Source organism: Anaerobacterium chartisolvens, assembly GCF_003337415.1.
In the GTDB taxonomy this organism is placed as follows: domain Bacteria; phylum Bacillota; class Clostridia; order Acetivibrionales; family DSM-27016; genus Anaerobacterium; species Anaerobacterium chartisolvens.
In genome coordinates this window covers 1-57,671 of sequence record NZ_QPJT01000009.1, presented here as the reverse complement: position 1 = coordinate 57,671, position 57,671 = coordinate 1, and the positions used below count along the sequence as shown (strand labels likewise).

Annotated in this window: 59 protein-coding genes, 1 pseudogene and 1 other annotated feature (1 of these 61 running past the window's edge); of the genes and pseudogenes, 7 read left to right on the top strand and 53 right to left on the bottom strand. The window is 42.2% G+C overall.

The genetic code is table 11. The features are described from left to right. The 3 genes in view from DFR58_RS09295 to DFR58_RS09285 are tightly spaced (at most 52 nt apart) and all read right to left on the bottom strand, a layout consistent with a single transcriptional unit that may run on beyond the window. A protein-coding gene (locus DFR58_RS09295) for a response regulator (RefSeq protein ID WP_114297568.1) crosses the window boundary here: on the bottom strand, window positions 1-810 show its 5' portion. It extends 798 nt beyond the left edge of the window; the window shows 810 of its 1,608 coding nt (coding positions 1-810); its start codon is at window positions 808-810; its stop codon lies beyond the left edge, outside the window. Window positions 811-814: 4 nt separating this feature from the next. Next, window positions 815-2,302, bottom strand: coding sequence for a sensor histidine kinase (locus DFR58_RS09290; protein WP_170138098.1), 1,488 nt, complete (start codon window positions 2,300-2,302; stop codon window positions 815-817). 52 nt (window positions 2,303-2,354) lie between these two features. Next, on the bottom strand, window positions 2,355-3,353 hold the full coding sequence (locus tag DFR58_RS09285) for an ABC transporter substrate-binding protein (protein WP_114297566.1): 999 nt from the start codon (window positions 3,351-3,353) through the stop codon (window positions 2,355-2,357). 394 nt (window positions 3,354-3,747) lie between these two features. Between DFR58_RS09285 and DFR58_RS09280 the strand changes: the two genes are divergently transcribed. Together DFR58_RS09280 and DFR58_RS09275 are read left to right on the top strand one after the other, a co-directional pair. Beyond that, window positions 3,748-5,076, top strand: coding sequence for a putative DNA modification/repair radical SAM protein (locus tag DFR58_RS09280; protein WP_114297565.1), 1,329 nt, complete (start codon window positions 3,748-3,750; stop codon window positions 5,074-5,076). Window positions 5,077-5,095: 19 nt separating this feature from the next. Continuing rightward, window positions 5,096-5,839 carry a TIGR03915 family putative DNA repair protein gene (locus DFR58_RS09275; RefSeq protein WP_114297564.1) on the top strand — a complete coding sequence of 248 codons (744 nt, stop codon included), beginning with the start codon at window positions 5,096-5,098 and terminating at the stop codon, window positions 5,837-5,839. A 9-nt stretch (window positions 5,840-5,848) separates the two neighbouring features. Here DFR58_RS09275 and DFR58_RS09270 read toward each other — a convergent pair whose 3' ends face one another. The 3 genes from DFR58_RS09270 to DFR58_RS09260 form a co-directional block, all read right to left on the bottom strand. After that, complete coding sequence (locus DFR58_RS09270) at window positions 5,849-6,490, bottom strand: TraR/DksA C4-type zinc finger protein (protein WP_114297563.1); 642 nt, start codon at window positions 6,488-6,490, stop codon at window positions 5,849-5,851. Continuing rightward, complete coding sequence (locus DFR58_RS09265) at window positions 6,483-6,803, bottom strand: DUF5665 domain-containing protein (RefSeq protein ID WP_278278805.1); 321 nt, start codon at window positions 6,801-6,803, stop codon at window positions 6,483-6,485. Before DFR58_RS09265 ends, DFR58_RS09270 begins: the two co-directional genes overlap by 8 nt. Before the next feature lie 63 nt (window positions 6,804-6,866). Next, complete coding sequence (locus tag DFR58_RS09260) at window positions 6,867-7,082, bottom strand: hypothetical protein (RefSeq protein WP_114297561.1); 216 nt, start codon at window positions 7,080-7,082, stop codon at window positions 6,867-6,869. Between the two features lie 110 nt (window positions 7,083-7,192). Between DFR58_RS09260 and DFR58_RS09255 the strand changes: the two genes are divergently transcribed. Both DFR58_RS09255 and DFR58_RS09250 read left to right on the top strand, forming a co-directional pair. Next, window positions 7,193-7,978, top strand: a complete 786-nt coding sequence (locus DFR58_RS09255; protein WP_114297560.1) for an S-methyl-5'-thioadenosine phosphorylase — start codon at window positions 7,193-7,195, stop codon at window positions 7,976-7,978. A 15-nt stretch (window positions 7,979-7,993) separates the two neighbouring features. Further along, window positions 7,994-9,715, top strand: a complete 1,722-nt coding sequence (locus tag DFR58_RS09250; protein WP_114297559.1) for a DUF5050 domain-containing protein — start codon at window positions 7,994-7,996, stop codon at window positions 9,713-9,715. Between the two features lie 49 nt (window positions 9,716-9,764). Here the strand turns inward: DFR58_RS09250 and aroB are convergent, their stop codons facing one another. From aroB to DFR58_RS09205, 9 genes are all read right to left on the bottom strand, one after another. Continuing rightward, the gene (gene aroB / locus DFR58_RS09245; protein WP_114297558.1) at window positions 9,765-10,841 is read right to left on the bottom strand and encodes a 3-dehydroquinate synthase; all 1,077 of its coding nucleotides are present in this window, start codon (window positions 10,839-10,841) and stop codon (window positions 9,765-9,767) included. 39 nt (window positions 10,842-10,880) lie between these two features. Beyond that, window positions 10,881-14,012 carry an isoleucine--tRNA ligase gene (gene ileS / locus DFR58_RS09240; protein WP_114297557.1) on the bottom strand — a complete coding sequence of 1,044 codons (3,132 nt, stop codon included), beginning with the start codon at window positions 14,010-14,012 and terminating at the stop codon, window positions 10,881-10,883. A gap of 63 nt (window positions 14,013-14,075) precedes the next feature. Further along, window positions 14,076-14,348: a binding site (T-box leader), on the bottom strand. Between the two features lie 56 nt (window positions 14,349-14,404). Beyond that, window positions 14,405-14,860, bottom strand: coding sequence for a DivIVA domain-containing protein (locus tag DFR58_RS09235; protein ID WP_114297556.1), 456 nt, complete (start codon window positions 14,858-14,860; stop codon window positions 14,405-14,407). A 112-nt stretch (window positions 14,861-14,972) separates the two neighbouring features. Next, window positions 14,973-15,776, bottom strand: coding sequence for a YlmH family RNA-binding protein (locus DFR58_RS09230; protein WP_114297555.1), 804 nt, complete (start codon window positions 15,774-15,776; stop codon window positions 14,973-14,975). Window positions 15,777-15,791: 15 nt separating this feature from the next. After that, window positions 15,792-16,061: a YggT family protein gene (locus DFR58_RS09225; protein WP_114297554.1), complete on the bottom strand. Its 270-nt coding sequence runs from the start codon at window positions 16,059-16,061 to the stop codon at window positions 15,792-15,794. 12 nt (window positions 16,062-16,073) lie between these two features. Beyond that, a complete protein-coding gene (locus DFR58_RS09220; RefSeq protein WP_114297553.1) occupies window positions 16,074-16,529 on the bottom strand; it encodes a cell division protein SepF in 456 nt (151 codons plus the stop codon). Between the two features lie 85 nt (window positions 16,530-16,614). Continuing rightward, complete coding sequence (locus DFR58_RS09215) at window positions 16,615-17,316, bottom strand: YggS family pyridoxal phosphate-dependent enzyme (protein ID WP_207659198.1); 702 nt, start codon at window positions 17,314-17,316, stop codon at window positions 16,615-16,617. Next, a complete protein-coding gene (locus DFR58_RS09210) occupies window positions 17,313-18,587 on the bottom strand; it encodes a biotin/lipoyl attachment domain-containing protein (RefSeq protein WP_114297552.1) in 1,275 nt (424 codons plus the stop codon). Before DFR58_RS09210 ends, DFR58_RS09215 begins: the two co-directional genes overlap by 4 nt. A gap of 9 nt (window positions 18,588-18,596) precedes the next feature. Beyond that, the gene (locus DFR58_RS09205; protein ID WP_114297551.1) at window positions 18,597-19,889 is read right to left on the bottom strand and encodes a methionine gamma-lyase family protein; all 1,293 of its coding nucleotides are present in this window, start codon (window positions 19,887-19,889) and stop codon (window positions 18,597-18,599) included. 167 nt (window positions 19,890-20,056) lie between these two features. On the opposite strand from DFR58_RS09205, the gene DFR58_RS09200 reads away from it, so the two are divergent. The 3 genes from DFR58_RS09200 (at window position 20,057) to DFR58_RS09190 (ending at window position 22,057) form a co-directional block, all read left to right on the top strand. Continuing rightward, the gene (locus tag DFR58_RS09200) at window positions 20,057-20,977 is read left to right on the top strand and encodes an RluA family pseudouridine synthase (RefSeq protein WP_114297550.1); all 921 of its coding nucleotides are present in this window, start codon (window positions 20,057-20,059) and stop codon (window positions 20,975-20,977) included. Between the two features lie 119 nt (window positions 20,978-21,096). Then, window positions 21,097-21,654, top strand: coding sequence for a MerR family transcriptional regulator (locus tag DFR58_RS09195; protein WP_114297549.1), 558 nt, complete (start codon window positions 21,097-21,099; stop codon window positions 21,652-21,654). A 220-nt stretch (window positions 21,655-21,874) separates the two neighbouring features. Beyond that, complete coding sequence (locus DFR58_RS09190; RefSeq protein ID WP_114297548.1) at window positions 21,875-22,057, top strand: aspartyl-phosphate phosphatase Spo0E family protein; 183 nt, start codon at window positions 21,875-21,877, stop codon at window positions 22,055-22,057. 96 nt (window positions 22,058-22,153) lie between these two features. On the opposite strand, the gene spo0A is transcribed toward DFR58_RS09190, so the two are convergent. From spo0A to DFR58_RS09005, 38 genes and pseudogenes are all read right to left on the bottom strand, one after another. Next, complete coding sequence (gene spo0A / locus DFR58_RS09185; RefSeq protein WP_114297547.1) at window positions 22,154-22,957, bottom strand: sporulation transcription factor Spo0A; 804 nt, start codon at window positions 22,955-22,957, stop codon at window positions 22,154-22,156. Window positions 22,958-23,362: 405 nt separating this feature from the next. Beyond that, window positions 23,363-24,718, bottom strand: coding sequence for a SpoIVB peptidase (gene spoIVB, locus DFR58_RS09180; protein ID WP_114297546.1), 1,356 nt, complete (start codon window positions 24,716-24,718; stop codon window positions 23,363-23,365). 237 nt (window positions 24,719-24,955) lie between these two features. Next, complete coding sequence (gene recN / locus DFR58_RS09175; protein WP_114297545.1) at window positions 24,956-26,686, bottom strand: DNA repair protein RecN; 1,731 nt, start codon at window positions 26,684-26,686, stop codon at window positions 24,956-24,958. Between the two features lie 54 nt (window positions 26,687-26,740). Next, window positions 26,741-27,190, bottom strand: a complete 450-nt coding sequence (locus tag DFR58_RS09170) for an arginine repressor (RefSeq protein WP_114297544.1) — start codon at window positions 27,188-27,190, stop codon at window positions 26,741-26,743. Next, on the bottom strand, window positions 27,168-28,061 hold the full coding sequence (locus DFR58_RS09165) for an NAD(+)/NADH kinase (protein ID WP_114297543.1): 894 nt from the start codon (window positions 28,059-28,061) through the stop codon (window positions 27,168-27,170). Before DFR58_RS09165 ends, DFR58_RS09170 begins: the two co-directional genes overlap by 23 nt. Before the next feature lie 93 nt (window positions 28,062-28,154). After that, the gene (locus DFR58_RS09160; RefSeq protein ID WP_114297542.1) at window positions 28,155-28,964 is read right to left on the bottom strand and encodes a TlyA family RNA methyltransferase; all 810 of its coding nucleotides are present in this window, start codon (window positions 28,962-28,964) and stop codon (window positions 28,155-28,157) included. Window positions 28,965-29,065: 101 nt separating this feature from the next. Beyond that, complete coding sequence (gene dxs / locus DFR58_RS09155; RefSeq protein WP_114297665.1) at window positions 29,066-30,916, bottom strand: 1-deoxy-D-xylulose-5-phosphate synthase; 1,851 nt, start codon at window positions 30,914-30,916, stop codon at window positions 29,066-29,068. Window positions 30,917-31,040: 124 nt separating this feature from the next. Next, window positions 31,041-31,712 (bottom strand): Mg2+ and Co2+ transporter CorB, encoded by a 672-nt coding sequence (locus DFR58_RS09150; RefSeq protein ID WP_114297541.1) that lies wholly within the window; start codon window positions 31,710-31,712, stop codon window positions 31,041-31,043. 185 nt (window positions 31,713-31,897) lie between these two features. Continuing rightward, window positions 31,898-32,065: a hypothetical protein gene (locus DFR58_RS21825; RefSeq protein WP_170138097.1), complete on the bottom strand. Its 168-nt coding sequence runs from the start codon at window positions 32,063-32,065 to the stop codon at window positions 31,898-31,900. Window positions 32,066-32,628: 563 nt separating this feature from the next. Further along, the gene (locus DFR58_RS09145; RefSeq protein ID WP_114297540.1) at window positions 32,629-33,066 is read right to left on the bottom strand and encodes a divergent PAP2 family protein; all 438 of its coding nucleotides are present in this window, start codon (window positions 33,064-33,066) and stop codon (window positions 32,629-32,631) included. A 10-nt stretch (window positions 33,067-33,076) separates the two neighbouring features. After that, on the bottom strand, window positions 33,077-33,994 hold the full coding sequence (locus DFR58_RS09140) for a polyprenyl synthetase family protein (RefSeq protein WP_242987506.1): 918 nt from the start codon (window positions 33,992-33,994) through the stop codon (window positions 33,077-33,079). A 2-nt stretch (window positions 33,995-33,996) separates the two neighbouring features. Continuing rightward, entirely contained in the window at window positions 33,997-34,233 is a 237-nt protein-coding gene (gene xseB / locus DFR58_RS09135; protein WP_114297539.1) for an exodeoxyribonuclease VII small subunit, read from the bottom strand. Between the two features lie 31 nt (window positions 34,234-34,264). Further along, window positions 34,265-35,479, bottom strand: a complete 1,215-nt coding sequence (xseA, locus tag DFR58_RS09130; protein WP_114297538.1) for an exodeoxyribonuclease VII large subunit — start codon at window positions 35,477-35,479, stop codon at window positions 34,265-34,267. Window positions 35,480-35,653: 174 nt separating this feature from the next. Next, window positions 35,654-36,082: pseudogene (nusB, locus tag DFR58_RS09125) on the bottom strand (transcription antitermination factor NusB). A gap of 83 nt (window positions 36,083-36,165) precedes the next feature. Next, window positions 36,166-36,396, bottom strand: coding sequence for a DUF2273 domain-containing protein (locus tag DFR58_RS09120; RefSeq protein ID WP_114297537.1), 231 nt, complete (start codon window positions 36,394-36,396; stop codon window positions 36,166-36,168). Between the two features lie 19 nt (window positions 36,397-36,415). Next, a complete protein-coding gene (gene amaP / locus DFR58_RS09115) occupies window positions 36,416-36,964 on the bottom strand; it encodes an alkaline shock response membrane anchor protein AmaP (RefSeq protein WP_114297536.1) in 549 nt (182 codons plus the stop codon). Between the two features lie 181 nt (window positions 36,965-37,145). After that, window positions 37,146-37,550, bottom strand: a complete 405-nt coding sequence (locus DFR58_RS09110; protein WP_114297535.1) for an Asp23/Gls24 family envelope stress response protein — start codon at window positions 37,548-37,550, stop codon at window positions 37,146-37,148. Between the two features lie 173 nt (window positions 37,551-37,723). Beyond that, on the bottom strand, window positions 37,724-38,296 hold the full coding sequence (locus DFR58_RS09105; protein WP_114297534.1) for a SpoIIIAH-like family protein: 573 nt from the start codon (window positions 38,294-38,296) through the stop codon (window positions 37,724-37,726). 80 nt (window positions 38,297-38,376) lie between these two features. Then, window positions 38,377-39,012: a stage III sporulation protein AG gene (locus DFR58_RS09100; RefSeq protein WP_114297533.1), complete on the bottom strand. Its 636-nt coding sequence runs from the start codon at window positions 39,010-39,012 to the stop codon at window positions 38,377-38,379. Window position 39,013: 1 nt separating this feature from the next. Beyond that, a complete protein-coding gene (gene spoIIIAF, locus DFR58_RS09095) occupies window positions 39,014-39,640 on the bottom strand; it encodes a stage III sporulation protein AF (protein WP_114297532.1) in 627 nt (208 codons plus the stop codon). Between the two features lie 488 nt (window positions 39,641-40,128). After that, entirely contained in the window at window positions 40,129-41,349 is a 1,221-nt protein-coding gene (gene spoIIIAE / locus DFR58_RS09090) for a stage III sporulation protein AE (RefSeq protein ID WP_114297531.1), read from the bottom strand. Window positions 41,350-41,382: 33 nt separating this feature from the next. Continuing rightward, a complete protein-coding gene (gene spoIIIAD, locus DFR58_RS09085; RefSeq protein ID WP_114297530.1) occupies window positions 41,383-41,769 on the bottom strand; it encodes a stage III sporulation protein AD in 387 nt (128 codons plus the stop codon). Window positions 41,770-41,790: 21 nt separating this feature from the next. Next, window positions 41,791-41,985 (bottom strand): stage III sporulation protein AC, encoded by a 195-nt coding sequence (gene spoIIIAC / locus DFR58_RS09080; RefSeq protein ID WP_114297529.1) that lies wholly within the window; start codon window positions 41,983-41,985, stop codon window positions 41,791-41,793. Window positions 41,986-42,059: 74 nt separating this feature from the next. Continuing rightward, window positions 42,060-42,578: a stage III sporulation protein SpoIIIAB gene (spoIIIAB, locus tag DFR58_RS09075; RefSeq protein ID WP_114297528.1), complete on the bottom strand. Its 519-nt coding sequence runs from the start codon at window positions 42,576-42,578 to the stop codon at window positions 42,060-42,062. Continuing rightward, a complete protein-coding gene (spoIIIAA, locus tag DFR58_RS09070) occupies window positions 42,569-43,582 on the bottom strand; it encodes a stage III sporulation protein AA (RefSeq protein ID WP_479722735.1) in 1,014 nt (337 codons plus the stop codon). The genes spoIIIAB and spoIIIAA overlap by 10 nt, the downstream gene beginning before the upstream one ends. Before the next feature lie 144 nt (window positions 43,583-43,726). Further along, window positions 43,727-44,362, bottom strand: coding sequence for a thiamine diphosphokinase (locus DFR58_RS09065; protein WP_114297527.1), 636 nt, complete (start codon window positions 44,360-44,362; stop codon window positions 43,727-43,729). Window positions 44,363-44,395: 33 nt separating this feature from the next. Next, the gene (rpe, locus tag DFR58_RS09060; protein WP_114297526.1) at window positions 44,396-45,052 is read right to left on the bottom strand and encodes a ribulose-phosphate 3-epimerase; all 657 of its coding nucleotides are present in this window, start codon (window positions 45,050-45,052) and stop codon (window positions 44,396-44,398) included. Between the two features lie 23 nt (window positions 45,053-45,075). After that, complete coding sequence (gene rsgA / locus DFR58_RS09055) at window positions 45,076-45,966, bottom strand: ribosome small subunit-dependent GTPase A (protein WP_114297525.1); 891 nt, start codon at window positions 45,964-45,966, stop codon at window positions 45,076-45,078. Between the two features lie 24 nt (window positions 45,967-45,990). Then, a complete protein-coding gene (gene pknB, locus DFR58_RS09050; RefSeq protein WP_114297524.1) occupies window positions 45,991-47,925 on the bottom strand; it encodes a Stk1 family PASTA domain-containing Ser/Thr kinase in 1,935 nt (644 codons plus the stop codon). A 66-nt stretch (window positions 47,926-47,991) separates the two neighbouring features. Further along, the gene (locus tag DFR58_RS09045; RefSeq protein ID WP_242987505.1) at window positions 47,992-48,747 is read right to left on the bottom strand and encodes a Stp1/IreP family PP2C-type Ser/Thr phosphatase; all 756 of its coding nucleotides are present in this window, start codon (window positions 48,745-48,747) and stop codon (window positions 47,992-47,994) included. A 22-nt stretch (window positions 48,748-48,769) separates the two neighbouring features. Further along, a complete protein-coding gene (gene rlmN / locus DFR58_RS09040; RefSeq protein WP_114297522.1) occupies window positions 48,770-49,813 on the bottom strand; it encodes a dual-specificity RNA methyltransferase RlmN in 1,044 nt (347 codons plus the stop codon). 139 nt (window positions 49,814-49,952) lie between these two features. Next, window positions 49,953-51,308 (bottom strand): 16S rRNA (cytosine(967)-C(5))-methyltransferase RsmB, encoded by a 1,356-nt coding sequence (rsmB, locus tag DFR58_RS09035; RefSeq protein WP_114297521.1) that lies wholly within the window; start codon window positions 51,306-51,308, stop codon window positions 49,953-49,955. Window positions 51,309-51,329: 21 nt separating this feature from the next. Next, on the bottom strand, window positions 51,330-52,064 hold the full coding sequence (locus tag DFR58_RS09030; protein ID WP_207659196.1) for a DUF116 domain-containing protein: 735 nt from the start codon (window positions 52,062-52,064) through the stop codon (window positions 51,330-51,332). 4 nt (window positions 52,065-52,068) lie between these two features. Beyond that, complete coding sequence (fmt, locus tag DFR58_RS09025; RefSeq protein WP_242987503.1) at window positions 52,069-53,001, bottom strand: methionyl-tRNA formyltransferase; 933 nt, start codon at window positions 52,999-53,001, stop codon at window positions 52,069-52,071. A gap of 12 nt (window positions 53,002-53,013) precedes the next feature. After that, window positions 53,014-53,487 carry a peptide deformylase gene (def, locus tag DFR58_RS09020; protein WP_114297518.1) on the bottom strand — a complete coding sequence of 158 codons (474 nt, stop codon included), beginning with the start codon at window positions 53,485-53,487 and terminating at the stop codon, window positions 53,014-53,016. Between the two features lie 85 nt (window positions 53,488-53,572). Further along, on the bottom strand, window positions 53,573-56,032 hold the full coding sequence (gene priA / locus DFR58_RS09015; protein WP_114297516.1) for a primosomal protein N': 2,460 nt from the start codon (window positions 56,030-56,032) through the stop codon (window positions 53,573-53,575). 92 nt (window positions 56,033-56,124) lie between these two features. Then, a complete protein-coding gene (locus tag DFR58_RS09010; protein WP_114297515.1) occupies window positions 56,125-56,535 on the bottom strand; it encodes a hypothetical protein in 411 nt (136 codons plus the stop codon). 380 nt (window positions 56,536-56,915) lie between these two features. Then, the coding region (locus DFR58_RS09005) for a transposase (protein ID WP_114297513.1) at window positions 56,916-57,671 on the bottom strand (756 nt) is incomplete at its 5' end.

Here is a 57,671-nt window from a genome sequence, read left to right as displayed (position 1 = left end):
TCCTATACCTATCCCAAGTGTACAGGAGCTATCCCTTTCCACTGTATATTTTATAGACTGTGCCAGCTGGTACGCAGTCTCTTCCAGTGATTCTGCGTTGTTCCCCTTTATTATAAGAATTATTTCTCCTAAGTTCCTCCTGAATTTTATAACGTCATTATTCTCTGTCACAACCTTATCTATCAACGCTTCTGCTTTTAGAAACTCCGAGTAATCTCTTTCCATCGGATCCTTTTTGGTGATTTCAATTTCAATAATTTCCACAAGATAAAATTTGGATATTATATTGATGTGAAAATAAGCACAGTTATCAATGACATCAACAGGGCTTACCATGCCCAGTGTCAGTTCATTCAAAAACTTGTCCCGGAATAACGGTGCATTTAGCTCAAGCTGTTTTTTTATTTTTTCGGCGTCCTCCCTTTCTTTTTTTTCATTTTCGATTTGAATCATAACCTTGTTCAAGGATTCAAGGAGATCTGCCGAGCTTACAGGCTTCAGCAGGTATTCTGTCACTCCGATGCTCATAGCTTCTTTTGCAAAGCTGAACTCGTCATGTCCGCTAAGAATAATAATTTTTACCCAAGGCATATTTTTTCTAACAATACGGCTTAGCTGCAGGCCATCCATAAAAGGCATTTTAATATCCGTAATCAGTATATCCGGCTTTATTTCCTGAATCAACGGCAGTGCAAACTCTCCATCGGGTGCTTCACCAGAGAAGATAAAATCGGTGTCGTCCCACTTGACGCTGTCTCTAATGCCTTCACGAATTACGATTTCATCATCTATAAGAAACACTTTATACACACTCTCACCTCTCCATAGGAATAAGAACGGCTACTTGAGTTCCCTTCTTAAATTCGCTTTGAATTTTTAGTCCATATTGATTTCCGTAGTAAAGCTTAATTCTTTTATGTACATTGTTCAGGCCGAACCCGCTTTCTTTAATCATAAATCCAACTGTATTACTGTCAAGTGTTTTCTGTATCTCTGCCAGACGCTCCGGCGTCATTCCTGCTCCATTGTCGTTTATTTCAAAAATTACATTTCCTTTTTCCGCCACATAACCCTTTACTGTAATGACTCCTCCCTCCCTTTTATTTTTTATTCCGTGGTAAAGTGCATTCTCGACTAAAGGCTGCAATGTCAATTTTAATATATTGTATTCCAGAATGGACTCATCCACGTCTATTTGAAAGTCAAGAATATCTCTGTACCTGATTTTCTGAATAATCAGGTAGCTTCGGATATGCGCAACCTCATCGCTGATTGGAATCCAGTCCTTGCCCTTGCTTAAGGTGATTCTAAAAAAGCTTGACAGGGCTCTGACAATTTTAATAACCTCCTTGCTTTTATTGGCCTCCGCCATCCATACAATGTTGTCTAAGGTATTGTAAAGAAAATGAGGATTGATTTGTGCTTGTAAAACCTTCAGTTCGGACTTTTTTAAATTTTCCTGCTCCTTAATACTTCTTTCCAGCAATTCCTTTATCTTTTGAGTCATTATGTTGAAGCTCATTCCCAATGCGGCAATTTCATCCACATTTTTATTTTCAACCCTCACATTAAGATTACCGGCGGCAATGGACTTTGTCATATTGTGAATTTCACGAATGGGCTTGGATATGCTCTCCGAGATTACCCAGGCGGCGACAGAGGAAAATAGCAGCCCTATTCCAAAAACGGCGACATTCATTATCATCCAGCTATGATAACTCTTGCGTATTTCATTTCCTATTTTCTCCGTGCTCTGTATTTCGTATAGTATAAATTTCTGTATATTGTCTTCTACAAGGGAGGATACTCCTCTGATTTCATCCAAAACGGCCTCATTTTCCGATACGGGTCTTCTCTCCTCAATCTGCTGGCCTATCTGATCTATGTACCGTTTTAGAGTATCAATCGTTCGAAGAGTGACATCCAATCTTGTCCTGTTTTCATCTGTGCTTACATTCTCCACGATTCCCCTGATGTTTTGATTGATTTCATTAATAATAGAATACTGCTTTCCATCCTCAAATTTGATCTTGCCCGCAACAATGTCCCACATTTCGGAATCAATTCTGGTTTTAACTATTCCATTAATGCTGTTGGCGGTTGTAATATTTGAAACAATAACATTATACCTTTCGCTGTATTTTAATGAGTTGTATAGCATTACCACATTCATTATAACCATTAATAGAATGATCACAATAAATGCAATGATGATCTTGCTTCTTATAGATAAATTTGCTTCCATTACCAAATCTACAAGTTTCATCTTTTTTATGATATGCTTTGGTGAAAACGGTTTCACAAACAAGCCCCCTCCCTGAATGAAACCTGTATATAACGCCGAAACTATACTTTTAATAATTTCGATTGATGAAATCTGCTTCGGCTGTTTCTTCACGAAATATGCCTTCATTAATAACTATTCTTTTAGGCAACTGCTTTCCCGCCATGAGATCCTTTACCGCCTTCATTAATTCGGGACCCTGAAGAGGATTGCATTCCACCGTGCAATTAAGCTTGCCGGCCTTCATAGCATCAAAGGCCGCCTTAACCGCATCTATCGAAATTATTTTAATATCCTTTCCAGGTCTCAGCCCATACTCCTCTATAGCCTCGATGGCACCTAACGCCATATCGTCATTGTGCGCATATACTACGTCAATTTCAGAGCCTTTGTCATTTAAAAATTCCTCCATTACCTCCTTACCCTTTGAACGCATGAAATCACCAGCCTTAGAGTTAGTGACGAAGATATTGGGGTTCTGTTTGATGATCTCTATAAAGCCCTCTCTTCTTCCATTGGTGGGTGTTGAACCAAAGGTGCCTTGAATTTCTACCACATTTACTCTTTCGTTGCTATCCCCTACCTTTTCTAAAAGCCACCTCCCGGCCTTTCTTCCCTGCTCGGCAAAATCTGAGCCTATATGGGTAACATAGAGTGACTTGTCCTGCTCGTCAATACCTCTATCCATTATAATCACAGGTATTCCCGCCAACTTGGCCTCTTTGAGTACAGTCCCCCAGCCATATTCAACAATTGGGGAGAAGGCAATTACGTCGACCTGCTGGGCAATCAATGATCTGACATCCTTTATTTGATTTTCAGGCTTTTGCTGTGCGCTTAAAAATAAAAGCTCAATTCCCTCATCCCGTGCCGCGGTCTTAATGGATTCGGAATTTGCTGTCCTCCAATTGCTTTCTGCTCCAACCTGCGAAAAGCCCAAAACAATTTTTTTTTGAATTTTTTCGGTATCTTGAGCAGCATCCGGTTCTTTATCTCTCGAGCAAGCTACGGCAGAAAAAAGTAAAGATATTAAAATGGCTGCTAAAAATGACCTTGTAATTTTTCTCATCCAATATCACCCCCAGAATTGGCACATAAAAATTACGCTCTACATAGTTATATTATAAATTTGGCAAAATGTACAGACAATATAAAAAATAACTTAAAGCAGCAAAAAAGTTGGTTTTTGTATTAAAATTTACAATCAAGCTGTTATGTTTTACAAAAAATAATTATATAATATCGAAATATTAAAAGGCAGATTGGATTGCGATTTTCTTTACTCAACACCATTTTATCCCAATAACTTACACATGTCAATAAATGCATACTATTTCTATTAACATAAAATATTTTTAAATTTATCCAGAACATATGTTTGATATTTTTCTGTTGCTGTGGTATAATATAACCATGCTTTGAGAATATGATTTGATGGAATAAATTTTTTAGAGGTGAATTTTGTGAATTTGCAATCGAAGCTTGAAATACTGGCAGCCGCAGCAAAATACGATGTTTCCTGTTCCTCCTCGGGAAGTTCAAGAAAAAACAGCCCCGGAGGCATCGGGAATGCGGCACAATGCGGAATTTGCCATAGCTGGTCGCAGGACGGCAGGTGCATATCGCTTTTAAAAATTCTGCTCACAAATGACTGTATTTTTAACTGTACATATTGTGTAAACCGTTCCAGCAATGATGTGCCAAGGGCTTCATTTACTCCTGATGAGGTGGCCGATATTACTATAAACTTTTACAGGAGGAATTTTATAGAGGGGCTTTTTTTAAGCTCGGCAGTTATTAAAAGCCCCGACTATACGATGGAGCTCATGATTAAAACGGTGCACAAGCTTAGGAGCGAATACCGTTTTAACGGGTATATCCATATGAAGGCTATCCCGGGGGCTGACGCGGCGTTGATATCCAAAGCGGGAAGGCTTGCCGACCGTATGAGTGTAAATATCGAGCTGCCCTCCAGCGAGGGCCTTAAGCTTCTGGCGCCCCAAAAGAATAAGGAGTCGATAGTAAAGCCGATGAGCTTTATAAATTCCAGAATACTGGAAAGGCAAGAGGAGAGGCGGATTTATAAAAAAGCGCCCTCATTTGTTCCTGCCGGACAGAGCACGCAGCTTATCGTAGGTGCAACAAGGGACAGCGACTTGAAAATACTGAGATTGTCCGAAAACCTGTATAACAGGTTTAATTTAAAAAGGGTCTACTACTCGGCGTATGTGCCTGTATTGGAGCATCCAAGCCTTCCCGCCCTTAATGCAGGTCCTCCTTTGCTCAGAGAGCATAGGCTTTATCAGGCCGACTGGCTTTTGAGGTTTTACGGCTTTTCTGCAAATGAGCTTCTGAATGAAGGGCAGCCCGATTTTTCAATTGATCTCGACCCAAAATCGGACTGGGCGATAAGGAATCTTCATATGTTTCCTGTTGAAATCAATATTGCCGACATAAATACCCTTTTAAGGGTTCCCGGAATAGGTGTCAAATCGGCACGAAGAATAGCTGCGGCAAGGAGAATATGCAGCTTGGATTTTGACAGCTTAAAAAGGCTTGGGGTGGTACTCAAAAGGGCACGGTTTTTTATTACCTGCAAGGGTAAATACTATGGCGAAAAGAGAATTAATGAATTGGTAATTAAAAATGGGCTTCTGGCAGATAAGCCTCCAAGGCATCTTGTGAATGCGTCAAATTATGAGCAACTCTCAATATTTTCATATACGGAGGGCGAAAGGCCGCTGCTTCCCGACAGTTCAGACAGGCTGGCTGCAATAACAGGAGAGCTGTGATTTTTAAGGGGTGAAGGAAATGAATATATACACATACGACGGAAGCTTTGAGGGCCTGCTGACTGCCGTTTTTGAGGCCTACTACAGAAGGGATTTCCCCGATAGGATATTATCCCGGGTTAAGCTTCAGCAAAGCCTGCTGGATACATATACGTATATACCCGCCGATGCCGAAAAAGCCTATAGGGTATATACCTCAATAAGGGAAAAAATATCGTCAATGAGCCTTAAAAGGATATATTATGTGTTTTTATCAGAGGATGCCGATGCGGCAACGCTGATATACGAATACCTTGTTCTTGGCTTCAAAATGAAGAGCAGGCTGGATCTGCATCTTTCGGATCAGCGTGTCCTGAAGGTGCATAACTTAAGCCGCAAGGTAATGGGAGAAAGCCACAGGATGAACGGTCTGCTCAGATTTCAGGCGATATATGAGGATGTATACTATGCTCCCATGGAGCCGGATTATAATATTATAAGTGTTATAGCCCCGCACTTTAAGCAGCGTTTAGGGTGCCAGCACTGGATTATTCACGATATTAAAAGAGGTCTTGCCGCTATTTATGACAAAAACCTTCTTCGCTATGAAGAAACAAGCTTTAAGGGAAGCTTTCTTAAGGAATATGGAGAAACAGATTACCAGAGACTGTGGAAAGGATATTTCCGGGAGATCGCCATAAAGGACAGGATAAATTCAGGGCTTCAGAAGAAAAACATGCCTGCAAGGTATTGGAAATACCTTGCAGAGATGCAGCCGGATTAGAAGATCATATTAATCGGGAAGCTGTTTTTTATAGTATTCATTTGATATATTGTCCATTTTCTCTACAATTCCTTGGTGGTCTATTTTATTTGTATAATATTCTTCATAGTCATGGTAGCCTCCAAGATCCTGAGGACTGTCGGAGGAGCCGTACTTCATGAGGTCGCCTAGCTGATCCATTCCCTCATGCTCGTCATCCTCCCTTTTGTTTAAATATTTTCTTCCAAAGGGGGCGTCCCAAATCAGCTCCTCATTGGGCCTCTGCCTTGCCAGTATTTCAGGGTCCACCGCCGTGTCCTCCTGACAATCAATACACAGACGTGCATACGGCATAGCCTCAAGCCTTTCCATGCTTATGTCCCTGCCGCAAAATGCACATTTACCAAAGCTGCCCTTTTCAATGCGTGAGAGGGCATTGTTTATGTCTTTTAAAATGTTTTTCTCATGCAGCTTAAGAGCGGTGTTCATTTCAGTCATATACAATTCGCTTCCCAAATCGGCAGGGTGGTTATCATAGCTTGAAAGCTCGTTGCTTGAATAATTTTCCTGCTCCTCTGCTTCATTCTTTGTCATTTTCTGAACAGTTCCGCCTATATCTCTAAGCTTATTCTCCAGTAATTCCCTGAAGTGATTTAAAGAATTGTTATCCACCTATTCTGCCTCCAGTCTTATTCATACTATCCTGTACAATTTCTATAATTTCGCTTATAAATTCTCCTATTATGGGCAAATTCCATTTTACTATTATCTGAAGCAGGTATACTATCAACGCTCCAAGAAGCGTAAAGCCTATCGCAATTCCGAAGCCTCTTGCCAGCCCCCCTAAAAAATTAGGCCAAAACATTTTTCTCGGATGCTCAAGAAAGTGGACATAGTCTACCAGCTTAAATCTTTCCATATTAAGAGAAATTTTATCAAGCTTTTTATTTATTACTTTCAAAAGTGCTGTTTTCCCAAACATCATAAAACCTCCGGCAAATTTATGATATCCCGGTTCGTCTGTTTTTATGTCAATGGATATTTTCACTTATTCTTTAGTTATCAGGTAATTACAATTGAATATGTCCTTCTGAAGAGTTCCTTCAATGTCCCCAAGCCTCAGCCTGATTAAAGAAAGAAGCTCATGGATTTGGTCCCCTTCGTCTTCAGGGCTTTTTTCTTCAAGCATATTGAGAAGCTCTCGGGTGGCTTTATAAATATTTTGCAAATCGCTTTTTATCTCGGTGGTTAGTATTTCGCTCATAAAACCTCCTAATAAATACATAAATAGAAATCTTTTAATTGAAAGTTAGTGTTTTTATATTATAATATACTTATATTTAAATATATATTTATTAATACAGGAGGTTTTATATGGATTTTAAAGCAGATATAGGTGTTTTTGGCGGCTCGGGCTTTTATTCCTTTTTAGAAAACATAGAAGAGGTGGAAATTGACACCCCTTACGGAAAACCAAGCGACAAAATAGCTTTGGCTACATATGACGGCAAAAAAATAGCCTTCCTGCCGCGCCATGGAAAAAATCATCACCTTCCGCCTCATATGATACCGTATAGGGCAAACATAAGCGCAATGAAGCAATTGGGCGTAAAAAAGATAATTGCTCCAACCGCATCAGGGAGTCTGCAACCCGAAATAAAGCCCGGCGATTTTGTCGTAAGCAGCCAGTTTGTCGACAGGACGTGGGGACGTAAGGACACCTTCTTTGACGGGCCTGAAACCAGGCATATAAGTGCGGCCCATCCGTATTGCCCCAATTTAAGGCGCCTGGCAATAGAAGCCGGAAAATCCCTTGGAATCACTATTCATGAGGAGGGTACGGTTGTAGTAATTCAAGGGCCCAGATTTTCTACAGTTTCTGAAAGCAGGTGGTTTAGCAAAATGGGATGGGAGGTAATAAATATGACCCAATACCCCGAATGCTACCTGGCCCGTGAAATGGGCATCTGCTATGCCAATATATCGCTGATTACTGATTTTGACGCTGGCTTAGAGGGCAGAGACGATATCCCTCCCGTTACGGAAGGTGAGGTGCTTAAGGTTTTCAGTGAAAATAACGATAAAGTAAAGAAGATGATTTTTGAGATCATTAAGAAAATAGAGTTGTGTGAAAATGACTGCACATGCTGTGGTACATAAAGGAGAAAATTATTTATGAAGGGTTTTATAAAATTGTCCTGCCTGCTGTTTGTTTTTTCGCTTGCTGTGGCTTTCAACGTGTCCGCTGCTTATGCAGAGGATGCTCCTGCCGTCAAACAAAGCGCACTGGTTGAAAAGGAAGGCAAAAAAATACTGGAGTTTCCCGACAAAAATCTTGAGAAGGCTGTGAGGGAGGCTTTGGAAAAGCATGAGGGAGATATATCCTTAGAGCAAGCGGGAACGCTTGAGGCTCTGGATGCTTCAGGCAGAGGCATATCGGAGCTTGAAGGGATACAATACCTTACAGGACTGAAGGATCTTTATCTGTTTGAAAATAAAATAAAGGATATCACTGCCCTTTCCGCGCTCAAAGACCTTGAGACGGTATATTTGCAGGACAATATGATAGGTGATATCCGCCCATTGAATGGCCTTAAGAAAATTAAAACCATAGATCTGTGGGATGCCCAATCCCTCGACGAGCTTAAGCTCCTTGACAGGGCTGCAGAGGAAATAATAAGGAAGGTCATAAAGCCGGGAATGACGGAGCTTGAAAAGGAAATAGCCCTGCATGACTACATCGTCTGCAACACTGATTATGACAAGGAGAACTATTACAGCAGCACTATCCCCAAGGAATCACATGACCCCTACGGCATACTCATTAAAAAGGTTGGAGTATGCGATGGATACGCCGAGACAATGAACATACTTCTATCCAAATGCGGAATTGAAAGCATTGTGGTAATAGGAGAAGGAATAGGCGATTTAGGCTGGGAAGGCCATGCATGGAATATTGTAAAAATAGACGGAGTGTATTATCATCTTGACGTTACCTATAACGATCCCACCACGGAAGACGGCTCAAGCTATATGCAGCATAAATATTTTAATATTTCCGATACGCAGATGGGTGTAGACCACAATTGGGATCGCAAGAAATACCCTGCGTGCAAGGAGGATAACCCCATTTACTGGATTGAGCTGGATGAAAACAGAAATGCGGCAGTGGGAAGGGACGTATACGTAACAATTGAAAATGAAAGCCTTTACAGGAAAAATCTTAGCGACGGCTCCAATGCTGTCAAGCTTTGTGAGGACAAAGTGTCCGATGTCAGTCTTGACGGGATCTGGATATACTACAGGAACTTGAGCGACGGGAATAAGGTTTATAAAATAACCTTAGGCGGCACAATGAGAACAAGGCTTAATAATGAAAGCTCAAGCTTTGTCAAGGTGTATGACAATATGATTTTTTATCTCAATGACCAAAACAGGATATGCAGGATGGATACAAACGGAAATAGTAAAACCTTTATGAACAGTGATGCACTAACCGGCTACTTTACCATTAAGGATGGCTGGATTTACTACAGATGCTTTAACTGGGGCAGCGGAGCTGCACTCTACAGGGTAAAACCCGACGGCACTATCAGGCTTCCCGTAATAGCCGACTCTCTTGAGGGCTTTAAGATGACAGAGAATGGCTACAAGGTTTCGTATTTCTTGGGAAGGTTTGAATATATTATTGATGATTGGGTTTACTATGTAAACGAAAGCGACGGAGGCAAAATTTATAAAATAAAGGTTGCGGGAGACGGCAAAACAAAGCTCAATGACCACAGAAGCTCAAGGATTGAGCTTCAAAGCGGGTTTATCTACTATAAAAATGAATACGGAAAGTATTGCAGGATGAAAATGGATGGGAGTACGCCTCCCGAGGTTTTGGAGGACTAAAAAAAGCTGCCCTTTATAAAGTTAATTTATAAAGGGCAGCTTTTTTTGTCTAGCCCAAATCCGATATTGAGCTTTTGATCAGCGCTTCGTCGTCGACGGCGCACTGCACCACTTCCCCGATCCCCTTTGGAAGCACAAACTGCAGCCTGCCGTTTTTTATCTTTTTATCGTAAAACATCTGCTCAAATACACTCTGCACATCTATGCCCTCCAGCCTCACCGGAAGTCCTATCCTTACCAGAGCATCCTCTACACGCCTTACAACCTCTTCCCTGACCATTTCAAGCCTTGCGGCCATTTTAAAAGCCCCTACCATTCCCAGAGATACACATTCCCCGTGCAGATACTTAAAGTCATACACGCTTTCTATGGCATGGCCTATTGTATGCCCGAAATTAAGTATTGCCCTAAGACCGCTCTCCTTTTCGTCCTGCTCCACGACAGAGCCTTTTATGGAGCAGTTTGTCTTTGTTATATATTGCAGGACATCCTCATTGAAGCTGAATATCTTTTCGGTGTTATAATTAATATACTCAAAAAAATCTGCGTCTCTTATTATTCCATGCTTTATAATTTCGGCAAACCCTGAGATAAACTCTTTTTTAGGCTGCGTCCTTAAAGCGTTTACGTTTATATATACAAGCTTGGGCTGGTAAAAGGCTCCTACTATATTCTTGCTTCCCTCAAAGTCAACTCCCACCTTCCCTCCTACGCTGCTGTCGGCCTGTGCAAGCGATGAAGTGGGAACCTGCACAAAATTTATTCCCCTTAAAAAGGTGGCGGCCGCAAAGCCTGTAATATCCCCTACTACACCTCCGCCCAGAGCTATAACGGCAGAGCTTCTGTCAAGCTTCTGACCTATCATGAACTTATAAATATCGGTAACGGTATTTATGTTTTTACTCTTTTCTCCCGCCGGTATAACAAATTTTACAACCTCATACCCGGAGGATTCCAGAGCCGCTATGCACTCCGCCGCCTGATACTTCTCCACGTTGGTGTCGGTAACCAGCACCAGCCTTCCCCCCAGCCTCGCCCCTGCAATGCATTTGCCTATACCGGAGTAGTCGGAGGTAATATAAATGGGATAGCTGCGCTCCCCTAAATTAATGTTAAATTTGTTCATAAAGCCCCCCTTATATAATCAAAGAACACAAGACGAGAATCAGTCCTTTACAACTGTTATAAATACCTTCTCACCGTTAATATTCCATTCCTTTTCATAACCGTCGGTAGTACCGTTAGCACTTCCCACGGATATACCGGAAGCCAGTACCTCAGCGGCAATCTGCTGCCTGTTGCTCAAAATTATATTTGCTATTCGGGCATTATCCCTGTAAAACAGCTTTATGTTGTCCTGAACCTCAAAGCCTGCTTCCTTTCTCATTGTCTGAATCTTACTTATCAGCTCACGCACAAAGCCTTCCTCTATCAGCTCAGGGGTGAGGTTTGTGTCCAGAACTACAGTGATATCCCTGTCACTCTCTGCCATAAAGCCTTCCCTCTGTGCTGTTTCAACCAATACGTCCGACTTGGCAAGCTCTATTGTCCGGCTGTCAAGCTCAAAGCTTATTGTTTCATCCCTGTTAAAGCTGTCCATGACCTCATTTCCGTCAAGAGTATTAAGCGTTGCGGCAATCTGAGGAACCAGCTTTCCGTATTTAGGGCCCAAGGTCCTAAGCTGCGGCTTAAATTTATAGGTTGTAAAGTGTGAGGCATCATCCGTAAAAATTATTTGCTTTATATTAAGCTCGTCAAGCACAAGCTCCTTGAAAATTTCAGGAAGCTCAAAATCCGCCTTTACATACATTTTTCCTATGGGCTGCCTGTTTTTTATGTTTGCCGAGTTTCTGCAGGCCCTTCCTTGAACGACAACCCTTAATACAAGATCCATATTTTTTTCCAGTTCCTTATCGACCGCCTTTTCATCGACCTCTGGGAAGCTGCACAGATGCACACTCTCAGCGGCTCCTGCATTGATGCTTTTGACAATATTCCTGTATATCGACTCCGAGATAAAGGGAACAAACGGCGCGGCAAGCTTTGTTAGAGTGACAAGCACGGTGTTTAACGTCATATACGCATTTATTTTATCCTGCTCCATACCGGTATGCCAGAAGCGTTCTCTGCTGCGCCTTACATACCAGTTGCTCAACTCGTCTGTGAAATCCTGTATGGCCCTTGCTGATTCCGTTATTCTATAGCCCTCAAGGTTTTTGTCAACGGTATCTATAAGAGTATTCATTTTGGACAGAATCCATTTGTCAATTACAGGCAGCTTGTCATATTCAAGCTTATGGTCGCATGGATTAAATTTGTCTATGTTGGCGTAGAGAATATAGAAGGCATAGGTGTTCCACAGCGTTCCCATAAACTTTCTCTGGCCCTCACTGACAGCCTCCTCATAAAACCTGCTGGGAAGCCACGGAGCGCTGCCGGTGTAAAAATACCAGCGTACCGCATCTGCTCCCTGCTTATCTAAAACAGTCCACGGATCAACAACATTTCCCTTGTGCTTGCTCATTTTCTGCCCGTCCTTGTCCTGTACATGCCCCAGAACGACGACATTCTTATATGAAGGCTCGTCAAACAGCAGGGTGGAAATTGCCAAAAGCGTATAGAACCAGCCTCTGGTCTGATCTATGGCCTCACTGATAAAATCAGCCGGGAAATTGTCGTGGAATATGTCCTTGTTTTCAAAAGGGTAATGCCACTGGGCAAAGGGCATTGCTCCCGAGTCAAACCAGCAGTCTATTACCTCCGAAACCCTTTTCATTTTACCATCATCACACTTGGGGCATTTTAAAAGCACACCGTCTATATAGGGTTTGTGAAGCTCAATATCGTCAGGCACATTCTCCCCCATGGCTTTAAGCTCCTCGATGCTGCCTATCACATGCCTGTGCCCGCACTGGCATTCCCATATGGGAAGGGGAGTACCCCAATACCTCTCGCGGCTCAAGCCCCAATCAACCACATTTTCCAAAAAATTCCCGAAGCGCCCCTCCTTTATGTTGTCGGGCAGCCAGTTAATTTTGTTGTTGTTTTTTATAAGCTTATCTCTAACCTCGGTCATTCTTATAAACCATGTGTCGCGAGCATAGTAAAGCAGAGGAGTGTCGCATCTCCAGCAGAACGGATATGAATGCTCATAATCCATGGATTTATATAAAAGGTTTCTCTGGTCGAGGTTTTTGATTATCTCAGCGTCTGCATCCTTGGCAAATACACCCTTCCACGGCTCCACAGCGTCTACAAAATTACCCTGCTCGTTTACAAGCTGCACAAAGGGCAGATCGTACTTTCTTCCTATGCTTGCGTCATCCTCACCGAAGGCTGGAGCGGTATGGACAATGCCGGTACCGTCGGTAGTGGTTACAAAGTCGCCGCAAACAACATAGAAGGCTTTTTTATCCACCTTGGCAAAGTCAAATAAAGGCTCGTATTCAATGCCTGCCAGGTCTTTTCCAGAGATTTTCTCAAGGACAGTATATTCTTCCTTCAATACTGCCTCGGCAAGAGCTTCCGCCAGTATATATGTCTCGTCGGCACATTTTACCTTTATATATTGTATATTGGGGTTTACCGTAAGGGCAACGTTTGACGGCAACGTCCACGGAGTTGTCGTCCATGCCATGAGGTATTGCTGCTTTTCGCCCTTTATCGCAAATTTTACATATATTGAGGTTTCCTTTACATCCTTGTAGCCCTGCGCGACCTCATGGCTTGAAAGGGATGTCCCGCAGCGGGGGCAGTAGGGAACGATCTTGTGCCCCTTGTATATCAGGCCCTGATCCCATATTTGCTTTAAGGCCCACCAGACAGACTCTATATAGCTGTTGTGGTAAGTCACATACGGGTGATCCATGTCGGCCCAATAGCCCACCCTATCGCTCATTTTGCGCCACTCGTTTTCGTACTTCCATACGCTTTCCTTGCATTTCTTTATAAACGGCTCAACTCCATATTTTTCTATTTCAGGCTTTCCGTTTATGCCAAGCAGCTTTTCCACCTCAAGCTCCACAGGAAGCCCATGTGTGTCCCACCCGGCCTTTCTCAACACCTTATAGCCCTTCATTGTCTTATACCGAGGTATTATATCCTTAACAACCCTTGTTATAATATGGCCTATATGAGGCTTTCCGTTAGCGGTAGGAGGTCCGTCATAAAAAGTAAAGGTAGGCCCTCCGGCTCTTATTTCAATACTTCTTTTAAAAATATCGTTTTCCTTCCAGAACTTAGAAACTTCATGCTCCCTGTCAATAAAGTTCAGGTTTGTGGACACTTTTTCATACATTATCTATTACCTCCGAATCTATAGTTTAAAAAACAAATAAAAAAGCCTTCTCAAAAATCCCTGCAAAGGGACGAGAAGGCATAGCTCACGCGGTACCACCCAATTTTATTATGACTTGTTATAATCACTTCATTGTAATAACGGTTTTATCCGGCACAGCTTACTTAAAAGTCCCGCTGTTTAAAGCGGAATATTTCAGCCGGCAGCTCATGGATGATTTTCAAAGACCGACCCTACAGGACTCGCACCATGCGCACCATGCATAACAAGCACGTCCGCCCGCCTGCTCTCTTATAAGAAGCCCTATCCTCTACTCTTTCCAGTCATAGCTTTTATCTTCTATATTATTTTATAGAATTATACACCATAAAAAACTCACATGTCAAGAAAAGTTAGTTGTAGTCCGCAAACATCTGCTTCAATACCTCAAGCTGTGAAAGCAGTAAGGTCTCCGATTTGGATTTGAAGATATGAAGCTTCTTTCTCATTTCCTCATATTCAAACTTTATTTTTATAACCTCCTGATTGGCGTCACCTATTATTTTCTGAGCCTTTATTTCAGCCTCTTTAATTATATTTTCAGCCTTTTCATATGAGTTCTTTTTAATATCCTCGCTTGTCTGCTGGGCAACCAGCATTATGTTCTGAAGAGAGTCCTCCATATTTTTATAGTGCTGAATGCCTTCGTTCAGTACAGAAATTCTATCCTTTAAATCGACATTCTCACGCACATATGCTGCATAATCCTCAATTATTTTATCCAGCACCTCATTTACCTGATCCTCACTATAGCCCATAAAACCCTTTTTAAAGGTTAAATTCTGTAGATCATTGGGAGTATAATTCACAATCCCGCACCTCTCATTCTAAAAGCTTATTAAGGTATATTATAGCAATAAAAATTCCATATGGGAATATAAATTGTTACTAAAATTTTCTATAAGCCGTTAAATTCTAAAATTAAACAAACTTTTTAAGAAAAACCCTTATTCTGTCCTTTCTGGTATTTCCTCCGATGTCCTCAACGGCAACGCGCCCCTGCCCCCTAATTGATATTATATCTCCCTGCTTGACCTGCTTTGTCGGACTGCTGCTCATTTCCCAATTGAGATTTACCCTTTCTGCCCTTATATAATCGCAGATCTTGCTTCTTGATATACCAAAGCCCGCACTTGCGACGCAATCAAGCCTTAACGATGCTACCGTAGCGTTAATTTCCTTTACCCTCTTTTGAGCATCCTCCATATTAACAGTATCCTCAACGCTGACGCTAACCCTTGCCCTGCCTATTCTTGACAAATTATAGCATATGTAATCCGCAATATCACTCAGCACAATCACGCTGCATGAGTTCTCCCGCTCATCCTTCCTCACAACAATATCTCCTATTTTTTCTCTTTTTATACCCAGAGACATGAGAGCCCCCAGATAGTCTCTGTGAGAAAGCTCCTCCCTGCTTTTATCAGCTATTGTTAAAAGCCTTAGGGGATTTTGGTCATGCATTTCATCTTCATACGCAAAATCAGGGTGAAAAACCACTATGGCTCTTTCGGCCCCGTCATAGCCGCCCCAAAAGGTATACCGGAGCCCCTTTATATGCTCTAAAGCCCCGTGTACAAGACTTCTTTGATAAGGATCGAGAAAATCCGAATGCGCATAACTGTTTGCAGCTTCGGATTTAGCAACCTTATCCAGAACTTTTGACACCAGCAGCTTGTCTTCAAGCTTTGAAATGCTCTTTAAAATAAGCTCCTTTTTAATCATTGTGTGTCCAATCCATTATAAAAATCTGTCAAGCATATTTCTCAGCACGCTTATTAATAAAAAAGCAATTATGGGAGAAAAATCAAGCATCATGTTTCTCCCCGCGGCCGACCTTTCTATAAGGCCCCTTATAGGAGCAAGGATAGGCTCCGTAAGCTGATACAGAAGTCTTATTACCTTGTTGTCCTTTGGAATGGGAAGCCAGGATATTATTACTCTGGCAAGTATTGCATACTGAATAAATACCAGAATCAATTTTACAGCAGTACCAATCAAGTCCGTCATTAATTACCTCCGTTATTTAGCCCAGGGAAAGGAAGCGCCTTTATTTCTGAGCTCGTCTTTAAAATCACCCATCACATCCACATTGTTAGGAGCTATAACAAAAATTCCCGCCGCTACCTTCTGAATTGTCCCGTCCAGCGCATATATGGAACCGCTTAAGAAATCAATTATTCTCTGGGCGCATTCCTTTTCAACCTGCTCAAGATTTACTACCACAGGCTTTTTGTTTTTGAGATGATCACATATGTCCTGAGCATCATCAAAATTCTCCGGCTGCATAATCACCACTTTGAACTGAGATGCGGAATGAATATTTACCACCTTGCTCTGCTGCTTTTTAGAAGACAGCGGCGAGAATTGAGGATGCAGCACCTGATCCTTCACCAAATCCTGATCTTCAATTATTTCCTCCTCTTCTTCAGCCTCCCAGCCTACAAAATTAAGAACCTTGTCAAACAATTTTGCCATAAGCTTAATCCTCCCTGTTTTTCCTTAGTAAACCTTTAATATTCTAATATATTTTTTATATTTTTAATTAACAGCAAAAATTATTTTATGCTCTTCGCCCGAATATGGCGGTGCCTATCCTCACCATATTTGCTCCTTCTTCAATCGCCACCTCAAAATCATTGCTCATTCCCATTGAAATGTAACGCATATCTATATTATCAATATTTTCCTTCTTTATGTCAATAAATATTTTATTTAAGTCTCTAAAAACATATCTTACTTCCTCCGGGTTGTCGGTAAAAGGAGCCATAGTCATCAGTCCCTTAACCCTTAAGTGGCTGTGGGATGCGATAGCCTTTACAAAATCCATAACGCCGTCGGGGGAAATACCGTATTTTGACCCTTCACCCGACACATTGACTTGTATAAGTATGTCTGCCGGCCTGTCTATTTTCTTCGCTCTCTGCTGTATTTCCTCTGCAAGCTCGGCCCTGTCAACGGAATGTATCAGCTTTACCCTGTCGATAATATACTTTACCTTATTTGTCTGAAGATGGCCTATCAAATGCCAATGGCATTCCCTATCTATCTTATCGTACTTTTCGCACAATTCCTGAACCCTGTTTTCTCCCAGCTCAGTCATACCGCAGTCAACAGCCGTAACGATTCTTTCAGGTTCTATTGTTTTTGAAACAGCTATAATGTGAATTTCCCCGGCAGTCCTTCCGCTCTTCTCAGCAGCTGCTCCCACTCTTTTTATGATATCCGATATATTATTCCTTATGATATCCGAGTCACCCATCATTGACCTATCGCCTGCCCCTCTTGAATATTTCCAGGCCTGCATACATATACGTCATACAAGCCCATATTGCTTTTACTCTTTTCCTCTATATTGGTTATAACTGCAAAATCATCATTTCTGCCTACAATTTTTACCGGCCTTATAACGGCGCAGCTTGCCTTTACCAGAACTATTGAAGCCGTCATAGAGGAATAATCCGCATCCCTTAGACTGCTTAAGGGAACCTTATACCCCTCATAGTATCTGGATATAATATCTATATTTGTTTTCCTCAAAGCTGCGGTTTCGCTCATCCCCTCGCTTACCTTTACGGCTATTATACGCTTTCCCTCTTTATTTGCTGAAATATATTCTATTTTCCCCTTTACTGTTTTATTTATTTCATTCATTCTCACGCTTACGGTGTCTCCCTGCTTGAATATGGCGGCCTCATCAGGTGTAACAGCCGCCGCCATATAAAACTCTATATCCTTTATTATTTTTGCAAAAGGCTTTCCCGCCTCAAGCCTTTTTCCATTAATATTATTAACTGAGTACTGAGTTTTGATCCCTTCAAGGAACCCCGGCGTGAGCTCCTTTATAAAGTCCCTGGTCAATATTTCCTCATAACCGTCAACCACATATGATATTATTCCCGGTGATTTTGACCTTATAACCTTCGTGCCTGCTCTAATCTCAGCCTGCAAAGCGTTTTTTTGCTGCTTCAGCGAATTCATATGGGCATCCGCGCTTCCAGTATCCCCATTTATGGCCGCCTTCTTTTGAATCAGAGAATTTATCTGAAGCCTGATTTCATCACTCTCGGGGATATTGTTGCTTCTGCTTACCTTTACCATCTCTCTTATTTTAGTATCTATTTCACCCTCTATTTTAATTATATCACTGGAAAAAATTTTTTTGTTTTTATTTTTTTCCTGCTGCGCCTTTATTATTTCAATGTCCTTCTGCTTCAAAGCAGTCAAAAGATTTTCGGAGCTTTCCCCAACAACGGTAGCCACACTGAAATTAGCCGGTATTTTATTCCCCTCCTCCGCCTCGGGTATGCAGATGCCATCAGAGGATGATTTTAATACATCTTCGTCCCTTATAAAGAAGGCTTCGCTATTAACCGACTCCTCGAGAGTTCCTATCTTTATAACGTCGGTATTTATTTCCCTCCCGTATACCCAGTGCATGAGAGACGGAACGTAAACTAAGAGAAACATTATAATCAGGAAGCTCCCTATTTTTATTTTGGATATTTTTTTTTCTTTTCCCTCTTCTGCTTTCATAGGAACCCCTTATATCTTAATTATTCCTCTGTCCAGCATCATCTGCAAAGATATCAGTACACCGAGCTTTACATGCTCATAAACCAGTCCGCCCTGCATATAGGCTATATAGGGAGGCTTCATCGGCGCGTCGGCACTCAGCTCTATTGACGAGCCCTGTATAAAAGCCCCCGCCGCCATTATTACCGGGCAATCATATCCCGGCATGTCCCATGGCTGGGGAGTAACAAATGCGTCAACGGCCGAGCCCTTTTGTATCCCCTGGCAAAATGCCACGAGGCTGTCGGGATTGCCAAACTTTATGGCTTGTATTATATCTCCTCTTTTCTCATCCCATGCAGGCGAGGTTTCAAATCCCAGCTTTTCCATCAGCGCAGCACAGTAAACAGCGCCCTTAAGGCTTTCCGCCACTGTATGAGGAGCCATGAACAGCCCCTGGAATAGAAGCCTGGAATGGCCCAGAGTGGAGCCAACCTTTTTACCTAATCCGGGAGTTGTAAGCCTGTATGCCGCTTTTTCCACAAGCGCTTTTTTCCCTGCAACATATCCCCCTGTCGGAGCAAGCCCCCCGCCGGGATTCTTTATAAGAGATCCGGCAACCAAATCGGCTCCCGCCTCAACAGGCTCCATTTCCTCTGTAAATTCTCCATAGCAATTGTCTATAAGTATAACGGCGTCCTTCTTAATGCTCTTTATATATTCGACAGCCTTTCGTATATCGGATATGTTTAAAGAGGGCCTCCAGCCATAGCCCTTTGAGCGTTGAATGAGCACCAGCCTTGTGTTTGTACCCACCGCGTTTTTAATACCCTCAAAATCCATTCCTCCGTCGGCAAGCAAATCAACCTGTCTGTATGAAATTCCGAACTCCCCAAGAGAGCCTCCTCCCGTTCCCCTTAGCCCTATAACCTCCTCAAGTGTGTCATATGGCTTTCCCGTAACAGACAGCAGCTCGTCCCCCGGCCTTAAAACACCGTACATGCATATGGCAAGAGCCTGTGTTCCCGATACTATCTGGTGCCTTACAAGCGCGGCCTCTGCTTTAAAAACATCCGCATAGACTAAGTCCAGTATTTCCCTGCCCCTGTCATCATATCCATAGCCCGTTGTTCCAGAGAAATGTGTTTCGCTCACATTGTTTTTTTGCATTGCGCTTATTACCTTGAACTGATTGTATTCCCTTATTGAATCAATGCTTCCCACAACATCGGCAATAGCCTTTTCAGAGCTGTTGGAGAGCTTTATAATGCTTTCGTCAATTCCAAATTCATTTTTCAAAAACGCCTGAGACTTAAAATTCATTTAAATTGTCCTCGCTTCGTATTATATGTCTGCAATAATTTTATACGACCTTTATGCTTATTTCAATAATATTCTTTCGGCAGCCCTATTTTTAGGTATTTAGGCCTATATCTTCTCCCCTTGCTTTTACAGGAAATATATTATACTATCAATATCGGTGATTAATTTTGAACATTAAATATATTGTAGATGAGCAGCACTCAGGTAAAACGGTAAAATTTATTTTGAAAAATATAATTGAATTGTCTGAAAGATTTATAAAAAGGCTGAAGAACTCAGGAGGTATATTATGTAATTCAGCCCCGGCATACGTAAACTCTATGGTAAAAAACGGAGATATAATAGAGGTTTTAATGGATTTTACCGAAGAGTCGGAGGATATAATCCCCCAAAACCTCGGCATCAATATCATATTTGAAGACGAATGGATGATAGCTCTCGACAAGCCGCCGCATATGGTTGTTCATCCAACCTTCAATTATCCTTCGGGGACTGTTGCAAATGCCGTATGCTATTATTTAAGGCAGAAGGGGGAATTTAAAAAGATTCGTCCCGTAAGCAGGTTGGACAGAGACACCTCCGGGATAATAGTTTTTGCAAAAAATCCTTTCGTGCAGGAGGCGTTAATAAGGCAGATGAAGGATAAAACCTTTTCAAAGGAATATATGGGAGTGGTGTATGGAAATATGGAGCAAGCGGAAGGCACTATAGACCTTCCCATAGACCGGAAGCCGGGAAGTATAATCACAAGGCATATAGCCCCCTCCGGGATGCCCTCTGTGACACATTATTCCGTACTGGAGAGCCTGAATAATTTCTCTTTGCTAAGGTTTAAGCTTGAGACAGGAAGAACCCACCAGATAAGGGTTCATTGCCAGGCCATAGGCCACCCCATTGTGGGAGACAGCTTATACCCGCATATTATGACCGAGCCCGGGTCGCCCTGCCTTCCGGCAGGTGTGGCAGACCGTCAGGCACTTCACTCATACAAGGTGTGCTTTATTCATCCTTTTTCTAAAAAAGTCACCGAGCTTGCTGCTCCCCTTCCCAAGGACATAAAAAACCTTTTGGAAATATTAAGAAAATAATAAGTTTTTTATTTACATTATTTTACATAAATGTTATCATGTATACTGACAATATTATTTTAGCAATTATTATACAATTTTTATTCTTAAATAACAGATTTTATTTGGGAGGAAATGTTGTGGAGATACTAAAGGATAGATATACGATAACAGAGCTCAGTGAACGTCTTGAAATTACCGATCATGCCTTAAGATACTATGAAAAGGAATTCAATCTAAAGGTACCTAAGGATGAGAGGGGAAGGAGGTATTATACTCCTGAATATGCAAATATAATGTATCAGATTAAAAAAATGAGGAGTGAGGGCCTTGAAATAAAGGCAATAAAAAAGGTGCTGCAGGCAGAGATTGCAGTAGAATCGCCTCCTGTCGTACTCAATGAGGATTCCTTTTCGGTGGTACCCTTTAACCAGTCCGATAATTCAAAAGACATAAGAGAATTTTTTGAGGAATTTAAGGAGCAGCTTACTTCGGGCATGGCCTCTGAGCTGTCGTCTACAAGGGATCATATTACCACTGAAATCAGTAAAACAAAGCTTGAGCTGGGGGCCTGTGTTGAGAACAGCATGAGAAGGCTTGAGAATAAGATGGAAAAGCACTTTTCGGAGGTAGACCGTTGTATAGGAAATTGGAGAGAAAAAAACAAGCGCGGCTTCTTTAAAAGACTTTTTAAATAAGCGCGGATTTTTTAAAAAAGCTTTTTAAAAAAATTCAAAATAAAGAATAGGGGTTCCTTGTTATATATTTGATACGGGAATCCTTTTTCTGTTAAATTGATGTTGAAAATATTCATAAAATGTTAATATTAAACTAGTTTATTTTACATGCGATTATTCCGATTAAATAAATACAGGGTTGGTATAATATTTATTTAAATACATAATAGAGGAATAATTGATGAATTTGTTGAAAGAGCTTGAAAAAGCTAAAAAGCGTCTCGAAAAGTTAATAAGCATGGATAAGCCTTTAGACAGCAAAGAAGTACTGGCCGCAAGCAAAAAGCTGGATAAAATTATTCTTGAATATCAAAAGACCATTTATGACAAGCATAAATCAGACAAAAAGAAGAAATCCTTTTAAAGGCTATGCCGACTCAAAGGGCCTATGCTCAATTATTTATGCATCTTGGAAGAGCCTGAAAACCCCCCATGTAAAAAAACACAGGGGGATATGTAATCAGCTTACCTTTAGCTCCAATCTTAATTTATCCGCTACCATTGCAATAAACTCAGAGTTTGTCGGCTTTCCCTTACCCGTGCTTACAGTATATCCGAAAAGGGCGTCTATTGCCTCAACCTGGCCTCTGCTCCATGCCACCTCAATGGCATGTCTTATTGCCCTTTCAACTCTGCTGGGGGTTGTGTTGTATTCCTTGGCAATGCTTGGATAAAGCTGCTTTGTTATGGAGTTGATAATGTCGAGATCCTTAATAACCATCATGATTGCATCTCTTAAATACTGATATCCTTTTATGTGCGCGGGCACCCCTATTTCGTGCATTATGCTTGTAACCTCCACCTCAACGTTTCTGGAGCCGGAAGAATGGTGATGGGGCCTTGATTCCATTGTATACTCGGGTCTTACTACAACTGCCTGATTTATGTCCTTGAGCTGCCTTATTCTCGATACAAGTATGTCCATGTCAAACGGCTTGACGACGTAATATTCGGCACCAAGTGCCAGAGCTCTTTGGGTTATCTTGTCCTGACCTACCGCAGAAAGAATAATAAAAAGAGGCCTCTTGCTCATATGCGTTGCATTGGTCTTTTCCAGCACCCCCAATCCGTCAAGGTGAGGCATAATTATATCCAAAACAGCTATATCAGGTGTTTTAGAGGTAATTAGCTCAAATGCCTCAAGTCCATCACGAGCCACTCCGATGACTTCAATATCATTTTGACTGTTCAGGTATTCACAGAGAATATCTCCAAATTCCCTATTGTCATCAGCGATGACTACCTGTATTTTTTTCCCTAACAAAATAACACTCCCCCTTAACGTTTGTAAATAATTATTATTTTTTGTATTTTACTTCCTTGAATAAATTTCATATAACTATTATATTTGGCTTTCGACAAAATTTCAAGACGTATTTGCTAATATTTAGTAAATAATAACATTATTAACATCTTACTGTTCTTAAAATGCTGCTGCTTTTAGTTGAAAAAATTTTTTACAATCTGCAAAACACAGATTTTGTGGCACTTTTAAGCATTTATTAAATAAAACGGCACAAGTCTTAAATGCTTTAAAATTTTTCTATAATAGCTATATGCACATAATTTTTACAAAAAGCTATGGATTCCATGCAAAACGGCATTTATAGGCTATTGCGGGAATTAGGCGAAAGGAAATTATGCGGAAATACTTTGAGCTGCGCCGCTTTCAGCCCGCTTTTGCAAGAGTTTTTAATTTTCCCGAATGGGCACCGTTCACATTTTTAACCATGCGCTCAATAAAAATACCGTATCCTCTGGTTGGATCATTTACCAGCACATGTGTTACGGCACCAACAATTTTTCCGTTTTGCAGTATGGGGCTCCCCGACATTCCCTGTACGATTCCCCCTGTTTTATTAAGAAGCTTTTTATCGGTTACTTTTATAACCATTCCTTTAGTTCCTTCTGTGTTTTGCCTGCTGACCTTTATTATATCAATTTTAAATTCCTCAACGTCCTTTCCGCTGATATTGGAAAGTATTGTGGCAGGGCCCTCCCGGATATCCGATTTCAGAGCGATGGGATAAAGCCTGTGGGATATTTTATTAAGAGATTTACTGTCAAATGCACCGTATATCCCATACTCACAATTGGTTTTTATGGTTCCCAGCTTGTTTTCTTCTATAAAAACTCCCCTAAGCTCCCCCGGATTTCCCTGTTTGCCTTTCTTTATGGTTAATATTTGAGACTCTAAAATTTCACCTGAAAGCACAGGCATTAGCTCTCCGGTATCTATATCGGCTATTCCGTGCCCTAATGCCCCGAAGCACCCCGTTTCAGGATCGTAAAAGGTCATAGTGCCTATTCCGGCGGTACTCTCCCGAACCCACAGACCTATTCGGTACTTTTCATCATCAACTGACTTTACAGGTTGGATCTCGCCGCTCATCAGGTTATTTCCACGCTTATACTTAATATCTACTTTTTCACCGCGGCTTTTTTCAATTTCCCCCAGAAGCTCCTTAACACTATTTACCTTTGTGTTATTGATTTCCGTTATCAAATCACCCTGCTTAATGCCGCTCTGCTTGGCAGGTGTAATTCTTTTTTCTTCCATAGTCTCAACATCTGAAATTCCTATTACAAGAATACCGTCTATTTTTAGCTTAACTCCTATTGTATTTCCACATGCGGCAATTTTTTTATTTGGTACGACATCTACCTTTATTGTTCTCAAGGGTATAACGCCTAATATTCTCAAATTGAGACTAACGCTTCCATTTTTTTGGGGCCTTAATAAAAGAGGAGATGACAGCCTAAAATAGCCCTGCTTTTTTTCTATTTCACCATCGTTCAGCTTTACAACCCCTATCTTATCTGCCTTAATGCTTACAAGAAAAGGGCTTTTTAAGTCTATCACATGCTCCTCACCCTCTAGCAGCGTCATTTCTCCCGGTACTGCAAAGACTGTTCTCAAATAGCTTAAAAGCATAACCAGAAAGCATACAATTAAAAAAACAATAAATTTCTTCCTGTGATTGCCTAAAGATTTTATACCGCTAATAATTCCTGTAAAGTTCATTATCTTACACGCTCCTTGATGTCGTAGTCAGGAAGTTTAATGGGCTGATAGCGCAAAAATACCTGCGTATGGTTGTTAAAAAGACATACACGCCCATTTTTTATTTTTAAGTCCGTCATACTAAAGATAAGTTAACCTTAGAGAAAGCTATTTATTCAAGCAAATAAAAGCATAAAAAACAAAAGTCCCCCATTGACGAAGAACTCTTGCTTCTTATGCTTTTATTTTTATTGTTTTTTATTTATTTTTAAAATCACGGGAATTTGCAAGCATTTCCTCAGCATGCTTTAGCGTTATGGAGGATATGCTGGCTCCTCCTAATATACGGGCGATTTCATCCCTCAACGCAACACCCTTCAACGGCTTTATATCAGTTTCGGCGGTATTCTCCCCTGTGATTTTTTCAATAAGGAAATTATGATCTGCCATACAGGCTATCTGTGCCAGATGGGTAACACAAATCACCTGATGCCTTGAGGAAATCAGGCACAGCTTTTCTCCTACCTTTTGTGCGGCTCTTCCGCTGATACCTGTATCTATTTCATCAAATATCAACGTGGGAACGTTATCCTCACTTGCCAGAATAGTTTTAATCGCAAGCATTATTCTGGACATTTCGCCCCCGGAAACAATTTTGGACAGAGGCTTTAAAGGCTCTCCCGGATTGGAGGAAATAAGAAATTCCACCTTGTCCAGACCGTTTTGCATAAATTTTATATCAATTGCACCCTCTGCTGAACATTCCTCCGGTCCGTCAAGGACAATATTGACCTTAAATTTTGCCTTCTTCATTTCAAGGTCTTCCAGTTCCTTTGCTATTTCCCTTTCCAAAAGCCGCGCCGCTTTATTCCTCTCGTCGTGAAGCCTGTGAGCAATTGAAAGCAGTCCCTTAGATAAGCTCTTTAGCTCTTGCTCCAGCTCCTTTATTATTTCCTCTCCGCGTATTATATCCTCCAGCTCCTGCTCTATGCCCCCGCAGTATCTAAGGATATCTTCTACCGAAGGCCCATACTTTTTAGCCAGCTTATGTATAACATCTATTCTTTCCTCAATATGCTCAAGCAAATCAGGGTCATACTCCACGGTGTCCCTTTCATCTCTTATGCACTTGGTTATGTCCTCAAGCTGATAGCAAATATCTTCAAGCCTTAAGGCGATATCTCCAAACCTTCCGTCAAGCCCCGAAATACCCTTAAGCGCCGTCAGGGCTTCGTTTATGCTGTCGCAGCCCGAAGCTTTTATTTCGTTTCCCGTGAAAAGAAGCTCATAGGCATGTGACAGGGCCTGTGAAATTTTGCCCGAATTTGAAAGCAGCGATCTTTGCTTATTTAATTGCTGCTCTTCCCCCGGCTTTAAGCGGGCCTTTTTTATCTCGTCTATCTGAAATTGCAGCAAATCTATTTTTCTCTCTCTCTGTCCGAAATCACCTGATAGCTCCTTAAGTCTGGATTTTATGCCATTGTACTTAAGAAGCAAGCTGGAATATTCCTGCCGGAGCCTTTTGATGGCTTCCTCCCCGAAGGAATCCAGCATGTCTATGTGATCCTCCGTCCTTAAAAGAGACTGGTTATCGTGCTGCCCGTGTATGTCTATCATTCTTTGCCCCAGGCTTTTCAGCATGGATACCGTAGCCATTCTGCCGTTTATTCTGCAGGTATTTTTGCCCGAGACGGTAAACTCTCTCGATATAATCAAGGTTCCGTCTTCCTCTTCATCAATGCCGTAGCTCTCAAGCAAATCGCTTACCCTGCCCTCCGGCATCTTAAACACTGCCTCTACAGAGGCCTTATCCTTCCCTGTTCTTATAAGCTCTTTAGATACCCTTCCACCTAAAATAGCATTTATTGAATCAATAATGATGGACTTTCCCGCCCCGGTTTCTCCTGTAAGAATATTTAGCCCGCTTCCCGGCTCAATGGTGACACTGTTGATTAACGCAATATTATGTATATGCAATTGAGTTAACATATTTCTCCACCCCCGCCTCCATATTTTGAAGGTTCTGCCGTATGTCCGCCGATCTTACCTTGCCATTTTGTTGAATCTGTTTACCAGCTCTTCTGCTATTTTCTCCGCCCTGCAAACAATCATTACAGTGTCGTCTCCCGCAATAGTCCCCACTATTTCCGTCTGCCTTAGCGAGTCTATGGCCGAGGCAGCGGCCTGAGCCATGCCCGGAAGGGTTTTAACCACAACAATGTTATTGGCATAATCACTCGATGCATAAGACTCGGAAAAAATATTCATGAGCTTATTGGATGTTATGTTTTCCGACTTTACAAGGGGTGCGTATTTATACCTTCCGTCCTCAGTCATTACCTTAACCAGCCTCAGCTCCTTTATATCTCTCGAAACAGTGGCCTGGGTAACATCCGTCCCCATTTTCTTGAGCTTTTCGGCGAGCTCTTCCTGGGTTTCTATAATGTTTTTTTCTATAATTTCCAGAATCTTAGCGTGTCTGCTGTACTTCATTTTTTCTCAGGCTCTCTCCTCTATCATAAATTTTAGTTCTGAGTATATTGAAAAAATTTCTGGAGGTTATTTTCGCCAGCTTTACTGAATGTTCAGCCTTTCTAACCTCTATTCTAAAGCCGCCTCTTATCTCATAGCCCATCTGTCCGTCCACCGTAACCATGGCGTCATGGCCGTAGTTCTCCTCAACGACAACCTTGACAACACGGCTTCCGGCGGTTATGAAGGATCTTGAGTACAGTATGTGAGGGCATATGGGACTTACTATAATGAGATCTATATCAGGCTCTACAATGGGGCCTCCAACCGAAAGGGAGTAAGCAGTCGAACCCGTGGGGCTTGAGACTATCAGCCCGTCGCCGGGAAAGCTGTCAACAAAATCATCGTTTATATATGTCCTTAAGTGGAGTATCCTTGAAAGGGCCCCTCTCGAAATAACTATGTCGTTAAGAGCAAAATCCCGGGCTATCATTTTATCGCCGTCCCATATGGTAGCCTCAAGCATCATTCTATCCTCTATGTCGTATTTCCCGTCCATTATTAAGTCTGCGGCGTTATGTATCTCGCATTTTTCAACCTCGGTTAAAAAGCCCAGACTTCCCAGATTAATTCCAAGTATGGGTATTCCCTTTAAGTAAGCTCTTCTGGCAACCTTAAGAAAGGTACCGTCTCCGCCCAGACAAATTATTATATCCGACTGGTTGAAAATGACATCATCATCATTTTCCGAGGCTTCAAGCCCCAATTCCTTTCCAGCATCTGAAGCTACCCGCACAAGCTCCGATTTTTCAAGTATACAATCTATGAGCATCCTCGTATATTTAAGGTCATGATCCTTATCCCTGTTTGTAATAACTCCAATAGTTTTCATTTGCTTCTCCTTGTTAAAGCAAAGTATAATCTTACCTTTTATTCATTGTAATTATATCCGATAAATAAAAAAAGTACAAACCCTTGCACTTTTTTAAATTAAATTTTCATGAGCCCTCTCTACGGCACTGAAAATCTCTTGATTCAACTCGGGAAGGCTATGAGCCTCTGGGTCCTTGGACAAGTGAAGCAGGTACTCAATATTGCCTTCGGGCCCTTTAATGGGAGAATAAGAAACATTTATAACCTTAAAGCCGTTATTTAAAGCAAAGTCCGCAATATCCTGCGTTACCTCATAGTGGGCGGAGGCTTCTCTCACAACTCCATGCTTTCCCACCTTATCCTTTCCGGCCTCAAACTGAGGCTTTATGAGGCATACAATGTGTCCGTCGTCCTTTAAAAGCTCCTTTACGGCGGGCAGCACCTTTTTAAGGGATATAAAGGATACATCTATAGAAGCAAAATCAGCCATATAATCAATTTGCTCCTGCTTGACATACCTGATATTGGTTCTCTCCATACAAACAACCCTACGGTCGTTTCTAAGCTCCCAGGCAAGCTGACCGTAGCCTACATCAATTGAATATACTCTGACTGCTCCGTTTTTCAGCATACAGTCTGTAAAGCCTCCTGTGGAGGCACCTACATCTATCGCTGTTTTACCCTCTAAGTCTATAGAAAATTCTTCTAACGCTTTTCTGAGCTTTAATCCTCCTCTGCTGACATAAGGATTTATATTTTCCTTTATTTCAATTTTACTTTCGGTGTTAAATTTTGATCCCGGCTTGTCCTCTCTTTCTCCGTTCACATAGACAACACCCGCCATTATGGCACTTCGCGCCTTTTCCCTGCTTTTAAAGCATCCTCTGTCAACAAGTATTATATCCAAGCGTTCCTTTTCCAACACATGTCCTCCGCAAATTCATTATATTATATTAAAATTGGCAGTGGAAAGAAATTTGTTGAAAATTATTTCGGAAGACATTTCTTTCCTAAATGACACAGCTATGCCATAAATTTGAGTATTTCAGAGGCCAGAGATTCTGTGTCCAGCCTGTACTTTTTAATTAAATCGCCTTTTGAACCGTGAATTACAGGGATATCAGGAAAAGCAAACAGCTTGGTCTTAGCAGCTATTCCGCAGCAGCTCAGCATTTCCAGCACCGCGCTTCCCAGTCCTCCTATAATAGTATTATCCTCTATAACAACAACCCTTTGGGTCTTTTTGGCGGAGTCGGCTATAAGCTTTGCGTCAAGAGGCTTTATAAACCTTGCGTTTATAACGTCACACTCCACTCCCGAAGCCTTAAGCAGCGATGACAGCGTGATGGCGGTATCTGTCATGGTGCCTGCGGAAATAATGGTCAAATGGCCTCCCTCACAAATTCTGACACCCTTGCCATAGTGTATTTCAACCTCCGGCGCCAGCCTCTCCCGGCCCTTTCCTCTGGGATACCTTATCGCAATAGGCCCCCGGTGTACCATAACGGCATATTGGAGCATACTTTTCATTTCAAAGTAGTCCGACGGTGCAAGTATTGTCATGTTGGGGATGTGCCTTAAAAAAGACAGGTCATACAGCCCCTGGTGAGTTTCCCCGTCTTCCCCCACTATGCCGGCCCTGTCTACGGCAAATACCACATGCAGATTCTGAAGGGCTACATCATGCAGTATCTGATCATATGCTCTCTGCAGAAAGGATGAGTATATGGCAACTACCGGCTTTAACCCGTTTTGAGAAAGCCCCGCAGCAAATGTGACGGCATGCTGCTCGGCAATTCCCACATCAAAAAACCTGCTTCCAAAGCTCTTTGAAAACTGCTCAAGGCCGGTACCCTGCGTCATTGAAGCTGTGATTGCCGCTATGCTTTGATCCTTATTCGCAAGCTCAACCAGAGTGCTTCCGAATACATCGGAGTATCCATAGCCGGAACCGGCCTTGAGCTCGCCTGTGTCTATCCGGAAGGGAGCTACTCCATGAAATTTATGCGGCTTTTCCTCTGCAAACTCGTATCCCTTACCCTTTTGAGTGCATATATGAATAAATACCGGCCCCTTTATAAGCCTGGCACGTGAAAATACATCTGTCATTTCCGAAATATTATGCCCGTTTATAGGGCCTAAGTATTTAAAGCCCAAATCCTCAAAAATTATTCCCGGCATAATCATATATTTTATGGTTCCCTTGGCTCTGTTAAGAGCCTTTGAAGCACTTTTGCCTATTGCGGGAATTTTATTTAAAATGGCCTCTATTTCCTCTTTAAACTTAAAATAAAAAGGCTCTGTCCGTATCTTGCTTAAATATCTGGACATTCCGCCTACATTTTTGGATATGGACATTTCATTGTCGTTTAAAACAACTATTAAGTTATTAGGTGACCTTCCGGCATCATTAAGAGCCTCAAAGGCCATTCCGCCTGTCAATGCGCCGTCCCCTATTACCGCAATCACCGAATAATCCTCTTTTTTCATATCTCTGGCCCTTGCCATTCCCAGTGCCGCGGAAATTGACGTGCTGCTGTGGCCGGTATTGAAGCAGTCATGAGGACTTTCCTTTGTTTTTGGAAAGCCTGAAATGCCGTAAAGCTGTCTTAAAAGATCAAACTTGTCGCGTCTTCCCGTAAGTATTTTATGTACATATGACTGGTGTCCCACATCCCAAACTATTTTGTCTCTGGGCGTATCAAATACCTTATGAAGAGCAAGAGTTACCTCTACAATGCCAAGATTGGAGGCAAGATGGCCTCCTGTTTTTGAAACCTTTTCCACCAGAAATCCTCTTATTTCAGATGCAAGCTTTTCCATAAGGCCTATATCAAGCTTTTTAACATCCATGGGAGAATTAATGCTGCTCAGAAGCTCATAATCCGTGGCTAAATGGCCTTGGAGATTTAAAAATTCACTTTTGACTGTGTTTGCACAATTAATGCTGCATTGCTTATCTGCATTTATATCCAAAAATTTTCATCCCGCCTTCAATTTACTTTTGTTCTTTCTTCTGCTTTTTAGCATCCCCATTTCTTTTGCTGCTTTTTTTTAAGCCAAAGACTTTTATATTGAGTCTTGCTGTTATAAATTTTATCACAACTGCGGCTTTATATACTATATAATTGCTGTTTGAGATGGCAATGGTTTTTCCTACCGCCTTGCCTCCTACAGTCATGGCCGCTACAAGGCCTGTGGCTGCAAGCCCCGCTATGCTGGTTTCAGGTGAGCTGCCGTCCTTTATTATGGTTATAAGTATATAAGTGGTGGCAGTACCGCTTATAACCCCGCAAATATCTCCTATTACGTCATTACAGAAGTTGGAAACCTTGTCGGCATTTCTTACCAGTGCAATGGCCTGTTTTGCGCCATAAAGCTTTCTTGACGCCATTGCGTGAAAAGGAGCTTCATCTGCCGCAGTCACCGCCGTTCCTATTGTGTCAAAAATTATGCTTACTACTATAATTAAAAAAACTATGTTGAACGCTATAACAACATGGGCATTCTTTAGAATCCTGTAAGAAACATATGTCATTGACACTGACAGTAAAAAGGATATGACAGTGACAATAAGATTCCATAAGTTATTTCCCTTGCTCGAGCTTAAAATATTCATTCTAAACCTGACTTTCTTCTCATCGTCAGGCTGCTTATGGTTGTCGTCCAATATATAAAAACCCTCCAATTAACAATACAGCTTCTCCAAATATATAATAAAAACGGGTGGTAGCATACTGAATAAATTTTGCGGCTTAGGTCAGGCAGGATTTCCCCAGAAGTTACAAAAATGTCGCCAAATTTGCGGTTTCCCTTTAACCCTTCCGTCATTAAGTTACCTTAAATGAAGCCTGATCACCACTTAGTCCACACTGCAATCTTCAATATGCCTCGAAAATCGAACAGCCTAGAGGTTTTCCCCTGCAGTCCGGCCAGTTCCTTAGCCTCTTTTGCAAATTTGGTTTCAAGCAGCGATAATGCCGTTATATCGGCCAATATTCCGGCATCTGATCCGCTATCCACCAAACCCACTCAAGGCAGGCTACTCTGTTCACAGCACCTTTTAAAGTACCGCCTAACAGGTTTAATCCCTTATCGTGGTCGAGGTGGCAAGGAAACAAGCCGAAATTTCAGCCTGCTTCCCCGACTTTTCTTCCAAAAGTAAGGGTCTCCACGGCAGAGGGGTCAACGCCTGCATGCCATTGCAGATCGCCCCTAAGCCTTAACTCCCAGCATCAGCCCACTACTGGGCGTAACAAGCCGACACCAGGAACTTCATCGATGTGCCCTTAAACGGATTTTTAGGCCCGTCTTCAGGAACGGCGGATCTGACTAGGATACTGCACCACCCTGTTTTATTTACAAATTAAATTTGTCAAATTTTATTTCCGGGAAAATGAATTTTATCCCGTACAATGTTACAAGTAAGAATTATAACATATAAACATTATTGTTTAAAGAATAAATAAGGTTTGATTTGAATCTATAGCAGCTGTATTTTTAAAGCTAAGTCCATATTTCAAAGAATCTCTCATTAATAATATGAATAGCGGGGCAAAAAGACCTTTTGACTTCAATCTATCCAACTATCCAAGCCAAAGACCTGTTAAAATACCCAGAGCTGCTCCCATTATAACCTGAAAAGGGGTGTGCCCTAAAAGCTCCTTTAAGCTTTCGTCAAACTGCACCTCATTTTGTGAATAAATAAGCTTGTTTAATGCCTGAGCCTGTTTTCCTGCCGCTCTTCTAACACCGGCTGCATCATACATTACAACAAGAGACAGCGCAAGGGATATTGCAAACTCTACGGAATCCCAGCCCTTTATTCTTCCTGTGACGGTAGCTAATGAAACAACAAACGCAGCATGGGAGCTGGGCATTCCTCCAGAGCCTATAAATCTTGTAAAGTCAACTTTGCGTTGAGTTATTATTACACTGACAACCTTTATGCTCTGGGCAATAAACCATGCTATAACAGGAACAATAATAGCCTTGTTCGAAAAAATCTTTATAAAAAAATCCACGACATCCACCTCAATTTTTCCTTTCCAGAAGCTGTCTTGCCAGACGCTGCAGGAAGACGCCCTTTCCTTCGAAGTAATCTAAAGCATGTACGGCTTCATCGGTAATTGATGCCAGCCTTTTTTTTGACTCCTCAAGCCCCAGCAGCTTTACAAAGGTCGATTTACCTTTTGCCTCGTCGCTTCCGGTCTGCTTTCCAAGAAGGGAAAAATCCCCCTCCACATCCAAAATATCATCCTTAATCTGGAATGCCAGCCCAAGTCTTTCGGCATACAGGCGCAAAAGCTCCAATTTTTCTCCCCCGGCCCCGCAAATGATTCCCGAGGCCATTACGGGTGCTTTTATAAGCGCGCCGGTTTTAAGGCTGTGCATGTACTGCAGCAATTCCAAAGGGATGTTTTTCCCCTCCGATTCCAAATCTACAACCTGTCCCCCTATCATGCCTGAAGCGCCGGAGGCCTTAGCCACTATGCCCATAGCCTTTACTTTGGCTCCCATATTGCTATCCGAGCCCATAGCATGATCCAGCATAATTTCAAATGCGTAATTGAGAAGGGCATCTCCGGCAAGTATCGCCGTTGCCTCTCCGTATACCTTATGATTCGTAAGCCTTCCTCTTCTGTAGCTGTCGTTGTCCATAGACGGCAAATCATCATGTATGAGAGAATAGGTATGTATCATTTCTACGGCACAGGCGTAAGGCAGCACATCGTTAATATCACCCTCAAGCATTTCACAGGTCGCCAATGCCAGCATTGGCCTCAGTCTTTTTCCTCCTGCCATCAGGCTGTAGCGCATAGCCTCGTAAATGCTTTTTTCTGATCCTGCTCTGCAACAAGGCTGTGACGTGCGGGCAGCCTTTTCCATGAAGTCTGCAAGAGTGTCCTCTATCAGCTTAATCCATCCGTCACATTTTAACTTAAAATCCATTCTTAAGCCTCCGGGGAATCAAACAGCTCTTCTCTGATTTCGCCGCTGCCGTCTTCCAGTAATATGCTTATTTTTTTCTCCATGCTGTCCAAGGTTTTGCCGCAATATCTGGACAGCTCAATCCCTCTTTGAAAAATCTCTATTGACCCGTCCAGCGGAAGCTCTCCCTTTTCAAGCTTTGCCACTATATTCTCAAGCTCATTTACAGCCTCCTCAAAAGCAAGCTCCTTTTTGTTCAAACTCCTTAACCTCCTTCATGCTTGGGCATATTTACAGGCCCGGATTGATTTTTATATCCTCTGCCCTGCAGATTATTTTTCCGTCAAAAAGCTCTACAGAAAGCCTTTCATTTTCCCTTACAGCTTTAACCGACCTTACAACCTCCCCATCCTCAAGCGACCTTATAACACCGTAGCCTCTCGACATAATGCTGAGTGGGCTTAAGGCATCAAGCTTCCCTATCAGGAGGCTTAAATCCGACCTCTTTTTTTCCATTACCGAAAGCATTGCCTTATGCATATACCTGTTAAGCGTATCAAGCCTCATGCGCTCCTGATAGAGCCTGTCATAGGGCTGCCTGAAGGCAGAGCTTGCTCTCAGCCTTTCAAGCTGTGCTCTTTCATTTTGTATTTTTGCCGAAGCTCCGTTCTTAAGTCTGGCTTCCAGCAGCATAATACGCTCCTTAAGCACAGCTCTTTCGGGGATTACAATTTCTGCTGCGGCAGAGGGTGTCGGAGCCCTTACATCCGCCACAAAATCTGAAATTGTATAGTCAGTCTCATGTCCTACTGCCGATACAACGGGAATAACGGAATTAAAAATGCTTCTGGCAACAACCTCTTCGTTGAAGGCCCACAGCTCTTCTAAAGAGCCTCCTCCTCTGGCAAGAATTATCACATCGACACAGCCAAGTCGGTTTAATTTTTTGATTGCACCTGAAATCTGGCCGGCCGCCTGCTCACCTTGAACCGCGACAGGGAAAATTTTAAGCTCAATTTCTCTAAAACGCCTGCTTGATATATTTATTATATCTCTCACAACAGAACCGGTGGAAGAGGTTACTATACCGACAGCACGGGGCAAAAAGGGAAGCCTCTTTTTGTTTGCTTCATCGAAGAGACCCTCTTCAAAGAGCTTTTTTTTAAGCTGCTCAAAGGCCATGTGCAGGTTTCCTATTCCGTCGGGCTGCATTTCCTCAACATATAGCTGATACTGCCCGTCCCTCTCAAATACCGAAACATAGCCCTTTATTATTACCCTTCCCCCATTTTCGGGCTCAAATTTAAGAGCGGAGGCATGGGATTTGAACATAACACATTTAATCAGGCATTTTTCGTCTTTAAGCGTAAAATACATATGTCCCGAATAATGATACTTATAGTTTGAGATTTCTCCCCTTACCCAAAGGCCCGACATTATCATGTCTTTCGATATAAGCTCTTTTATATACCTGTTTATCTCCGATACTGATAGTACATAGTTCATACGACCTCACTGTTTTAATAATGTAGCGCCGCTTATAAAGGGGCATTGAAAAATTCTTTAAAAAAGAGTATAAATTACACAGCCACACATAAAAAACCGGCTTAATTTACTAAGTACCGGTCCGCATAAAACTGGCTAAATTATATTACAGCAGGCAAGCCATATAGTGTAATTTTAATTTCCCGCTTCATTTTCTTCCGGCAGAGCACGCATTTTAGGTATTTTTCCCAGTATACCGTTTATAAAAGCCCCTGCTTCCTCATTACTGTACTTTTTAGCCAGCTCAACAGCCTCATTTATAGAAACGTTAAAGGGTATGTCATCTCTGAAGCCTATTTCATATATGCTCAGCCTTAGAATAGAAATGTCAACTCTGGATATTCTGTTTATTTTCCATCCCTTGGAGTATTTCTCCACCAGCCTATCGATATATTCCTTGTTATCAAAAACACCTTAAACAACATCGTTAATGTACTTCTTATCAGCTTCTGAAAAGGCATGATCCTCAAAAGCAGCTTTTATTTGCTCCTGCATATCGTCATTGTGGATCTCAAGCTGGTATAAGAGCTTCATGGCAGTTTCTCTGGATACCCTGCGTCCCATTAAATGCTTACCTCCCGTAAGTCCTAAAGTTAATATAATGAATGTCGGTAAAATAGCTCAATTTATCTGTATGTACCCAGCGGCTACCTGTATGTACCCGGCGGAAGAATCTTGTCAAGCAGGTTTTTAATATATTCCTTGTCTTCGGAAAGCTTCTTGCCAATATAATACCCTATTCCAACAAATATTGCAATAAACAGAGTATTTAAGAACCCTATTATCAATATAACGGAGGCTAATACAAAGCCTACTATAGCACCGTTGACTCCGCCCTTATGCGAGTTGTAAAACTGCACCAGCTTTTCCTTGTCCATAGCATTAATACCTCCAAATCTACTCAACCCTTGCCTTATATCCGGTATATATGTTTTCAACCAATACCTTTACGTCATTTACCTTTATGCCGGTGCTTTCCTCCACAGCGCTTTTAACCTTAACCTGAATATCCTCTGAAAGCGCGGGTATGTTGATATCTCCGAGAACTACAGCCTTTATAGCGATGGATATGCCATCATTTGATTTTGAAACAAAAGCCTTGGTTTCCTTAACGCCGTTAAGCCTCCTCGATGCTGCGAGTGCCATGCTTTCCACGGAATTTAAGGATATTTTTATTTCGCCTATGTTAGTATACCTGCTGACACATTTCTTATCCTTGCTGCTTTTTATTCCCGACAAAAGAAAGGTTATACTTAAAGCAAGAAAAATCACGGCAATTAAAAACATCATCACTCTTGGCCCATTATTGCGCAGGATGTTATAACCCATATAGCGGGCTATACTGTTGAAAACTTGCGGCCTGACTGCAACCCATGCCACAATCAAAGAGGCAACCGCAAGGCAGAAGCCATAAATTGTAAGCAAAACCCTAAACAAAATATTCATAAGTTTATCCACCTCTTCTCCAAAGAAGCCTAAAAATAAGTTAAGCATTACCATTATATTCTATTATTCTGAAAAAATAAACCCCGTCGGCAGTATTTTATCGGACAAAACCCTTGAAAGCTTTATATATTCTTCCCTTTTTTTACATCCTTAATACCGCCGGCACTTGAGGGGGCAGTTATTACTTGACTCTTGCAGCTTCATCTATAATTTCTTTTTTATGCTCTTTCTCTATATTAACTCCCTGAATGTGAATATTGACCTCTATCACATCAAGCCCTGTCATGGTCTGTACAGCTTTTTTAACTTTTTCCTGTATTTCCCAAGCAATATCCGGAATCCTGGAGCCATATTCTACGATTATATATAAATCTATTGCCGCTTCCTTCTCTCCAACCTCCACCTTTACACCCTTAGAAAGATTTTTTCTTCCCAGCATTTCCGCAATACCTCCGGCAATGCCTCCGCTCATTCCTGCGACACCAGGAATTTCAGTAGCTGCAATGCCTGCTATTATGGCCACCACTTCATCTGAAATTTTAATAGAGCCCTTGTCATTTACAATGCTTTCAACAGCTTCATCCATTTATATCCCTCCCTGCCGAAAAATTATTTACCCACCTAAAAAGCCCCAATCTATAAAAATACAGCCTGTCTGACAAATACAAATTATATCATTAAAGCTAAAGAACAGGCAATAGATAAATTTCATCTATCGCCTGTTTTCGTCGCCTGCTGTGTTTTTTTGGGATATGCATTTTAAAAAATATTCTTTACATGAATGCTGCCTATAGGTATTTGTGCCTGTCTGGATGCCACATCGGCGATTTGCGCCACATGCTGGGTGGTAAGGGTTGGAGCTTTGACTATTACATCAAGGCTGTCATCATCACCTAAAAGCACTATGACATCTCCGAAGCCCTTTTCTTTTATCAGAGTTTCAATTCTCATTTCCTTTTCTGAACTTGCGACAATTTTCATTCTCTGCTCATATGCCTTATCCTTAGCCTCGTTTGTGGCATTGGGATCCTCGGAAATCTCTTTTAAGCTGTCGGTATCCTTGCTGCGGCTCATTTCCTTATCGAGCTTTGCCTGTGCAAAGAAATCCTCGGCTTTCTTTGAGGCCTTCAGCGATTTTTCCGGCTTATCATCCTTCCCGGTATCCGCCGCGCTTTCATTTTTGTCTACATATACCGCTTCCCCCGTCTTTATGCTCTCCTTATCCGCAGTTGAATTACTGCTCTGGTTATAGGTATATTGCAGGTACCCGGCAACAAGTAACAATAATACAAGAGACAAAATTACTACCTGTTTTCTTTTAAAAACTAACACAAAAAGCCCTCCCTTACACTAATTTAGTAATAATATATTCACGTGTCCAACCTTTTATTATAGATGCTGTAAAGATTTTGTTATTCTTCTCTTTCAAATACCTGTATTCTGTGTGCCGGCACATCCATAAGCACCATTGCCGCCCTGCTTAAGGCCTCTCTTACCTGAGGCTCTCCGGCACCGTCGGCTATAACAACAATTCCTTTTACCTGAGGCGTAAGCTCCTTTAAAAATACCGGTTTTTTCCCCCCTCCCTGCGCTTCCTCATACACCATTTCTGCCTCATAGCTGTTTTGGGTTATTGTTCTCTCTCCTCCTCCGCTGTCCTTCTCATCGGTGCTGCTGTCATTTTTCTTGGCATTGACGGCAGGAACCCTCTCGTTGCCTGAGGCATATGTAATAAGCACAGTAACCCTTCCTGCCCCCTTTATCTGAGACAGTCCCTTTTCTACCCTTGTTTCAAGCTCATCACCGTCATCCTTCCGCGTAAATTTACCCACTTCCTGTGACACCTCTTGTGACACCTCCTGTGCTTGGGCTTCACTCTCTGCCTTATTCCTATCCTTACTGCCATCAGTCGTAAAGAACGCACCTCCCGCAATTATTGCAATAATTCCGATAATCACTACAATTACGGCATTTTCCATGGTTTTTTTCTTGTTCTCGGCATTCAACAGCTTTTTCACATATTCAAAAAATCTACTTTTCCAAGCCATTTTATCCTCCCATACCTTCCATAAGAGTAATAACGATATCCTCACTGCTTAAATTAAAAAGGCTGCCTATCCTGCCTTCCATCTGCCTTTTAATATCATTGTCCATTTCAAGAGGCTCCTCATTTGTGCGCTCTTGCTTGTCAATAACTATTTTACCAACCTTCGCAACAGGCTTTATGCCGTCATTTTCCTTCTGAAGCCTCACTCTTACATATGCCTTTTTAATCTCTCCAAACTTATCCGAGCCATAATCCTCGTTTATAACCACATCCGCGTTTGCCCCGGCAACACCGCTTACCTCCATGGCACTGCCCTCTAACTGCGAAACTATCTTTTCTCTATAAAGCTTTACTATCTGCTTCATTCTTTCCTCCTCTAAAATCTTTCCCTGTGCCTCAATTTCCTTTCTGTCAATAAAGTTGCCGGTTTCTATCTGAAAGCCCTTCATGTCTATGTCGCGGCCAACAATTCCAAGAAGAGGGTTTATAATTGCAATGAGCATTATACAGCCAGAAACCAGATTCACAACCTTTTTTGTTTTGCCGGAGGGTATAAGCATTTCTATCAGCACTATAAAGATTGCCAGAAAAACTATATTAAAAATCCATGATCTCAAAAAATCAATCAAAAAATCCCCCCCCTCACTTTGTTATATACTCACCCCCCTGCCCCCCTCTCTTTTCAAAAGAGGGGGGTATAGAAAAGTATTGTCTCCCCTCTCTTGCAAAGAGAGGGGCCGGGGGTGAGTTAATTCTTATATCTTTACCCCATCACCTTATCATTGTGCTTATGTTGCTGGCCGTTATAATTGTTATGCTCCGCTTCGGCACTCACCCCCCTGCCCCCCTCTCTTTTCAAAAGAGGGGGGTATAGAAAAGTATTGCCTCCCCTCTCTTGCAAAGAGAGGGGCCGGGGGTGAGTTAATTCTTATATCTTTACCCCATCAGCTTATCATTGTGCTTATGTTGCTGGCCGTTATAATTGTTATGCTCCGCTTCGGCACTCACCCCCCTGCCCCCCTCTCTTTTCAAAAGAGGGGGGTATAGAAAAGTATTGCCTCCCCTCTCTTGCAAAGAGAGGGGCCGGGGGTGAGTTAATTCTTATATCTTTACCCCATCACCTTATCATTGTGCTTATGTTGCTGGCCGTTATAATAACTGTTATTGAAAACAGAAACATGAAGGCTACCGCCGCGGTCAGGCCAAGTATAAATGTCAACGAGCCCGCCATTTCGTTTAAGCAGTTTACAACGCGCTTTTCCGCTATTGGTTCAATCAATATGCAGGTAATCCTGTATAAAAGCAGCAGAACAAAAATTTTTAAAATAGGCAGTATGCATATACCTATAACACCTATCATGGCGGCAATCCCGGCAGCGTTTTTTACAAGCAGGGTGCAGCCTATAACGGTATCCGCCGCATCGGCAAGGTATTTTCCTGCTACCGGAATAGCGGCGCTTATGGTAAATTTGACGGTTTTGCTGGCTACCCCGTCCACAACGGCTCCAAGTGAGCCCTGTATGGATATAATGCCTATAAAAATTGTCAATATGAGCCCAAGCCCCCACCCGCTTACCTGCTTTAAGAACTGGGCCAGCCGTGAGATCTGTATCTTATCCGAAACATTGTCTACAATGGATACAATTACCGATAAAAAAACAAGAGGTATAAATACATTTTTTATTATGGTGGCGGTTACCTGCACGATCATTACCAGAATGGGCTGGAATACCCCGGCGGATGTAATATTTCCCCCTGAAACAAGCAGGGATATCAAGACAGGTATGGAGGAGTGCATAAATGAAACCATATCGTCTATAATGCCTTTGCCAAGCTCTATTGCGGTATTGAGGCTTGTCAGCATTACAGATACCAGCACTATGTAGCATACATAAAACGCCAGCTCTCCCACACTCTCACTTAAAAAGGAGGCCTGAAGGTTTTTCAGAACGGCACACAGTATTACAAGCACAATAAGCTTAATGAGTACATCGGTATTTTCATAAAATTCCCGGAACAGGTATTTTGCAACCCGCTCTGTTATATCTTTTAAATCCAGCCCCAGGTTGCCCGATGCTGCCTTGTCCATCAGCTTATCGGTGCTATATCCCGGAAGGAGCTCGTTTAATCCCTCTCCAGAGTATTTATCTATCTGAGCCTGCATATTCAACATGTGATCGGAATTAGCCTGTTCGTTAATAATGGACTCATTTATGCCGGCCTCCGCGCCTGCATAACCATTTACGGCATGTCCTGCAAGCGGAGCCGCCAGTTGAAGCCAAAGCAGTGCCGCTATAAATACTGCCGGTTTTATATATCTTTTGTATCCTGCATTCATGCTATCCATCCTCACAATACAGCCATATAAAGCCTATGGCATTATTTTAACAACAAGATCCAGCAAGGAGGTTATAATAGGTACAGCGATAACCATAATTATTACCTTGCCCGCAAGCTCTATTTTTGAAGCTATTGAGCTTTCACCGGCATCCTTGCATACTGCTGCTCCAAACTCGGCTATATAAGCAATCCCTATAATTTTAAGAAGTGTTGACAAAAATTCAAAGTCAATATCAGCCTTCTTTGTATAGTTGTCCAATAAAGTCACAACAGCCATGAGCTTTGCCGATATAAGCATAAATATTACTATTCCTGCTATTACGCTGAGCTGCACCGCAATCTCCGGCCTCTGGGACTTCAGCATTGTTATAAGGATGGTGGCCGTCATACCCAAGCCCACTATCTGAAGCATATCCATTTTTGCCCCTCCGTTTTCTTGTCAGAACTGGAATAAGGATTTAACGGTATTGAATAAGTTTACAATTTCCTTTGAAACCATAAGCAATATTATAACCAGTCCTATTACAGTAGTCATAAGCGCTACTTCCTTTCTGCCTGTCTGCTCAAGAAGGGAATTCAATATTGCCACAAGTATGCCGATGGCAGCTATTCTAAAAATCAAATCTACTCCCATAATTTATCTTTGTCCCCTTATTTTTTATTCTATTTGTGTGTCGTATTGCCCATTACATATTGCCCGGCTTTATTTTATATGAAAATTATGACAAGCATTATTCCCCCCATAACCCCCAGCGTCCTGTACATTGTTTCATACCTCTTTTTGTTGTCCTCAGCCTTTTGCTCCTGAAGCTTTAACTGATCCAAGGTAAGTCTGATGTTTTTAATCTGGCCCTCAAGATCGGAGCTGCCAAGCATATTTCCAAAGGATAAAAGTATTTGTGCATCCTCGGAATTCAAAGAGGTTTTCCTGACATTATCCTTTACTGCCGCCGCCCAAGCTTCTGCGCCGCTCATTGCCCCACCCTTCAGATTGCAGGCCGTTGCTTCAAAGAATACCGATACTCTCCCGCAGTTGCTTTTACACAGCCTTTCAAGGGCCTCCGTGAGAATACTTGAAAGGTATGCAATCTCATTTTCAAGCATATGCAGCATAGCCTGCATAGCTCTAAGCTCCTGCGGCCTTTTTGAGCAGTCGGCGGATAAAACATACCCTAAAAAAGAGGACGCGGCGATAACCAGAAAGCTGCCCAATATTTTTAACAGCATTTGAGATCCCTCCAATATATTTTCTTCATTGTCATTCCGTCTATAACCTCCTCCACAGTACCGGGACCGTTAATACTGCTGAGGACAATATACCTTTCAAAAATCCTTTGCTCCATGAGGCTGACAACCTCTTGCCTTGCCTTCATTTCTGATATGCTGTAGCCATGCGCCGAGGTTATTATTTTTATTCCTGCGTTTACAACCTTGAGTATTGCATCGCTGTCGCCCTGATTGCCTATCTCGTCGGTGACAATGATTTCGGGAGACATGGATCTCAGCATTATTTCCATACCCAGTGTTTTAGGACAGGCATCCAGAACATCCGTCCTGACCCCCAGACTGTTTTGCGGAACTCCCTTAAAGCAGGCCGCTATTTCTGATCTTTCATCTATAACTCCAACCTTGAAGCCTCTTAAGCCGTAATCGCGCATTCCGTCGCTCAGTATTCTGGTGATATCTCTTAAAATGGTGGTTTTCCCGCATTGAGGAGGCGATATAACCAGCGTGTTGTATACGCCGCCCCTGTGGTCTGTGATATAGCCTGCCACCCCGGAGGCGCAGCCCTTTATTTCGTTTGAAATTCTTATATTTAGGCCCGAAATGTCCTTAATATTTTTTATATTGCTCCCGTCCATTACAACCCTTCCGGTAAGACCTATCCTGTGGCCTCCTTTAAGCGTTATAAATCCGTTTTTTATGTCCTCCTGATAGGCATAAATTGAGTTTTGGCTCATCAATTCAAGAGTGCAGACAACTTCTCCCTGACTCACTGTATATGCCCTAAGGGCATCCTTAGATAAGCCTCCGTCGTTATGTACAAACCAATCTCCCCTTAAGTTATGCAGCATAAGAGGCTTTGACGCTCTGAGCCTTATTTCCTGAATGGAATCCCTTTGGCCCCAGGCGATTTTTTCCAAAGCTGCCCTGACGGTCTGCGCTATACACGGCATAATGTCTCTTTGCAGTCTGGTATTTCTTATGGCATTCTCATCTTCCGTTCTCAAAGCAATCTCCCCTTATGTAAAAAGTATTTAACTATAATTATTAAAGGTTGTACAAGTTTATTCCAAAAAATAACAGCTTCTTTGATAAAGAAGCTGTTATTTTTTTAATATATTATTTTAAAAATATTGTTTTTGGGCAATTGGTCAGTCTCTTGACCTTATAAGCAGCATAAGCCCCTTCTTAATAGTGACACGCGCTGTCTCGCAGGCAAACTCGTTGCTTACGCCCCAGGTTGAGCCCATGTGCAAAGTGGCATTATCCAGCGGGTAATAAAGCCCCTCTGTGGTAACACCCTCTACCTTCGGGGTGAGGGGAAGAAGAGTCACCTTAACTCCGTCCTGTTTTTCAAGCACAGCAACCCGGTCTATTATTTCTATCTCGTTCCTTTCATCCGCTATAATTCCCTTCAATCCTCTGTCAAACATGCTTTTTAATATAAAAATATTAGACAGCGAGTGATCCATGCGCGTTCCAAGGCCACCTATTATTATAATTTTTTTAAAGCCCCTTTGAAAGGCGGCTTCAATTGCCAGCTCGGTATCCGTCATGTCCTTTTCCGAAGGGTATTTTATTAGCTCTGTCCCCAATCCCGCAAAATACTCGTAGTCGTCCTTTGATATAGAATCAAAATCTCCTAAAAGAAGGTGGGGCATAATACCGAACCTCCTTAAGTGACATGCACCGCCGTCCGCGCCTATGATGAATGAGGCCTCCTCAAAATACCTGCCATAGCATGAATAATCTTTTATTGTCCCGTTACATACTATTAAAGCTGTCATGGCTGCTCCCTTGTTAATATGCTTGCTATATATCTAAGCAAACGCTCCGTCCTTTAACGCCTTTATTATTGCCGCCGTATCAGGTGCGTTGTACACCGTTGAACCCGCAACAATTACATTTGCACCGGCCTCGGTTATTTTTGCTATATTATTTAAGTCTATTCCGCCGTCAACCTCTATATCAACCTTCAGAGAATTTTGCCTGATCATGCTCCGGGCCTGTCTGACCTTTTCTGTCATCGCCTCAATATATTTCTGCCCTCCGAAGCCCGGGTTGACGGTCATAATTAAAAGCATGTCAATGCTGCCTATAACCCAGTCAAGCACCGATAAGGGAGTAGAAGGATTCAATGCCACAGCCGCCTTTTTACCCCTCTGCCTGATCTTCTGCAAGCACCTGTCCAGATGACAGCACGCCTCCGCATGTACTGAAACCATGTCTGCTCCCGCATCAATAAAAGCGTCAATGTAAGGATCGGGGTTTTCCACCATTAAATGCACATCAAACTCAAGTGATGTAACTTGTCTTAACGACTTTACAATAGGAGGTCCTATTGATATGTTTGGCACAAAATGCCCATCCATTACGTCAATGTGGATCAAATCCGCTCCGGCATTTTCAACCTTTTTAATTTCCTCTCCAAGTCTGGAAAAATCACAAGCTAATAACGATGGCGCGATTTTTATCATTTTTACATACTCCCTTTGCTATTCTATTTATTTTTATATCTGTTGTGATAAATTTCCTTCAAGGTGCTGTAAAATTGTATATATCTTTTATATCTCTCCTCATCGACAAGCCCATCCTCCACAGCCTGCTTTACTGCACAAAACGGCTCACTGATATGGCTGCAGCCGGTATAACGGCACTTTCCAAGGCATTGTGCAAATTCGGGGTAATACAGCTCAAGATCACAGTATTTTATTTCCGACAATTCGTATGAGCTAAAGCCCGGTGTATCTACCAGATATCCCCCGGTATCAAGCTCAATCAGCTCGGCATGTCTTGTGGTATGCCTGCCCCTTTCTATTTTTTTGCTTACGGTGCCTGTTTCCATTACCGATGCGTCCATAAGCGTGTTTAAAATAGTAGACTTGCCAACTCCCGACTGTCCGGCAAGCACGGAGATATTGTACTTCATAACCTCCTTAAGGTGCCTTAAGCTGTCGGCACTCTTATTGCTGGAGGTAATCACCTCATAGCCCGCCCTGTCATACACCTGCTTTATCTTATTACATTCACTGCTGCTATCCAAATCCGTCTTGTTAATGCATATAACGGCATGAATATTTTTGGCCTCCGCCGTTATCAGCAGCTTGTCCAGCAGCATAAAATCAGGAGAAGGGGCTTTTACGGCAATAACAGGAATTATTTGATTGACATTTGCAACCATGGGCCTTGTAAAGCAGGAGGAACGGTCAGCAATTTCTTCAATGCTTCCCGTCCGCCCATCTTTGTTTATGCTTATAAAAACCTCATCCCCGGGCATGGGAATAATGTTTTGCTTTCTAAGTATTCCTCTCGCCCTGCATTCATATGTTTTATCGTCGCTCTTTACATAATAAAAGCCGTCAATCCCTTTCAGCAACAAACCCTTTGGCAAGCATACAAACCTCCCCGTCAAATTTTAAGGCAGCGTAAATTCCGTTAAATAAGGCTCTCCGTCAAGATATATCCTAACCTTGGTATAGCCTCCGGCAGGAATTCTTATTGGTACATTAAAAGGAAATTCAGCCTTGCCCTTTTCCTCATCGTATATTATTTCAGGTATATTTGTATCTGACGGGGTAATTTCTACCAGCACCTTTATGGTGTCCCCATACTGCTCGGAATCCGTTAAATTTAAGGTATACTTTATTTCCTTGGGCTTCTCGGTGGTATCGACTTTGAAATAAATATCCACCGCCGTGCCCTCCTGAATCTCAGTGTCTGCCGCAGGCTTTTGATCCTCTACCTTATCCACAGCAGTGCTTATGTCTTCAGGGAAGGTTTTACCCACCTTAAGATTAGCCTCCAAAAGCCTCTGAGTCGCCTCCTTCTGTGTCAGGCCTATTATAGATGGAACCTTTGTGAGCTTTATCTGGGGGCCCTTGCTTATAAACAGTGTGACGGTTGTCCCCGGCAATACCTCTTCATTAGCCTTGGGCTCAGTCCTTATAACACTTCCCTCGGCAATTCCCTCACTGTTTTCCCACTCATCCGCCGTCTCTAGCCCAAAGGTGCGAAGCTCTGTTCTTGCCTCTCTCGGATCCTTGCCCCTGTAATCGGGTATTTTGATTAGCTCGGGTCCCTTGCTTACGGTAAACTCAATGGGGCTGTATCCTTCAGGCTTCAAGGGAGTGCCCTCCGGGATGCTTTGCTTTGTTATTATGCCTTCCTTCACTTTGCTGTCGTACTCTTCCTTTATGTCTATTTTTTCAAAGCCCGCCTTATTTAAGATCGCCTTGACCTCTGTGATTTCCCTGTTTACATAGTTTTCCATTATAAAGTTATCCTTTTCGGACTGGCCGGTAATGGCGGGCAGAACGACCGTATAGCCTACAATTGAGAATATTACTATTATAACTACGGCAGTAATAGCTGCCGCCCAATACGTAAGCCTGTCGTTTTTCTTACCCTTTTGTGTATTCTTTGCCTCTTTAATAAGATAGTCACCCTTTCTCTCGTGATTTGCCGGGTTAACGGCTTTAATTCTTCTCGTCTGGGAGCTTTCTGACTCATCCTCCGTCAAAAATTCTCCGTAAGGCTCCTTAAGAACCCTGTACAGATCCTGTAAAAACTCTGTTGCAGTGGGGTACCGCTTATTTTGGTCCTTTTTAATTGCTTTTATAATAATATCGTTAACTCCCGTAGGTATGCCGGGGTTAATTTCAAACGGCGGCACAGGCTGATCCTGTATATGCTTTAGGGCTATTGCTACAGGAGTTTCCGCGTCAAACGGCACCTTTCCGGTAACCATTTCATACAGCGCGATTCCAAGGGAATACAAATCGGACTTTTCGTCTGTGAAGCCTCCTCTTGCCTGCTCGGGCGAGAAATAATGCACAGAGCCTATAGTGCTTCCTACCATTGTTATAGTGGAGGAGGAAACCGCTCTGGCTATTCCAAAGTCTGTAACCTTTGCGATACCGTCCATTGTAAGAAGAATATTGTGAGGCTTTATGTCCCTGTGGACTATATGGTTTCTGTGTGCGTTCTCTATTGCCGAGCAAATCTGTATTGTAATATTTACCGCCTCTTTCCAGTCAAGCGGGCCTTTGCGCGAAATATAGTCCTTAAGGGTTATTCCGTCTACATATTCCATTATTATATAGTGAACATTGTCATCATGCCCCACATCGTATATGGATACGATATTGGGATGAGACAGGCTGGCAGCGGACTGCGCCTCAATTCTGAATCTTTTAACAAATTCCTCATCGTTGGTAAATTCAGGCCTTAATATTTTTACTGCCACATACCTGTTAAGAAGCTGGCATCTTGCTTTATATACCAGAGCCATGCCTCCACCGCCTATTTTTTCAATAAGCTCATACCTGTTACCCAGAATTTGACCTTGCATAATAACACCTCGATAATTTCACTGATAACGGGTTATATTTTTAAAGCCGCTATCAGCCTCTTATTATTAAATCCTTATTACAACTACGGTAATATTATCATTTCCTCCGTTTTTATTTGCAGCCTCTACCATTCTGTCACATGCCTCCTGAGGGTCGTCGAACTGCTGCGCCATATTCTTTATGACATCCTCTCCTAACATGTTTGTCAGCCCGTCTGTGCAAATAATAAAGATGTCGTTTTCTATTATATCATATATATATATGTCGCTTTCAATGCTTTCAATACATCCTAACGCTCTGGTTATGACGTTCTTTTTGGGATGGTTTTCAGCCTCCTCCCTCGTCAGCGTTCCGCTTTTTATCAGCTCCTCTATAAAGGAATGATCGGTAGTAATCTGCTCAATTCCGCCGTGTCTTACAACATAAGCCCTGCTGTCGCCTATATGTCCGATATATAGCTTTTTGGTGACCTCAATGGCGACTGTGAGAGTGGTTCCCATACCATAGTTATTGGCATGTTCCATGGAGGAGCTGTATATGCTTGAATTTGCCTTTTCTATCATGCGGCTTATTTCAGAAGGTATATCGTTTTCACCTGTAAAGCTTGAGGGACTGCTGAGTATGTAATCGCTTATAAAATCCACGGCAAGCTTACTGGCAATTTCCCCTGAGTTATGTCCTCCCATGCCGTCTGCCACTATAAAGGCAGATGGTACCCCAGGATAGCCTGAGATCACTTTGCAGCTATCCTCATTGATTTCTCTTACCATTCCTTTGTCACTTTTAACCCCAAAACGCAATTTCATCACTCCTAAAAACAATTGGCTTAAAGTTCACCTCACATTACCGGGCCAAGCCGGCTGTTTGGCTTCTCCTGAGCTGTCCGCAGGCTGCGTTGATATCGCTTCCCATCTCACGCCTTATTGTAGCCTCAATTCCGTTTCTTTCAAGTATACTCTTAAACTGTTCTATTTGCGGCCTGCTGCTTTTTTCCATATCAATTCCGGCTACGGTGTTGACAGGAATAATATTTACATGGCATAAAAGCCCTCTTATTCTTTTCGCCAGCTCATACGCACCCTTCCGGGAATCATTCACGCCTCTTATCAAGGCATACTCAAAGGTAATTCTGCGCCTGGTTACCTCTGTATATATCTTACATGCTTCAATCAATTTGTCAATAGAATACTTTTTATTAACGGGCATAATTTTGCTCCTCATCTCGTCATTTGAGGCATGAAGAGAAATAGAAAGGGTTATAGGCAAGCTCTCCTGGGACAGGCTTAAAATCTCGGGTACAAGCCCGCAGGTTGAAACGGAAATATGTCTGTAGCCTATATTCAAGCCGTCGGGATGATTGACAAGCTTTAAAAAGGCTATTAAATTTTTATAATTATCAAGAGGCTCACCTATTCCCATAACAACAATATTACTTATTCTTTTGCTCTCTCCGTGCTGTATAGACAATACCTGCCCCAGCATTTCTCCCGGAGTGAGGTTTCTTTCAAAGCCCGCGCCCGTCGAAGCACAAAATCCGCAGCCCATTCTGCACCCTACCTGCGAGGAAATGCATACCGTAAAGCCGTGCTTGTATTCCATAAGCACGCTCTCAATTATATTGCCGTCGGGCAGCCCGAAAAGATACTTTTTTGTGCCGTCAATTTTTGAAACCAGCTTATGCCTTATGTCCAGCCTTCCTATGAAGGCCCTTTCACTCAGCTTTTCCCTGAGTGCTTTAGAAAGGTTTGTCATGTCGTCTATTGAGGGTATACCCTTGGCCAGCCATTGAAACACCTGCCGTGCCCTGAATTTTTCCTGCCCCATATCCCGAAGCAGCTCTTCAAGCTGCGGGATATTTAAATCAAGAAGGTTTATTTTATCATCCATTTAAGCCGCTCCTTTTTTTACCGTTGTATATTCTATATATTTAGCAATAAAGATTTTACATGGGGGATATAGTTTGATGTAAGCAATTATATCCTCCATGTTTGTAAAAGCTTTATTGCATCCTATATAAGAACAAAATCTATATAGGCTTTCTGACAAGCCTTGAAATAAAGAAGCCGTCAATCCCGTCGGTATTGGGAAAAAGCTGCATATAACCTTTTTTTGCCTGCGGTCTTTTTAATGGCCCGGGAAGGAAGGGTGTCATATCCTCAAGCTGAAATTCGGGATTTTCAGAAATAAAGCCCATAACAACATCTTCATTTTCCCTGTGTCCTATGGTACAGGTGCTGTAGACAAGGCAGCCTCCCCTTTTGACATACCTTGCCCCGATATTTAATATTTTTTTCTGCAGCCGTATTATTTCATCCCTGTCTTCAATACTCCTTGACCATTTAATATCGGGCTTTCTGCGAATAATGCCAAGACCGGTGCAGGGAGCATCGACCAGTACTCTGTCCGCCCTATCTATGTAATTATGGTCAAGTACGCAAGCGTCATACATTTCCGGTGTTATAATATTTATACCCAGTCTTTGGGCCGACTGGCGGATCAATTCGAGCTTATGCATATGAATGTCTCTGGCAATTATCTCCCCCCGCCCTTCCATCAATGCGGCAATATGAAGAGCCTTTCCACCCGGGGCGCTGCATATATCCATTACAAGCTCCCCTGGCTTTGGGTCCAGTACAATGGAGGCGAGCATTGAGCTCTCATCCTGAACCTGAAACCATCCCTTTCGAAACGCCTCCAGCCTTGCAATTGAGGATGGAAGCTTTATAACAAGCGCGTCTACGGCATACCTTCCGGGGGATGTCTCGAGCCCTTCACTCTTAAGGCTCTCCGAAAGCTGCTCCATAGATGCCTTAAGCCTGTTTACCCTTACGGTGAAGTCAGGAATTCCGTTATTGGCCTCCATAAGCTCCTTTGTAAAGTCCTCTCCAAACTCGCACAGCCACTCCCTTACCATCCACTCCGGATGGGAATATTTTATCGACAGATGCTTTTGGAGGTCATTTAAAGGGTTGGGATATTTTATACCCTCTCTGTTTCTTACGACACTCCTCATAACAGCATTTACATATCCTCCGGCAGCGGCGTGTCCATATTTTTTAGACAGCCTTACGCTTTCATTGCATGCGGCGGACTCAGGCACCCTGCTTGTATACATTAGCTGGTATATCCCCAATCTTAGAATATTAATTATCCATGGGGAGATTTTTTTAAGCCTTATGCTCGAAAAGCTTTCTATAATCCAATCAATTGACAGCCTCCACTTCAAGGTACCGTAAACAAGCTCCGTTATAAAGGCCCTGTCAACTCCCTTGAGCTCATAGGCCTCAAGCCCTTTATTTATGGCTATGCTGGAATAGGCTCCGTTTTCGTTTATATCATATAAAATTTTAAGCGCGATTTCTCGCGGTTTATCAACCGACATAGTATACACCTGTTAAAAATATTATATTAATACGCTTTCAATCTCCTTTGTTAAAACATCTATATTTACGGTGGTGTTAAAGCAAGGGCCGTTGGGCCTCAAGTTCAATACCCCTATCACAGGGGTGCGGGATACGTCGGCGATACCGCTTGCAAGATCTCTTTCACATGCAACTGATATGACCAGCTCCGGCCTCTCCCTTTCAATAATTCCTCTTGCCGCTGTTCCGCCCGTAACAATCCTCATTTTAATTCCCGCTTTGCCCGCTGCATCTGTCAGCTCACCTACACAGCAGCCTCCGCATTTGCGGCAGTTGCCTATATCGCTTGTTACCTTATATATGCATTTTGAGTTTTGAAGGCAATGAGGCAAAAGCATAAGCACCTTTTCGGGAATATATCTTTTTTTGCGAGATTTCACCAGTATGTTATTAACCTCTATGTAAAGCCTTCTCACCAGATCCCTGTTATTTTTAAAAATGCCCGCGAGGAAAATGGCAATTGGGAAAACCATCCTGAGCCCCAAATTTACCAGCCACATGACATTTTTATATACGCGGTTTTCCTTGCATGAGTAAAATACCGCCGCAACTGAAAGTATAAAAAGGAGCATTACGGCTACTGTAGCTGCTGTCAATATCAATAATATCGCATTGTACATGCCCAGTGTTGAAAATTTGTTTAAAAAAACAAAAGCGGCACATATCAAAAAAAGAAAAATTATCGCCAGCAGAGATATATCCATAAATTTTTTCAAGCTTCTATCCAAGGAACTCACCCTCATCTATTTTATGTCCACGCATATATTCTTCGGCAGTCATTCTCCTGCACGAATCAAATTGCAGCTCCAATATCCTGACCATTCCACTTCCGCAAGCCGCAATAATGCTGCCGTCCGTCACTTTACATATGCACCCCGGTCTGCCGGAACAGCTCAAATCGTCAATAGCCTCTGTCTTCCACACCCTCATTCTTTCCCCCTTGTAGAAGGTATAGGCTCCGGGCCAGGGGTTTGTACCCCTTACCAGGTTATGTATGCGCGCACAGTCCCCCGACCAATCTATAAGCCCTGTTTCCTTTGTCATTATGGGTGCATAGGTAGCTTCCTCGTCTAATTGAGGCACTCTCTCCAAGGTGCCGATCTTCAGCCTTTCAAGCGTTTCCTTCAATACCTCGGCTCCCAGTGCCGACAATTTATCGTGCAGCTCTCCCGCCGTCATTTCATCACTTATCTTTATCCCCTTCTTTAAAAGCATGTCTCCGGTATCCATCCCTATATCGGTGTACATGGTGGTAATGCCGGTAACTGCCTCCCCGTTTATAATTGACCACTGAATGGGAGCAGCCCCCCTATATTTAGGGAGGAGAGATCCATGAACATTTATGCACCCCAGAGGAGCTATATCCAAAACTCCTCCCGGAAGAATCCTTCCATATGCGGCAGTCACAAGCAAATCGGGCTTTAAAGCCCTAAGCTCCTCTGCAAATTCAGGGGTTTTAACCTTTTGCGGCTGAATAACCCTGATTGCGTTTTTTATGGCATATTCCTTTACGGGAGGATAAGCAATTTTATTTCCCCTTCCCTTAGGCTTGTCGGGCTGTGTAACCACCGCCGCTATGTCATAGCCCTCCTTTAAAAGCATATCCAGACTCGGAACAGCAAATTCAGGCGTACCCATAAATATGATTCTCAATATTGTCACTCCTTACTCTTTTTCAGGCAAGTTCTCCAAATCTACAAGCTTTACTGCCTTATCCTTAAAAAGTATTCCCTCGAGATGATCCGTCTCATGGCACAATGCTACTGCAAGCAGCTCTGTGCCCTCTATTGTAAATTCCTTTCCACTCCTGTTAACAGCCTTTGCAACAACCCTTGCAGGCCGCTTAACCTCTCCCACTATACCCGGTATGCTAAGGCAGCCCTCCATATCAGTCTGTTCTCCGCTGCTTTCAATTATCTCGGGGTTTATCAGCTCAATTAAGCCGTCTCCAACGTCTATCACAACTATCCTTTTAAGAATACCCACCTGCGGAGCGGCAAGACCAACTCCATCAGCCTTGTACATTGTCTCGGCCATATCGTCGAGAAGGGTGTGTACTTTTTTGTCTATAACCTCCACCTTCTTTGATATCTTTCTTAATATTTCATCTCCGTCTGTCCTAATGCTTCTGATTGCCATATTCTACCTCCGTTTAATAACATATATATTTCACCCCTTTAGTCAGGGATAAATATATGTCCCACTGATAAACACAGTTTATATATTATAGCATATTTAAAGGATTTATATCTATACCAAAGCCTACTGTATTATTACCCTTTTTTTTATAAAAATTATCAGACAATTGGCTCAGTATGTTTATAAGCCTGTCAATATTGCCGCACTTTATTAAAATCCTCCACCTGTATTTTGTTTTAATCCTTTGAAGAGGCGCTCTTGAAGGCCCTAGAAGCTCCATTACATCTTTTGCGCCGGGCATTGCCTCGAGGGCATTTTTGGTTTCCTTAGCGGCATTAAAGACCATTCTGTCGTTAATCCCGCTCAAAATAATTGTAGCTATATTTGTAAATGGAGGATAATTAAGTTTTTCTCTTACACTTATTTCCTGCTTGTAAAAGGAGTGGTAATCATGGCTGCAAGCAGACAGTATGCTGAAATCCTCGGTATTATACGTCTGTATTATAACTCTGCCGGGAAGCAAGCCTCTGCCCGCCCTGCCCGCCACCTGTGTTATCAACTGAAAGGTTCTTTCAGAGGAGCGGTAATCTCCCGTATTGAGCAGACTGTCCGCCGCCAGAACACCCACAAGGGTTACGTTGGGGAAATCGTGTCCCTTCGCTATCATCTGTGTCCCTATCATTATGCCTGTATTCTGTTCCCTGAAGGCTTTCAATATATCCTCATGGGAGTTTTTATAGGTGGTAGTATCCATATCCATGCGCAGAACCGAGCAATTGCTAAAAGCCTTCTTAATCTCCTCCTCAACCTTTTGAGTACCTGTACCGAAGTGCTTGATATAATTGCTTTGGCACCGGGGGCATTTTACGGGGTTTTTTACAGTATACCCGCAATAATGGCATATAAGCCTGTCGTCATGCAAATGGTATGTCATGGACACATTGCAGTTAACGCACATGACGGTATAGCCGCAGCTTCTGCAAAGCACAAAAGACGAGTGTCCTCTTTTATTTAAAAAGAGGATTGTCTGCTGCTTTGAATCCAGATTTTTTGTTATTTCCTCAGTCAATCTCCTGCTGAACAGCGTGCGGTTTCCCTCCTCAAGCTCTCTCCTCATGTCCACAAGCTCTACCTCGGGCATTACCATGCTGTTTGCCCTGTCCCTCATTTCAAGAAGCCTGATCCCCTTTTGGATGCCGTGCTCTGCCGGAGAAGAATTATAAAAGCTTTCAACGGAAGGGGTGGCTGAGGCGTATAAAAGTATGGCTCCGCTATCGCGGCACCTCTCTCTGGCAACCTCCTTGGCATTATATTTGGGAGTTGTCTCGGATTTATATGTATTTTCATGCTCCTCATCAATTACTATTATTCCTATATTGTCAAGAGGAGCAAAAACTGCGGATCTTGCTCCAACCACCACCTTAATTTTGCCGTCTCGGATAAGCCTCCACTGATCGTACCTTTCACCTAAGGAAAGCCTGCTGTGAAGCACCGCAACGGCATTTCCGAATCTGCCCTTAAACCTCTCAACCATCTGGGGAGTAAGGGATATTTCAGGAACTAGGGCAATAGCCGTTCTGTTCATATCAAGACAGTGGCGTATAAGCTGGAGATACACCTCCGTCTTTCCGCTTCCCGTAACCCCATGCAAAAGGACCTCTGAAAAAGCCCCTTTGTCAATTTCGCAGGAAATGTGCTTTATTACTGCTGCCTGCTGAGAAGTAGGCTTCATAGGAGAGGTAGGCAGCACGGGCTTGTCCTTCAAAGGATCCCTTTTTATTGCAATATCCTTATAATCTATATAGCCGTGCTTTTTAAGCGTCTCCACAACACCCCTTGAAACGCCTGAAAATCTTATTATATCGGCAACTGAAATATACTCGTTGTCTATAAGCATTTCCAGAATCCTTATCTGCTGTATTTTTTTTATCCTGCTGCTCTCTATTTCTTCAAGCACCTCATCTCTGGACATAGCCAGATATGCCACGCGCATTGTCTTTTCTCCCACTTTGGACGAATAGGTTTCGTATGTGCTTACCAGCCCCAGATCTTTTAGCTCCTGCAGGTATTTTTTCAGGCTTCGGGAATTCACCAGAGCTTTGAGCTCATCAAAGGTACACTCTCCGTTTAAGGTCTTTAGCGACTCCAATATATTTTTAAGTACGGCCCTTACCTCTCCTGTTTTTTCAAGCCTGACCATGCACAGGCTTTTTACCCCTATTCCCGGTGGAAGCATGGCTTTTATAGCATCGGAATACGTGCATATATACCGATATTTCATCCATGCCGCAAGCTTCAGCATATTGACGCTCAATACGGGACTTGCGTCTATTATTTGGCATATCTCCTTTAAAGCCTTGCAATCCTGAATATCAGACACCTTAAAAACATATGCCTCCAGGAGCCTGTTGCCTTTTCCAAAAGGGACAATTACCCTTATTCCGGGCTTTATTTCTTCTTTGAGGGCTTCCGGCACTATATAATCATACTGCTTATCATAATTTCTGGCTGAATTGCTTACAACCACCGATGCTACCGTACCCACTTGACACCCCTTTCGCGCTGATGCATTCAAATAAAGAAAACCGCCCTTTTTGAGGCAGTTTTCAGAAATTTCTTAATATAAAAAACACACTTTTAAGCTGCATACTCTTTCAAATATTCCGGCATTTTGTCCAAATCTCCGTTTATACTTATGTAAAAAGCTATATTATATTTTTGGGAAATACAATTTATTTCTTTAAAGAATTGTTCAAGAGCGTTTATGTCCTCTTTTAAAAAGTATGTGAGTCCGTCGATAAATATTCCGTTAACATCATAATTACTTGAGATTATGCCATGCAGGAAGCCTATGAATACTGGAGGGCTGTCTGGGGGGAATTCCGATACATTTATAAACCTGACCTTGTGACTTAAATTATACATGAGCTGGTTGCTGTCATCAATAAAAACAACGTTTTTTGCGTCCTCTAAAGCCATGGCATTTGCTGCGTCCAAAAGTATTTTAGTCTTGCCCATCCCCTTCTTTCCATAAATCACCTTAACCATATGTACCATTCCTTTCCTATTATTTGGTTTATTAAAAGAATGCTATATATTGTACTAATATTACAATAATATATTTTCGAATGTATTTCAAGCTTTTGTTTGGGGACGCTCCTGCGTTTTTTGTCATTAAAAAAATTTTATATGCCTTTGAACATTATATGCTATACATTATAATAAAAAATGCTTGCTCAAAATAAGAAAATAAGCTTAGGTAAATCCCAAAAGAATTGTTTTGAAGATAAGAATATCAGTATTACTCTTGGTAATGGTTTTTATGCTAAATCCGTGCACGTTTAAAGAAAGCTCCCTACTGATAATATGGAGGAAATAATATTTTACACAATATTCCAATACACTTTAAAAGCAAAATATGCCTCGTTTTAATCCGAGTAAATCAATGTTCTGAATACGCTGCAGTACTGCATATCCCTGCCCAGCAGCCTAAAGCCCTCATTTGACAGCCTTGACACCCCGGAAACGGACATATTCCCTATATATTTGCATATATCGTTATATGTATACCCGCATAAGGCACGCATGACATAGGCTGTAAAGGCTCTCACCCGGCTTGCTTCTCTGCTGAATTTTGCTCTAAGCATTTCAGGCAGCCTTTCGCCTAAAATTATCTCTATCTTCTCTATCAGCTCTTTGGGCGTTTCATGCCTCATAATGTGCTTTTTACCACTGCTATACACATTCTCAGTGTATTCACGCATAATGCCTTCATGCACCTCTTTCATTATACCTGTATCCCTCATTGATTCCGTAAAGCTTTTATACTTTTGACGTGCCTTTGTTTTATCACTGCTAAAAAGCTCCAGCAAAAAATCATCGTCAACAATACCCTCCGTATTCCTCCTCCTTCCTGTATAAATGCCATAGGAAGAATACATATAAGATTCCTCGTTTCCGTCATAGCCGGCAATATCCTTTGAGTTATTATGTATATACGCAGATAAGGTCAGGCTGTATGTATCGTTGTCTACTATCTTGCTGCCGAAACGCCCCTGAAACAGGTGCCCATGTCTGCTGTAGCGCTTGTTGTAGTAAGCCGCATAAGCGGTATTTATACAGCGCATAAAGATTGAAATGTCAAAGCCACAGGTATTTATATAAAAATGGACATGGTTATCCAT

Excerpts from the sequence above, each read along its gene's own strand:
- DFR58_RS09285 (WP_114297566.1), bottom strand. The coding sequence starts at position 3,353 with ATGAGAAAAATTACAAGGTCATTTTTAGCAGCCATTTTAATATCTTTA.
- DFR58_RS09275 (WP_114297564.1), top strand. The coding sequence starts at position 5,096 with ATGAATATATACACATACGACGGAAGCTTTGAGGGCCTGCTGACTGCC.
- DFR58_RS09265 (WP_278278805.1), bottom strand. The coding sequence starts at position 6,803 with ATGATGTTTGGGAAAACAGCACTTTTGAAAGTAATAAATAAAAAGCTT.
- DFR58_RS09260 (WP_114297561.1), bottom strand. The coding sequence starts at position 7,082 with ATGAGCGAAATACTAACCACCGAGATAAAAAGCGATTTGCAAAATATT.
- DFR58_RS09255 (WP_114297560.1), top strand. The coding sequence starts at position 7,193 with ATGGATTTTAAAGCAGATATAGGTGTTTTTGGCGGCTCGGGCTTTTAT.
- DFR58_RS09250 (WP_114297559.1), top strand. The coding sequence starts at position 7,994 with ATGAAGGGTTTTATAAAATTGTCCTGCCTGCTGTTTGTTTTTTCGCTT.
- aroB (WP_114297558.1), bottom strand. The coding sequence starts at position 10,841 with ATGAACAAATTTAACATTAATTTAGGGGAGCGCAGCTATCCCATTTAT.
- ileS (WP_114297557.1), bottom strand. The coding sequence starts at position 14,012 with ATGTATGAAAAAGTGTCCACAAACCTGAACTTTATTGACAGGGAGCAT.
- DFR58_RS09230 (WP_114297555.1), bottom strand. The coding sequence starts at position 15,776 with ATGATTAAAAAGGAGCTTATTTTAAAGAGCATTTCAAAGCTTGAAGAC.
- DFR58_RS09225 (WP_114297554.1), bottom strand. The coding sequence starts at position 16,061 with ATGACGGACTTGATTGGTACTGCTGTAAAATTGATTCTGGTATTTATT.
- DFR58_RS09220 (WP_114297553.1), bottom strand. The coding sequence starts at position 16,529 with ATGGCAAAATTGTTTGACAAGGTTCTTAATTTTGTAGGCTGGGAGGCT.
- DFR58_RS09215 (WP_207659198.1), bottom strand. The coding sequence starts at position 17,316 with ATGATGGGTGACTCGGATATCATAAGGAATAATATATCGGATATCATA.
- DFR58_RS09210 (WP_114297552.1), bottom strand. The coding sequence starts at position 18,587 with ATGAAAGCAGAAGAGGGAAAAGAAAAAAAAATATCCAAAATAAAAATA.
- DFR58_RS09205 (WP_114297551.1), bottom strand. The coding sequence starts at position 19,889 with ATGAATTTTAAGTCTCAGGCGTTTTTGAAAAATGAATTTGGAATTGAC.
- DFR58_RS09190 (WP_114297548.1), top strand. The coding sequence starts at position 21,875 with ATGAATTTGTTGAAAGAGCTTGAAAAAGCTAAAAAGCGTCTCGAAAAG.
- spoIVB (WP_114297546.1), bottom strand. The coding sequence starts at position 24,718 with ATGAACTTTACAGGAATTATTAGCGGTATAAAATCTTTAGGCAATCAC.
- recN (WP_114297545.1), bottom strand. The coding sequence starts at position 26,686 with ATGTTAACTCAATTGCATATACATAATATTGCGTTAATCAACAGTGTC.
- DFR58_RS09170 (WP_114297544.1), bottom strand. The coding sequence starts at position 27,190 with ATGAAGTACAGCAGACACGCTAAGATTCTGGAAATTATAGAAAAAAAC.
- DFR58_RS09165 (WP_114297543.1), bottom strand. The coding sequence starts at position 28,061 with ATGAAAACTATTGGAGTTATTACAAACAGGGATAAGGATCATGACCTT.
- DFR58_RS09140 (WP_242987506.1), bottom strand. The coding sequence starts at position 33,994 with ATGGATTTTAAGTTAAAATGTGACGGATGGATTAAGCTGATAGAGGAC.
- xseA (WP_114297538.1), bottom strand. The coding sequence starts at position 35,479 with ATGAACTATGTACTATCAGTATCGGAGATAAACAGGTATATAAAAGAG.
- DFR58_RS09120 (WP_114297537.1), bottom strand. The coding sequence starts at position 36,396 with ATGGACAAGGAAAAGCTGGTGCAGTTTTACAACTCGCATAAGGGCGGA.
- amaP (WP_114297536.1), bottom strand. The coding sequence starts at position 36,964 with ATGAATATTTTGTTTAGGGTTTTGCTTACAATTTATGGCTTCTGCCTT.
- DFR58_RS09110 (WP_114297535.1), bottom strand. The coding sequence starts at position 37,550 with ATGGATGAAGCTGTTGAAAGCATTGTAAATGACAAGGGCTCTATTAAA.
- DFR58_RS09100 (WP_114297533.1), bottom strand. The coding sequence starts at position 39,012 with ATGGCTTGGAAAAGTAGATTTTTTGAATATGTGAAAAAGCTGTTGAAT.
- spoIIIAE (WP_114297531.1), bottom strand. The coding sequence starts at position 41,349 with ATGAATGCAGGATACAAAAGATATATAAAACCGGCAGTATTTATAGCG.
- spoIIIAD (WP_114297530.1), bottom strand. The coding sequence starts at position 41,769 with ATGGATATGCTTCAGATAGTGGGCTTGGGTATGACGGCCACCATCCTT.
- spoIIIAC (WP_114297529.1), bottom strand. The coding sequence starts at position 41,985 with ATGGGAGTAGATTTGATTTTTAGAATAGCTGCCATCGGCATACTTGTG.
- spoIIIAB (WP_114297528.1), bottom strand. The coding sequence starts at position 42,578 with ATGCTGTTAAAAATATTGGGCAGCTTTCTGGTTATCGCCGCGTCCTCT.
- DFR58_RS09065 (WP_114297527.1), bottom strand. The coding sequence starts at position 44,362 with ATGACAGCTTTAATAGTATGTAACGGGACAATAAAAGATTATTCATGC.
- rpe (WP_114297526.1), bottom strand. The coding sequence starts at position 45,052 with ATGATAAAAATCGCGCCATCGTTATTAGCTTGTGATTTTTCCAGACTT.
- pknB (WP_114297524.1), bottom strand. The coding sequence starts at position 47,925 with ATGCAAGGTCAAATTCTGGGTAACAGGTATGAGCTTATTGAAAAAATA.
- rlmN (WP_114297522.1), bottom strand. The coding sequence starts at position 49,813 with ATGGATGATAAAATAAACCTTCTTGATTTAAATATCCCGCAGCTTGAA.
- rsmB (WP_114297521.1), bottom strand. The coding sequence starts at position 51,308 with ATGTCGGTTGATAAACCGCGAGAAATCGCGCTTAAAATTTTATATGAT.
- def (WP_114297518.1), bottom strand. The coding sequence starts at position 53,487 with ATGGCAATCAGAAGCATTAGGACAGACGGAGATGAAATATTAAGAAAG.
- DFR58_RS09010 (WP_114297515.1), bottom strand. The coding sequence starts at position 56,535 with ATGGTTAAGGTGATTTATGGAAAGAAGGGGATGGGCAAGACTAAAATA.